The sequence below is a fragment of the Natrialba sp. INN-245 genome, from assembly GCF_009807105.1.
Lineage (GTDB): Archaea > Halobacteriota > Halobacteria > Halobacteriales > Natrialbaceae > Natrarchaeobius > Natrarchaeobius swarupiae.
The window spans coordinates 166,460-223,081 of the sequence record NZ_WUBV01000017.1; the positions used below are offsets into that span (position 1 = coordinate 166,460).

54 protein-coding genes (1 of these 54 running past the window's edge) are annotated in these 56,622 nt (G+C 65.0%); 28 read left to right on the forward strand and 26 right to left on the reverse strand.

The window, feature by feature from the left end; all coding sequences use genetic code 11:
- A protein-coding gene (locus GRS80_RS05645) for a DEAD/DEAH box helicase (protein WP_160046709.1) crosses the window boundary here: on the reverse strand, positions 1-2,091 show its 5' portion. Its footprint begins 741 nt before the window's first position; 2,091 of the gene's 2,832 nt are visible here — the first part of the coding sequence; its start codon is at positions 2,089-2,091; its stop codon lies off the left edge, out of view.
- Between the two features lie 194 nt (positions 2,092-2,285).
- Positions 2,286-2,807, reverse strand: a complete 522-nt coding sequence (locus tag GRS80_RS05650) for a hypothetical protein (RefSeq protein WP_160046710.1) — start codon at positions 2,805-2,807, stop codon at positions 2,286-2,288.
- A 335-nt stretch (positions 2,808-3,142) separates the two neighbouring features.
- Between GRS80_RS05650 and GRS80_RS05655 the strand changes: the two genes are divergently transcribed.
- The 4 genes from GRS80_RS05655 to GRS80_RS05665 all read left to right on the forward strand — a co-directional run bounded on the left by GRS80_RS05655 (position 3,143) and on the right by GRS80_RS05665 (position 5,010).
- A complete protein-coding gene (locus GRS80_RS05655) occupies positions 3,143-4,123 on the forward strand; it encodes a PGF-CTERM sorting domain-containing protein (protein ID WP_160046711.1) in 981 nt (326 codons plus the stop codon).
- Between the two features lie 54 nt (positions 4,124-4,177).
- Positions 4,178-4,399, forward strand: coding sequence for a hypothetical protein (locus tag GRS80_RS05660; protein WP_160046712.1), 222 nt, complete (start codon positions 4,178-4,180; stop codon positions 4,397-4,399).
- 123 nt (positions 4,400-4,522) lie between these two features.
- Positions 4,523-4,687: a DUF2252 domain-containing protein gene (locus GRS80_RS20625; protein WP_235019653.1), complete on the forward strand. Its 165-nt coding sequence runs from the start codon at positions 4,523-4,525 to the stop codon at positions 4,685-4,687.
- Between the two features lie 62 nt (positions 4,688-4,749).
- The gene (locus GRS80_RS05665) at positions 4,750-5,010 is read left to right on the forward strand and encodes a hypothetical protein (RefSeq protein WP_160046713.1); all 261 of its coding nucleotides are present in this window, start codon (positions 4,750-4,752) and stop codon (positions 5,008-5,010) included.
- Between the two features lie 210 nt (positions 5,011-5,220).
- Here the strand turns inward: GRS80_RS05665 and GRS80_RS05670 are convergent, their stop codons facing one another.
- Positions 5,221-6,453, reverse strand: coding sequence for an iron-containing alcohol dehydrogenase family protein (locus tag GRS80_RS05670; RefSeq protein ID WP_160046714.1), 1,233 nt, complete (start codon positions 6,451-6,453; stop codon positions 5,221-5,223).
- A gap of 130 nt (positions 6,454-6,583) precedes the next feature.
- Between GRS80_RS05670 and GRS80_RS05675 the strand changes: the two genes are divergently transcribed.
- Complete coding sequence (locus GRS80_RS05675) at positions 6,584-7,516, forward strand: hypothetical protein (protein ID WP_160046715.1); 933 nt, start codon at positions 6,584-6,586, stop codon at positions 7,514-7,516.
- A 192-nt stretch (positions 7,517-7,708) separates the two neighbouring features.
- On the opposite strand, the gene GRS80_RS05680 is transcribed toward GRS80_RS05675, so the two are convergent.
- Both GRS80_RS05680 and GRS80_RS05685 read right to left on the reverse strand, forming a co-directional pair.
- Positions 7,709-8,506, reverse strand: a complete 798-nt coding sequence (locus GRS80_RS05680) for an endonuclease V (RefSeq protein ID WP_160046716.1) — start codon at positions 8,504-8,506, stop codon at positions 7,709-7,711.
- A 79-nt stretch (positions 8,507-8,585) separates the two neighbouring features.
- Positions 8,586-9,512 carry a rhomboid family intramembrane serine protease gene (locus GRS80_RS05685; protein ID WP_160046717.1) on the reverse strand — a complete coding sequence of 309 codons (927 nt, stop codon included), beginning with the start codon at positions 9,510-9,512 and terminating at the stop codon, positions 8,586-8,588.
- A 349-nt stretch (positions 9,513-9,861) separates the two neighbouring features.
- Between GRS80_RS05685 and GRS80_RS05690 the strand changes: the two genes are divergently transcribed.
- From GRS80_RS05690 to GRS80_RS05730, 9 genes are read left to right on the forward strand one after another with little or no spacing between them, the layout of a single operon-like run.
- Positions 9,862-10,899: a monovalent cation/H+ antiporter subunit E gene (locus tag GRS80_RS05690; protein ID WP_343161464.1), complete on the forward strand. Its 1,038-nt coding sequence runs from the start codon at positions 9,862-9,864 to the stop codon at positions 10,897-10,899.
- Positions 10,896-11,177 (forward strand): cation:proton antiporter, encoded by a 282-nt coding sequence (locus GRS80_RS05695; RefSeq protein WP_149079962.1) that lies wholly within the window; start codon positions 10,896-10,898, stop codon positions 11,175-11,177. The genes GRS80_RS05690 and GRS80_RS05695 overlap by 4 nt, the downstream gene beginning before the upstream one ends.
- Before the next feature lie 14 nt (positions 11,178-11,191).
- Positions 11,192-11,623: a monovalent cation/H(+) antiporter subunit G gene (gene mnhG, locus GRS80_RS05700; RefSeq protein WP_160046987.1), complete on the forward strand. Its 432-nt coding sequence runs from the start codon at positions 11,192-11,194 to the stop codon at positions 11,621-11,623.
- The gene (locus tag GRS80_RS05705; RefSeq protein ID WP_343161465.1) at positions 11,620-12,168 is read left to right on the forward strand and encodes a DUF4040 domain-containing protein; all 549 of its coding nucleotides are present in this window, start codon (positions 11,620-11,622) and stop codon (positions 12,166-12,168) included. Before mnhG ends, GRS80_RS05705 begins: the two co-directional genes overlap by 4 nt.
- Positions 12,168-12,662 carry an MnhB domain-containing protein gene (locus GRS80_RS05710; protein ID WP_160046718.1) on the forward strand — a complete coding sequence of 165 codons (495 nt, stop codon included), beginning with the start codon at positions 12,168-12,170 and terminating at the stop codon, positions 12,660-12,662. The genes GRS80_RS05705 and GRS80_RS05710 overlap by 1 nt, the downstream gene beginning before the upstream one ends.
- The gene (locus GRS80_RS05715; RefSeq protein WP_160046719.1) at positions 12,655-13,026 is read left to right on the forward strand and encodes a cation:proton antiporter subunit C; all 372 of its coding nucleotides are present in this window, start codon (positions 12,655-12,657) and stop codon (positions 13,024-13,026) included. The genes GRS80_RS05710 and GRS80_RS05715 overlap by 8 nt, the downstream gene beginning before the upstream one ends.
- A complete protein-coding gene (locus GRS80_RS05720; protein WP_160046720.1) occupies positions 13,019-14,617 on the forward strand; it encodes a proton-conducting transporter membrane subunit in 1,599 nt (532 codons plus the stop codon). Before GRS80_RS05715 ends, GRS80_RS05720 begins: the two co-directional genes overlap by 8 nt.
- The gene (locus GRS80_RS05725; RefSeq protein WP_160046721.1) at positions 14,617-16,680 is read left to right on the forward strand and encodes a proton-conducting transporter membrane subunit; all 2,064 of its coding nucleotides are present in this window, start codon (positions 14,617-14,619) and stop codon (positions 16,678-16,680) included. Before GRS80_RS05720 ends, GRS80_RS05725 begins: the two co-directional genes overlap by 1 nt.
- Positions 16,677-18,509: a Na(+)/H(+) antiporter subunit D gene (locus GRS80_RS05730; protein ID WP_160046722.1), complete on the forward strand. Its 1,833-nt coding sequence runs from the start codon at positions 16,677-16,679 to the stop codon at positions 18,507-18,509. Before GRS80_RS05725 ends, GRS80_RS05730 begins: the two co-directional genes overlap by 4 nt.
- A 93-nt stretch (positions 18,510-18,602) precedes the next feature.
- On the opposite strand, the gene GRS80_RS05735 is transcribed toward GRS80_RS05730, so the two are convergent.
- The 3 genes from GRS80_RS05735 to GRS80_RS05745 form a co-directional block, all read right to left on the reverse strand.
- Complete coding sequence (locus tag GRS80_RS05735) at positions 18,603-19,766, reverse strand: recombinase XerD (protein ID WP_343161466.1); 1,164 nt, start codon at positions 19,764-19,766, stop codon at positions 18,603-18,605.
- A 183-nt stretch (positions 19,767-19,949) separates the two neighbouring features.
- Positions 19,950-21,563, reverse strand: coding sequence for an alkaline phosphatase family protein (locus tag GRS80_RS05740; RefSeq protein WP_160046723.1), 1,614 nt, complete (start codon positions 21,561-21,563; stop codon positions 19,950-19,952).
- Positions 21,564-21,881: 318 nt separating this feature from the next.
- Complete coding sequence (locus tag GRS80_RS05745; protein ID WP_160046724.1) at positions 21,882-22,892, reverse strand: GNAT family N-acetyltransferase; 1,011 nt, start codon at positions 22,890-22,892, stop codon at positions 21,882-21,884.
- Positions 22,893-23,265: 373 nt separating this feature from the next.
- Between GRS80_RS05745 and GRS80_RS05750 the strand changes: the two genes are divergently transcribed.
- Both GRS80_RS05750 and GRS80_RS05755 read left to right on the forward strand, forming a co-directional pair.
- A complete protein-coding gene (locus tag GRS80_RS05750) occupies positions 23,266-24,294 on the forward strand; it encodes a DUF1616 domain-containing protein (protein ID WP_160046725.1) in 1,029 nt (342 codons plus the stop codon).
- A 384-nt stretch (positions 24,295-24,678) separates the two neighbouring features.
- A complete protein-coding gene (locus GRS80_RS05755; protein ID WP_160046726.1) occupies positions 24,679-26,493 on the forward strand; it encodes an MFS transporter in 1,815 nt (604 codons plus the stop codon).
- Positions 26,494-26,571: 78 nt separating this feature from the next.
- On the opposite strand, the gene GRS80_RS05760 is transcribed toward GRS80_RS05755, so the two are convergent.
- Complete coding sequence (locus tag GRS80_RS05760) at positions 26,572-27,726, reverse strand: glycosyl hydrolase (protein WP_160046727.1); 1,155 nt, start codon at positions 27,724-27,726, stop codon at positions 26,572-26,574.
- Between the two features lie 394 nt (positions 27,727-28,120).
- On the opposite strand from GRS80_RS05760, the gene GRS80_RS05765 reads away from it, so the two are divergent.
- Positions 28,121-30,337, forward strand: coding sequence for a right-handed parallel beta-helix repeat-containing protein (locus tag GRS80_RS05765; RefSeq protein WP_160046728.1), 2,217 nt, complete (start codon positions 28,121-28,123; stop codon positions 30,335-30,337).
- Between the two features lie 166 nt (positions 30,338-30,503).
- Here the strand turns inward: GRS80_RS05765 and GRS80_RS05770 are convergent, their stop codons facing one another.
- The 13 genes from GRS80_RS05770 to GRS80_RS05830 all read right to left on the reverse strand — a co-directional run bounded on the left by GRS80_RS05770 (position 30,504) and on the right by GRS80_RS05830 (position 44,430).
- Positions 30,504-31,613, reverse strand: a complete 1,110-nt coding sequence (locus GRS80_RS05770; protein WP_160046729.1) for a glycosyltransferase family 4 protein — start codon at positions 31,611-31,613, stop codon at positions 30,504-30,506.
- Between the two features lie 184 nt (positions 31,614-31,797).
- Positions 31,798-32,760: an NAD-dependent epimerase/dehydratase family protein gene (locus GRS80_RS05775; RefSeq protein WP_160046730.1), complete on the reverse strand. Its 963-nt coding sequence runs from the start codon at positions 32,758-32,760 to the stop codon at positions 31,798-31,800.
- On the reverse strand, positions 32,757-33,725 hold the full coding sequence (locus GRS80_RS05780) for a sugar phosphate nucleotidyltransferase (RefSeq protein WP_149079947.1): 969 nt from the start codon (positions 33,723-33,725) through the stop codon (positions 32,757-32,759). The genes GRS80_RS05775 and GRS80_RS05780 overlap by 4 nt, the downstream gene beginning before the upstream one ends.
- 147 nt (positions 33,726-33,872) lie before the next feature.
- Positions 33,873-35,393, reverse strand: coding sequence for a flippase (locus tag GRS80_RS05785; RefSeq protein WP_160046731.1), 1,521 nt, complete (start codon positions 35,391-35,393; stop codon positions 33,873-33,875).
- A complete protein-coding gene (locus GRS80_RS05790; RefSeq protein ID WP_160046732.1) occupies positions 35,393-37,078 on the reverse strand; it encodes an alkaline phosphatase family protein in 1,686 nt (561 codons plus the stop codon). The genes GRS80_RS05785 and GRS80_RS05790 overlap by 1 nt, the downstream gene beginning before the upstream one ends.
- A gap of 137 nt (positions 37,079-37,215) precedes the next feature.
- Positions 37,216-38,148, reverse strand: coding sequence for a hypothetical protein (locus tag GRS80_RS05795; RefSeq protein ID WP_160046733.1), 933 nt, complete (start codon positions 38,146-38,148; stop codon positions 37,216-37,218).
- A 126-nt stretch (positions 38,149-38,274) separates the two neighbouring features.
- Positions 38,275-39,648: a sulfatase gene (locus tag GRS80_RS05800; RefSeq protein ID WP_160046734.1), complete on the reverse strand. Its 1,374-nt coding sequence runs from the start codon at positions 39,646-39,648 to the stop codon at positions 38,275-38,277.
- Between the two features lie 88 nt (positions 39,649-39,736).
- Positions 39,737-41,497: a histidine kinase N-terminal 7TM domain-containing protein gene (locus GRS80_RS05805; protein ID WP_160046735.1), complete on the reverse strand. Its 1,761-nt coding sequence runs from the start codon at positions 41,495-41,497 to the stop codon at positions 39,737-39,739.
- Between the two features lie 267 nt (positions 41,498-41,764).
- Positions 41,765-42,613 (reverse strand): 3-keto-5-aminohexanoate cleavage protein, encoded by an 849-nt coding sequence (locus GRS80_RS05810; protein ID WP_343161467.1) that lies wholly within the window; start codon positions 42,611-42,613, stop codon positions 41,765-41,767.
- Positions 42,610-42,840 (reverse strand): hypothetical protein, encoded by a 231-nt coding sequence (locus GRS80_RS05815; RefSeq protein ID WP_160046736.1) that lies wholly within the window; start codon positions 42,838-42,840, stop codon positions 42,610-42,612. Before GRS80_RS05815 ends, GRS80_RS05810 begins: the two co-directional genes overlap by 4 nt.
- A gap of 61 nt (positions 42,841-42,901) precedes the next feature.
- A complete protein-coding gene (locus tag GRS80_RS05820) occupies positions 42,902-43,822 on the reverse strand; it encodes a mechanosensitive ion channel family protein (protein ID WP_160046737.1) in 921 nt (306 codons plus the stop codon).
- A complete protein-coding gene (locus tag GRS80_RS05825; RefSeq protein WP_160046738.1) occupies positions 43,819-44,067 on the reverse strand; it encodes a YhbY family RNA-binding protein in 249 nt (82 codons plus the stop codon). The genes GRS80_RS05820 and GRS80_RS05825 overlap by 4 nt, the downstream gene beginning before the upstream one ends.
- A gap of 84 nt (positions 44,068-44,151) precedes the next feature.
- Complete coding sequence (locus GRS80_RS05830; RefSeq protein ID WP_160046739.1) at positions 44,152-44,430, reverse strand: ribonuclease P protein component 4; 279 nt, start codon at positions 44,428-44,430, stop codon at positions 44,152-44,154.
- Between the two features lie 243 nt (positions 44,431-44,673).
- Here GRS80_RS05830 and GRS80_RS05835 point away from each other — a divergent pair, with 243 nt between their 5' ends.
- Positions 44,674-46,458 carry an ABC transporter substrate-binding protein gene (locus GRS80_RS05835; protein WP_160046740.1) on the forward strand — a complete coding sequence of 595 codons (1,785 nt, stop codon included), beginning with the start codon at positions 44,674-44,676 and terminating at the stop codon, positions 46,456-46,458.
- Positions 46,458-47,366: a phosphatase PAP2 family protein gene (locus tag GRS80_RS05840; RefSeq protein ID WP_160046741.1), complete on the forward strand. Its 909-nt coding sequence runs from the start codon at positions 46,458-46,460 to the stop codon at positions 47,364-47,366. Before GRS80_RS05835 ends, GRS80_RS05840 begins: the two co-directional genes overlap by 1 nt.
- A 97-nt stretch (positions 47,367-47,463) precedes the next feature.
- Here the strand turns inward: GRS80_RS05840 and GRS80_RS05845 are convergent, their stop codons facing one another.
- The gene (locus GRS80_RS05845) at positions 47,464-47,934 is read right to left on the reverse strand and encodes an MGMT family protein (RefSeq protein WP_160046742.1); all 471 of its coding nucleotides are present in this window, start codon (positions 47,932-47,934) and stop codon (positions 47,464-47,466) included.
- 92 nt (positions 47,935-48,026) lie between these two features.
- Between GRS80_RS05845 and trpC the strand changes: the two genes are divergently transcribed.
- From trpC to GRS80_RS05870, 5 genes are all read left to right on the forward strand, one after another.
- Positions 48,027-48,833: an indole-3-glycerol phosphate synthase gene (trpC, locus tag GRS80_RS05850; protein WP_160046743.1), complete on the forward strand. Its 807-nt coding sequence runs from the start codon at positions 48,027-48,029 to the stop codon at positions 48,831-48,833.
- Positions 48,830-50,176: a tryptophan synthase subunit beta gene (gene trpB, locus GRS80_RS05855; protein WP_160046744.1), complete on the forward strand. Its 1,347-nt coding sequence runs from the start codon at positions 48,830-48,832 to the stop codon at positions 50,174-50,176. Before trpC ends, trpB begins: the two co-directional genes overlap by 4 nt.
- Positions 50,173-51,093, forward strand: a complete 921-nt coding sequence (gene trpA / locus GRS80_RS05860; protein ID WP_160046745.1) for a tryptophan synthase subunit alpha — start codon at positions 50,173-50,175, stop codon at positions 51,091-51,093. The genes trpB and trpA overlap by 4 nt, the downstream gene beginning before the upstream one ends.
- A gap of 24 nt (positions 51,094-51,117) precedes the next feature.
- On the forward strand, positions 51,118-51,915 hold the full coding sequence (locus tag GRS80_RS05865; protein WP_160046746.1) for a 2-amino-3,7-dideoxy-D-threo-hept-6-ulosonate synthase: 798 nt from the start codon (positions 51,118-51,120) through the stop codon (positions 51,913-51,915).
- 326 nt (positions 51,916-52,241) lie between these two features.
- Positions 52,242-52,592: a hypothetical protein gene (locus tag GRS80_RS05870; RefSeq protein ID WP_160046747.1), complete on the forward strand. Its 351-nt coding sequence runs from the start codon at positions 52,242-52,244 to the stop codon at positions 52,590-52,592.
- A gap of 29 nt (positions 52,593-52,621) precedes the next feature.
- Here the strand turns inward: GRS80_RS05870 and GRS80_RS05875 are convergent, their stop codons facing one another.
- Genes GRS80_RS05875 through GRS80_RS05885 form a run of 3 tightly spaced genes read right to left on the reverse strand, consistent with a single transcriptional unit; the run spans position 52,622 to position 54,473 of the window.
- The gene (locus tag GRS80_RS05875; RefSeq protein ID WP_160046748.1) at positions 52,622-53,254 is read right to left on the reverse strand and encodes a PH domain-containing protein; all 633 of its coding nucleotides are present in this window, start codon (positions 53,252-53,254) and stop codon (positions 52,622-52,624) included.
- Positions 53,251-54,012 carry a PH domain-containing protein gene (locus GRS80_RS05880; protein WP_160046749.1) on the reverse strand — a complete coding sequence of 254 codons (762 nt, stop codon included), beginning with the start codon at positions 54,010-54,012 and terminating at the stop codon, positions 53,251-53,253. Before GRS80_RS05880 ends, GRS80_RS05875 begins: the two co-directional genes overlap by 4 nt.
- Positions 54,009-54,473 (reverse strand): MaoC family dehydratase, encoded by a 465-nt coding sequence (locus GRS80_RS05885; protein WP_160046750.1) that lies wholly within the window; start codon positions 54,471-54,473, stop codon positions 54,009-54,011. The genes GRS80_RS05880 and GRS80_RS05885 overlap by 4 nt, the downstream gene beginning before the upstream one ends.
- Positions 54,474-54,655: 182 nt before the next feature.
- On the opposite strand from GRS80_RS05885, the gene GRS80_RS05890 reads away from it, so the two are divergent.
- The 4 genes from GRS80_RS05890 to GRS80_RS05905 all read left to right on the forward strand — a co-directional run bounded on the left by GRS80_RS05890 (position 54,656) and on the right by GRS80_RS05905 (position 56,549).
- Complete coding sequence (locus GRS80_RS05890; RefSeq protein WP_149079924.1) at positions 54,656-54,838, forward strand: hypothetical protein; 183 nt, start codon at positions 54,656-54,658, stop codon at positions 54,836-54,838.
- A gap of 141 nt (positions 54,839-54,979) precedes the next feature.
- The gene (locus GRS80_RS05895; protein ID WP_124197675.1) at positions 54,980-55,204 is read left to right on the forward strand and encodes a hypothetical protein; all 225 of its coding nucleotides are present in this window, start codon (positions 54,980-54,982) and stop codon (positions 55,202-55,204) included.
- A gap of 65 nt (positions 55,205-55,269) precedes the next feature.
- Entirely contained in the window at positions 55,270-55,716 is a 447-nt protein-coding gene (locus tag GRS80_RS05900; RefSeq protein ID WP_149079923.1) for an SRPBCC family protein, read from the forward strand.
- A complete protein-coding gene (locus GRS80_RS05905; protein ID WP_160046751.1) occupies positions 55,713-56,549 on the forward strand; it encodes a carbon-nitrogen family hydrolase in 837 nt (278 codons plus the stop codon). The genes GRS80_RS05900 and GRS80_RS05905 overlap by 4 nt, the downstream gene beginning before the upstream one ends.
- Positions 56,550-56,622: the final 73 nt, after the last annotated feature.

Here is a 56,622-nt window from a genome sequence, read left to right on the forward strand (position 1 = left end):
GACGATCGCCTCGACGTGATCCGGGTCCGTCTCGGTTAGGACTTCGAGGACGTCGCTGGTGGCGATCGAACTCGGCACCTCGAGTTCGATTCGGTAGGGGTCCGTCTCGAGACCGACCGACGAACCGGCGCGCTGACCCAGCAGCGACGAGAGGATCCGACCAATCGTCTCGTTGGCCATGTGGCCAAAGCAGGCGTTGAGAACGACGGTTCGGCCCCGGCGCTCGAGAACGAGCCGGTCGGCCGTCGGCATCGGCGCGTCGGCGTCGACCTGGCGCTCGAGTTGGCCACAGGCCTCGGTGAGCGTGTACTCGTCGCCCGGGTAGCGCCCCGCGAGTTCCCGGCCGACCGCTGTCGCGTCCGCGCCCGCCTCGAGCTGGGGGGCCGCGACGCCGCGGATCTCGCCGACCTCGCCGGCGACGGCGGCCGGAACCGGGATCTCCTGGCCGACCCACGACGGGACCTCGCCGGCAGGGTCCTCGATCGGGCTGACCTTGACTCTGGCCTCGTCGTCGTCGATCTCGGCGATCCGCCACATCTCCCCGCGCTGGACGAACACCTCGCCGGGTCGGGCGAAGTTGACGACGAACCGCTCGTCGAGCGTCCCGATCTGGGTACTCGAGGCGATGTCGTGGACCTCGTAGGTCTCCTCGTCGGGGATCATCGAGAGGTTCGCGTAGACGTACTGCCACGTGCTGCCGCTGGTCTCGATTCGGTTCTCGCCCTCGTCGAACCAGACGATCCGATTGCGGTGGAGTTCGGAGACGACGTCGCGAAAGCGGTCCTCCGAGAGATCTCGAAACGGGTATGCGCGGCGGAGCGTCTCGTAGACCTCGCTTGCATGTCTCGAGCCGCGACTCTGGACGATGCCCGGAATCTGGTTCGCGACGACGTCGAGGCTCCCCTCGTGAATCGCCGCCTGTTCGACCTCTCCCGCACGGGCGCGTCTCGCGATGGCGAGCGCTTCGAACGTGTCGTCGGGACGGGTCGTGACGATGGTCCCGCTCGAGACTTCGTCGCGTCGATGACCGGCACGGCCGATCCGCTGGAGTAGTCGGGTAACCTGTCGCGGGCTCTTGTACTGGATTACGTGATCGACCCGGCCGACGTCGATGCCCAGTTCCATCGATGACGTACAGAGCAACCCGTCCAGGTCGCCGGCCTTGAACCGGTCTTCGACGTCGATCCGGGCCTCCTTCGAGAGCGAGCCGTGGTGAACGCCGATCGGCAACGCGAGTTCCGTAAAGCGGGAGCCGAGCGCCTCGGCAGTCTGGCGGGTGTTGACGAATATCAGTGTCGATTCGTGTTCGTCGACGAGGTCGCGGATCAGTCGGACGTGACTCGCGGTGTCCGGTTCGGTCATCAGCCGCCCCGCGAGTTGCTCGTCTTCCTCGGTGATCTCCGGTTGGCGGACGGCAACGTCGACGTTGCTCCCGACGTCGATCTCCCGTATCTGGCAGGGTCGGCCGCCCGTGAGGAAGTTCCCGACTTCCGCCGGGTCGCCGACGGTCGCCGAGAGTCCGATCCGCTGGATCTCCCCCGCCAGATTTCGGAGTCGCTCTACGCCGACCGCGAGCTGGGCGCCGCGTTTCGACGCCGCGAGTTCGTGGACCTCGTCGATCACGACGTGGGAGACATCCCGAAGTCCTTCCCGCAGCCGCTCGCCAGTCAGCATCGCCTGCAGCGTCTCTGGCGTCGTGATCAGGACGTCCGGCGGATCTTCGGCCTGCTTCCCTCGCTCGTATTGGGTCGTATCGCCGTGGCGAACCGCGACCTCGAGCTCTAGGTACTCACCCCACCACTCGAGGCGCTCGAGCATGTCGCGGTTGAGCGCCCGAAGCGGGGTGACGTAGAGCGCGCCGAACCCCTCGGGCGGTCCCTCGCCGTCGACGAGGTGGTCGAAGACGGGGAGCATGGCCGTCTCGGTCTTGCCACTCCCGGTGGGCGCGATCACGAGCGTGTTCTGGCCGGCCGACAGCGGTGGAATCGCCAGTCGCTGGGGCGGCGTCGGCGTCGAGAATCCGCGCTCGGAGAGCGCATCACGAACCGTCGGTCCGAGGTGCGTAAAGGCGGCTACGTCCCCGTCGCTCATTCGAGACACGGTAGGGGAGACGGCCGGTTAAGGGCCACGTTATTCGTCGATCCCGGCCCGTCGTCGCGCTATAGTAGCCACTGAAAGTCATTGCACACCCGCTCTCGATAATCTACCCGGAGACCGCCCAATCGGGTCGGTCTCCGGGTGATGGCTGCGAGCGATGTGTAAATCGTTTCAGTTGTTACTATAGCTCACTCCTCCTCTTCGGTTTCGTCGTCCGATCCCTCCCCGTCGATCACGTCGGCCACGTCGTCGTCGATTGCCATCTCACCGGGTTCGGCTCGTTCCTCGCGCGCTCGCTCCTCGATCTCTTCGGGCGACCGTTGCTCGTCCGTCACGTCCACGTTCGTCTCCGCGTCGTCGATGACGTCGGCGGCGGATGTCTCGTCAGCGGAGAGCTCGTCGGCGTCCTCGTCCGACGCGTCGGGTTCGTCCGACTCTCCAATGGGAATCTGCTGGAACTCACCCGGAACCGCGTTCGACGTTCGATCGCGAACCGCCTCGAGCGACGGTGCCAGGTCGCGTGCGTTCTCCACGGAGGTGTCGTCGGCCCGGTCGAGATATCGGACGACGAGGTATCCGACGGCGACGAGACCGACCGCGAGTGCGACCAGTCGTCGCAGGGACGTGTCTCGAGACCCCGGTTCGGTCGTCTCGCCCTGTCGTTCGTCGTCGGTTGGCGGCCCCGCTCCAGCGGTGAATCGAGAGCGCATCGAGCGTCGTACAGCCTCGAGTCGGAAGTCGGTTCGGGGTGATCCCGCAGGCGGTTCGTCCCGCGGTCGGCAAAACCGGTCGAAGGCCCTCCGTACCTGCGACTAGGCGGAGCATATTTAGAACCACGGACTCGGAACTTCAGCTGAATGATTGGTCTTCATCCACGACAATCACGGCCCTCGAACGATGGTGACGACGGACCCAGGCGGCCGATCGATACGGTCGAGCGTCGGCGGACCGCCGACCCGCGAGCACCAGACAATGAACCGAAAGCACACGCCGCCGAACCGAGACCACGAGGCCGATCCAGCACGCGGCCGCTCGTGAGGTGACCATGCGCGAGAGTCGAGACACGAGATTGGTCGTTTCGATCGGTGCGGTCGTACTCGGGGTGCTCGTCGCGAGCAGCGCCGTTGCCGGTGTCGCCGCTTCGCCAGGAACGCCCGCCCCGGTCGCCCAGTCGACGAACGATACTCCCGTTTCCGAGCAGGGGCACGAGGAGCCGGTGCCCGAACCCGGCGATCCGTACTTCGAAGCGGCCGCTGAAGACGGTAGCTGGATCAGCTACACCAATCCCCGCGACGAGTATCGGGTGCCGTATCTCGGAGACGGCTCCGGAAAACTCTGCGTCACGCTCCTCAACGAAGCCGGCGAACCCGTCGTCGGCGAGTCGGTCCCGGACGTGACGGCGACGATCGACACCGGCGAGGAACTCGAGTGGCACAGCCACGCTGACCCGTTCGTCGTGGAGTACCCGCTGACGGAGAACTACGACCGGCCGCTCGATGCCGACCAGTTCGGCACCGACCCCGACCTGCCACAGGGCGATGGCTACCTCGACTCGCACTGTTTCGAGTGGCACGGCCTGCCGGAGGACGAGACGGTCGAGTACGGCGAGATCGAACTCGAGGGCGAGGACGCCGATCGAATCGAGGTCGTCGGCTACGTCCAGCAGGCCCACGATTCCTGGGAGACGGACGTCGATCCGCTGACGGCAGCACAACCGTACGAGGAGGCTGGCGGCTGGACATACCACCCCGACGGCTCACACGGGCAGGCAGTCGTCGTGTTACAACTCGACGGCCAGGATCTCGAGTCGCCCGCGGACGACGGCGGCGAGCACGGCGACGATGCGGACGATACGATAACCGACGTCGACGACCGCGACTCGGTCGACTCGGACGACCGGACGAGCGAGGGAGATGACACCGAAGCGGACGACTCCGGTGACGGAAGCGACAGAACGCCCGGATTCGGCGTCCTCGTCGCACTCCTCGTGCTGACGGTCGCCGCCGTCGCGAGCCGGCGGTGGTGATCTCGAGCGAATCACGTACGCTTTTACTGATCGGACCCCGAGCATTCGAGGACGATGACTTCCGACGCCGAGAGCGGAAACCCACGCGTTCCGATCGTCTGTCCCGAATGTGAGACCACCTCGCGCGTCCCGCTGACAGATCTCGCCGACGCGATCGAACGGCACAACGACCAGCTCCACGACGGCGAGGGGGTCGCCGAAGTCGACCCGGACGTCGCAGACCACATCGCCGACCTGATCGCGACGGAGCTCGGATTGCTCGAGGACGGCGCGTAATCTGTCGCCTTCGTCCGTTCTACTCGCATTTCGTCTCCGGCCGCGTGACTCGAGGAGCCACCGCGATCTCACGCCGAGATAGCCGGCGGTCGATTTATCGACGACGACGCGTTCCCCTCACGTATGGCTCGCTCGAGTCACACCTGTGTCTGTGGCGCCGTGTTGCAGTTCAAACAGGATCTCCGAAAGGAGCCGGGAACGACCGCTCCGACGTGGAAGTGCAATGACTGTGGCACTCCGGTTCCCGGAACAGTCGCCGAGAAAATCAGCCATCAAAACCCCTCGTGACCGGAGCCGGTGGCCGGACCGAAGCACACATTCGTCTCCGAAGCGAACGAGAAATCAGGCACATGTCCGAGGACACCGACGACTGGATGGCACCACCGGACGAGTACATCCTCGAGGAGATGCAGTCCGACGACGTCTTCTCGCCAACGCACATCGAGGAGGCCGACATCTGTCGCGGTCCCGATGCAGCCTACCGATGTCGCGAACTCGCGAAACGCGGACTGCTCCGAAAACACGCCCCGGGCCTGTACGACATCACCGACCTCGGCGAGCGCGTTCTCGAGGGGTCGGTCGATCCGGACGAACTCGAAGTCGAAGACTGATACGGGCAGCTATGCGTCTGTCCCGATCGATCGCAGAGTGATCGGCGATCGACCGGTACTCATACGGTTTACTGTACGTCAGTACCGCCGCTCCCGGAGAACGGGTCCCGGGCGCGGCGGTACGCAGGGACAGCAATCCGTATCAATCATTGCAGACCGGACGAACGGTCGTTCCGGGAAGCGAACCCACCGTCGAGTCGCCTCGCTCCGTTACCAGGCGTCCTCGAGAACGCCCACGATCTCCTCCTGCGAGGGGTCGAGCCCCGGCGGCGCGTTGGCCATGAACGAATCGTCGAGAATGTTCTCGGCGACGGCAGGGAACTCGTCGGGGCTGGGGCCGTCGACATCGCGGAGTCGGTCGGGGAGCGACAGCGCGTCGCGAACGTCCTCAACAGTCTCGACGATCGCGTCGTCCGGATCGGCCGCGTCACCGACGCCGAGGGCGTCCGCCAGGACGGTCGGCCGAACGTCTGCGCCCTCCGCCCCGAGGAGGTACTCGAGAACGTGGGGAACGACGACGGCGTGGGCGGCCCCCTGCTGAACGTCGTACGTCCGCGTCAGACCGTGGCCGAACGCGTGGACGATCGAGAGCGTCGTCTCGCCGGGTCTCGAGATGCCGTACTGGACGAGGACGGTCCCTTCGACGATCGTCTCGAACGTCGACGAATCGCGCTCGCCCTCGCCGAACGCGCGGAGGCCGTCGACCAGCGAGCGCAATCCACGAGATGCGGTCGCGTCGGTCACGGGCGTGGCGTTGCTCGCGTACAACGTCTCGAGACCCTTGTCGAAGCCGTTCATCGCCGAGCCCGCGAGGATCGGTTCGGGCGTCGTCGCGACGAGTTCCGGATCGTAGACGGCCGCGACGGGCATCAGTGCCGGGCCGGAGATGCCGCCGCTGACCTCCTCGTCGACGAGGCCGGAGTCGGGCGCGGCCGTCACGCCAGCGACCTGTGAGAGGTCTGCACCCGCAAGCGTCGTCGGGACGGCCACGATCGGGAGCAGTCCCTCGTCGGGAACCGGAATCGTCCCCGTCTCGGCGAACGCCCCGGCTACCGCCTCCCGCGGCCGATCGAGCGCCGCGAGCGTGCTCACCACCTTCGCGACGTCGAGGCTACTTCCCCCGCCGAGGCTCACGAGGACGTCGACGTCCGCTCGCTCGGCTCGCTCGAGGCCGTCGACCGCCGTCTCGAGGCGCTTTTCGGGGGTCGTCTCGTCGAAGACGCCAGCCAGCCGATCGCCGAGCCCGCTCCTGACGGGATCGATGACGTCCGGCGTGGTACCGACCGTCGAGCCACAGACGACCAGCGCGCGCTCGAGACCCTGGCGCTCGAGTTCGTCCTCGAGGTCGTCGACGCAGCCGGAGCCGAACCTGATCGTCGCGGGATCGTACTCGAACCGAAATACCGGGTCGCGCCCTCGATCGTCCGTCCGCGTTGCAGTCATAGGCGTGCCTACGAGTTGAGCGGTGTTAAAAGCGCGAACGCCGGCGAGATGCGCGACGTCGGATGTCGAAGACCACTATCCTCGGGTCACTACCGTAATTCATTTGACCGACAGGTCTGACAAACGAACGATGCCCTCCAGACAACTGTCTTCCAGACGGGCGTTTCTCGCCTCGAGTGCGATCGGCCTCGGTGCCGTCCTCGCAGGGTGTGTCGAACCCGGCGGTGCGTTACGGATGACTGCCGTCGAGACGGACGAACAGATCGCCACCGAAGCGACCCGCGCGGTCGATTCGAGCCGTGAACCGGAGACGGCCTCGCTGCTCGAGGAGGCACGCGATCGGGGCGAGGCGGACGTGGAAGGGGAACGCGTCCCTTTCCGACCGGATCGGCCAGTCAAGTTCGACGGAGTCGTCTACGAGGTGTCCTGGGAGGTCGTCGGCGAGCGAACGGAGGCGGGGTACGTCGTCACCGCGACGATCGGAACCGACGACGTCGGCGAGCCCGAAATCGCGTTCGAGGAGTTGCCACCGATCGACCGATCCGCCCTGGAGAGCTTACCGGAACGCATCGACCACTTCGAGGGAGGCGACGATCGCGCGTTCGGTATGGACGTCGAGTACTACCACGACGAGGAGGAACTCGAAGAGTCGGCGCTCGTCCCGGAACCGGAGTACGAGGTGATCGACGTCGACGGCGAACCGGTCGGTATCCGGACCCGCGAGGACGAGCGGATACTCTCGACATATCGGTACGACCTCGAAGAGATCGCGACGGCGACGGCCTACGGTGCCGAGTTGCGCGAGCGATCGGTCGTGCTCGATTCGCTCACCGGTGACGAGCGGGAATTCGTCGAGGAAGCCGTCGAGGACGGTCTTGCGGTCGTCGGTCGGGACGACGAGGCGTTCATCGGCGTCGGCGAGCGACTGCTCGAGACGGAGCCGATCTACGAGGACGAGTCCACCGGCGAGTGGCTCGTCGAGTACGAGGGCACACTGTACTGGACGGAACTCGACGCGCTTCGAACGCAGGAACTCGTCGATCGACTCGGCGACGAGGAGTGACCCGGGGCGTGGCCGTTCGCATCCATGTGTGGATGACCACGGCTCGAGGCGAGATACGACCGTGTGCGCTCTCTGACGTGAAAACGGAACCGGCGAGCCGACGGCGAACGTGACTCCCGGCCTTCGACGGGATACCAGCGGTGGCCACCACCGACTCGAGGTCGGCCGATAATCGGGGTGTGGTCGTCGATCTCACGTCCGTCTACGTTCGCGTTTGGCCTCGTCAGCGTAGGCGTCCGCCAGCCGAATCGGCTCCGGGAGTTTGTACGACGTCGCGAGGTCGAAAGCGACGTCCGCGGCCGTCTCGGCGCTCACCCGGTGGCCGGGGCTGACGTACAGCGGGTTGATCGACCGATTCGGCGAGTCGTACTGTCTCGTCTGGACCGCGTAGCCGAGCACCGTCCCCTCCAGAGCGTCGACTCGCCCGTTCGCTTCGATGGGAACGCGTACGCCGGGCTGGCGATTCTCGAGGTCCTCGCGGGGCTTGCCACACAGCAAGCTCTTCGCAACGCCGACGCTCGGTGCGTCGAGGACGACGCCGACGTGGGTTGCGATCCCAGCCTGGCGAAAGTGGATACGCCCGCTCCCGTCGAACAGGTAGCAGTCGGGGTCGACGGAGAGCTCCTCGAGCGCTGCGAGGATCGGCCCACCTTCCCGGAACGCGAGCAGACCCGGCACGTAGGGGATCTCGAGTGGCGTCACGGCGTGGACGCGCTCGATCACCTCGCCGCCGCGCATGGCGACGACCGCGCTCAGGGCGCGTTCGGGCTCGGAATCGAGGAGAAACGACTGGTCGACGCCGGCGACGATCGGCGTCTCCGCACCCGCCGCGGCCGCCTCGAGCGGGCTCGAGAGAGCGTCCGACTCGAACTCGAGGGAGTCTTCGAATATCGCGGCGTCGGCGATCTCCCGCTGGAGCGATTCCATCTCTTCGCGGGAGAGGTCGGCCTGTGGGGCGAGATCAGGGCGTGGATCGTGAGACGTGGTCATGGGTTAGCGGTCGTAGGGAGGAGAGGAAAATCAGTGTCCGGGTTGATGGGTGGCCTCGAGTCCGGTCGTCGATTCCGACTTAGAACCGTCGGCGTCCACCGGGACCGCCAGGACCACCAGGGCCGCCGGGTCCACCGGGGCCGCCGCCGAGTTGAAACTGGTTCGGTGCGCGAACGTTCTGTGTTCGTTTGACGTACTCGCCGTAGCCGAGGCCAACGACGAGGCCGACGAGGTGAGCCATGTGCGCGACGTTGCCGCCGCCGCCCGTTCCGATGAAGATGACGCTGATGAGTGCCGTGCCAGCGGTCAACAGCCAGATCGGGACGGGGAGGATGAAGTAGAGGTAGACTTTGAGACTCGGATTCAACACCGTGATAACGCCCATAATCGCGAGTGCGGCACCGCTTGCACCGAGCACGCCGGCGATCCCACCCTGGAATCCAGTGATAGCAACCTGACTGAGACCGGCGAGCGCGCCGCTGACGACGAACAGGATCGCGAACTTCTTCGAACCGACGTAGCGCTCCACGAGCGGGCCGAAGAAGAATATCACGATGCTGTTGAAGACGATGTGCATCAGGCTGCCGTGGGCGAAGACGGAGGTGACCCAGGTCCAGACGAACTCCGGATTCTGTGGCGTCAACACGAACACCATCCGGTGGACGCCGAGTCCGAAGATCGCCCCAACCAACTGCTGGGCAACGAACGTGAGCCACATCAGTGCGAGGAACGTGTAGGTCATGTTCCCGCGGAAGTAACTCAACGGCCCGCCGGGTCCGGTGTCGATCGGGAGTTTGGCGCTGATCCCCGATCGGCCGGAGGATCCCCCGTTTTGCACGCTATCGTCGAATCCGCTATTGAAGACGCCGTTCGGATCGTTCCAGTCCTGGAGGCCGCTACAAGAGTGATTCTCCGGCAACCTGTGGTCGGCACAGTAGGTTCCACCGCAGTGCCGACAGTTGTAGGGCATGCTTTCGTCTTTCCCACACACGTCGCACTTGGCCATTGACCGGGGGTATGTGTGGCACGGCTAAGGGATTTGGGGTTCACTGCAGTTCCGCCCGTTCTGTGCCGCTCAGTCACACGATTCGACCGTGGCTCGTGGCCTCACATCGTGGTCCGCTCCCGATGTGTCGTGGACCGGTACTCCCGGTGGACGCCGTATCGACACCCTATTTCTTGACGTTCGTGGATGGAATTCCCGAGACGAGTGCAGGATGTGAAATGAGTGGCGTGAATACATCCGAAAGGTGAACGCTGTCGGATAACGAAACCGTTTTCCTACGGCTACCGCTTGAGTCGACTAACAATCAGAGCCATGAGTAATCGACGACGACCACCCGGAGGGGTTTACCGTGGTGGATAACCGACTCCTCGTACCGCTGTCGGAGACACAGACCGTTCGACAGACGGTCGGCTACGCCGTCCAGTCCGGACTCGAGGACGCAGACGAACTCGAGATCCACTTGGTCGTCGCGTTGCCCTACGACGCCGAGGTACCGGAAGGAGAACAACAGATCGCGGAAGCGAAACGTCTGCTCTCGAAGGCCGAACGCTGGGGCGCGGAAGACGCTGGAACCGCGAATATAACGTTCGAGACCGACGTCCTCGGTACCGACGAGTATCTCTTCGGTCCGCGGGACTACGCCGACGTCTTCGGGTCGTACGCCGACGAACACGACGTCGAACGGATCGTTCTCGATCCGGAGTACAAACCGGGCGTGACGTCGTCGATTCTCCAGCCACTCGAGCGCGAACTCGACGCTGTTGGTCTCCCCTACGACGAGGCACCGGTCGAACGTCCGGCCCGTCACGAGCGACTGGTTGGAACCGGGACCGAACGGTTCGATCGGCACTTCGCGCTGTTCTGGATCTCCTTTGGCTTCTATCTCGTATTGGGCGATCCGACCTACTGGTTCGATCTCGTCACCGGCGTCGCGGTGGCGGGGATCGTCTCGTTCTCGCTCGCGAACGTGACGTTTTCCTTTCCGCTCCACCGGGTCGAATCGCCGCTTCGGACGCTTCGATTCGCGATCTACGTCCCTTACCTCATCTGGGAGATCGTCAGGGCGAACATCGAAATCTCTTACGTCATCCTCCGGCCGTCGATGCCGATCGAACCGGTGGTGACCCGCGTCGACGCCCGCGTCAGAAGCGGGCTCCCGCTTCTCGCGCTCGCGAACAGTATCACGCTTACGCCGGGGACGCTCGTCGTCCGGGCGAACGATCAGCGACTGATCGTCCACACGCTGATCCCACCAGCCCGCGAGGACCTCTTCGACGGATCGCTCGAGCGCGCGGTCAGGTTCGTCTTCAACGGCCGCGCGGCGGCCAGAATTCCGACGCCGCGTGAACGCGGCGACGCGGAGATCGTCGGAGGTGACGAGCTGTGATACCGACGTCGATCGAGGAGATCTTCCTCCTGGCGGCGGCGCTGTTCGTCCTTTTAGCGATCATGATGTTCTACCGTGCGGTCGCCGGACCGACGACCCAGGACCGTCTGCTCGCGGTGAACGTCCTCGGGACGAACACGGTCGTCATCCTGGCGTTGCTCGCGGCGGGACTCGACGAGCCGTGGTTTCTCGACATCGCGTTGATCTACGCGTTGCTCAACTTCCTGATGGCCGTCGCCATCTCGAAGTTCACGGTCGAACGAGGTGGCGTGCTGTGATCGACGCGATTCCGATGGGTGAACAGCTTCGCTTCGCCGCGATCGTGATCCTCGTCGTCGCCGGACTGTTCTTTACGTTCGTCTCGGCGGTCGGCGTCCTCCGTCTGCCCGACATCTACGCGCGGGCACACACCGCATCCCAGGCGGACACGCTCGGCGCCGGACTCGCGCTCGCGGCCGTCGCGCTCGCGCTGGGCTGGCAACACGCGACGGTGTACACTGTCTTGCTGTTGTTCTTCGTGTTCATCACGAACCCGACCGCGGCCCACGCGATCGCTCGCTCCGCGGCCGAATCGGGAATCACACCCGTGACGAGCGAGCCGACTGCGACCGACGGCGGTGAGCGGGCCGACGACGGCCCAGCCGACTCGAGCGCCGACCAGGACGACTCGAGCCCGAACCCCGACGGAGAGGACGGATCGACGGGCGGAGGTGGGTCGGCGTGAGCGCCGTCGCCTACACGCTCGTCGTCTTCATCCTGCTTGCGGCAGTCGCGACCGCCCTGTTCCGAGACGTCCTCTCGGCGATCGTCGTTTTCGGCGCGTACAGCCTGGGGATGGCGATCCTCTATACGTACCTGCTCGCGCCGGACGTCGCGATGACCGAGGCGGCGATCGGCGCGGGCGTGACGACGATCCTGCTGCTGTTGACGATCGCGCGTACGACTCGCCCGTCGACCGACCGGCTCTTCGAGCGGGTTCACCTGCCCGCGGTCATCGTGGTCGGTGCGTTCGTCCTCGTGTTGTTCACCCTATTGCCCGACATGTACGCCGTCGGCGATCCCGACGCACCGATATGGGGCGGTGGGGTACTCGAGGAGACGCCGTCGGTCTACTACGTCCAGAACACGTTCGCCGACACGGGCGCACAGAACGCGGTGTCCGCGGTGCTTGCCTCCTACCGTGGCTTCGACACCTTCGGCGAGGCGGTCGTCGTCTTCGCTGCCGGTGTCGCCGTTCTCCTCGTGCTGAAACGGGAGGTGTTCACGTGATGTCCCGCAGTGATACCCACGGTGATACGTACACGGAGAGTCAGGTGATCATGACCTCTGTCAAGATCATCGCACCGTTTACGCTCACGTACGGAGCGTTCCTGAGCCTTCACGGCGCCGATACGCCCGGCGGGAGCTTCCAGGGGGGTGCGATCATCGGCGTCACCGTCCTCATGCTCGCGTTCGCGTTCGGCATCGAGCCGACCCGGCGGTGGCTCAAAAACTCGGTCGTCGTCGGCCTCGTCACCGGCGGCGTCACGATCTTCATCGCGACCGGTCTGGCGACGATCGCACTCGGGGGGAACTTCCTCGAGTACGATACGTTCGTCGAGACCTTCGGCATCGCCCACTACTGGGGGATGGAGGCGATCGAAGTCGGCGGCGTCGCGTTGATCGTCGCCGGCGTCGTCATCACCCTCTTTTTCGCGACGGCGGCGGGCTTTACGCCCACCCGTCGCGAGGAGGGACTCGAGGAGGTGAGCCGGGATGATTGAGATTCTCGCGAGTCGCTACGCCTACGCGTTGATGTTCGTCCTGCTCGGGATCGGCATGTACATGATGATCGCCAACGAGAACCTCGTGAAGAAGCTGATCGGCGTCAACCTGTTCCAGACGGCGATCTTTCTGTTCTTCGTCTCGGTGGCCTACGTCCAGGATGGGAAGGCTCCGATCGTGCCCGACGATCCGGCTCCCGGCGAGTTGGCGATGGCCAGTCCGCTTCCGCACGTGATCGTGCTGACCGCCATCGTCGTCGGCATCGCCCTGACGGCCGTCGGCCTCGCGCTCATCGTCCGCATCCACACTGAGTACGGGACGCTCCGCGAGGACACCCTCCGGGAGGTGCGTGCCGATGAGTAGCGTCGAACTGCTTCCGGCCTTGCTGGTCGCGATTCCGATCCTGTTCGCGGCCGTCCCGATCGTCCTCGGGCTGCGATACGACCGAACCGGCTGGTCGGTCGCTGCCGTGACGACGGTCGGGCTGGCCGCCGCGACGATCGCCCTCGCGAGCGCCGTCTACGCGGACGGCCAGGTCGTCCACGTGCTGGGCGGCTGGGGCGAACCGCAGGGGATCGGCATCGAACTCGTCGCCGACGAGTTCTCGACGCTGATCGCCGTACTCGTCACCGTCACCGCCGCGGCCGTCCTCGCGTACACCCGCATCGGCGGCCCGCGCGGGAACACGTTCTACGCAGGCTACCTCCTGCTCGTCGGCGGCCTGCTCGGGCTTTCGATGACCGGCGACGTCTTCAACATGTTCGTCTTCCTCGAGATCGTCGGGCTGGCGACGTACGCCATGATCTCGAGCGGCGACGGCCCCGAATCCGCCGTCGCGGCCCTGAAGTACCTCATTCTGGGAACCGTCGGCGCCTCGCTGTACCTGATCGGCGTCGGCTTCCTCTTTATGGCCACCGGCGCGTTGAACATGCAGGTCCTCGGCGAGGCGATTCCGCAGGTCGCCGAGGCCGGCGAGAGCGATCTGACCCTGCTTCATGCGGCGTTTGCGTTCATCTTCGTCGGTTTCGCGCTCAAGGTCGCCCAGTGGCCGCTTCACACCTGGCAGCCCGACGCCTACCAGCACGCCCCGGACGGCGTGACGCCGGTGATCGCGGCGCTCGTCTCGACGGTCTCTGCGTACGCGCTCGGACGAGTGATGTTCACCGTCTTCGGCGTCGACTTCCTCGTCGCCACGCCGTATCTCACCGAAATCGTCGTCGCGGTCGGCTCGATTAGCGTCCTCGCAGGGAGTACGCTCGCGGTGATCCAGGCCGACGTCAAACGCATGTTCGCGTACTCGTCGGTCTCGCAGTTCGGGCTCGTCGTCGCCGCCTACGGGCTCGTCACCGAGACGGCGTTGCTCGGCGCGATCGTCCACCTGATCGGTCACGGGTTGATGAAAGCCGGCCTCTTCGTCGCCGCGGGCGTGATCGCGCTCGGCTACGGCGCACGAACCGTCGACGAGTACGCCGGCCTCGCGGATCGACGACCCGTCCCCGCCGCCGCGACGGCCGTCCTTCTGATCGCGCTGATCGGCATCCCGCCGTCGGTCGGCTTCATCGGCAAGTGGTACATCGCCGTCGGCTCCGTTCAAGCGGAGATGTGGCCCGTCGCCGCCGTCGTCTTCCTGAGCACTATGCTCACACTCGCCTACGCCGCACGGCTGCTCGAGAAGATGTACTTCACGCCGGCGTCGGCCCTCGAGTCGCCCCACGGACCAGGTGCGGTCGCGACCGACGGCGGTGAGCGAACCGAAGGTTCGCGATCCTCGTCGGAACCCCGATCCGACGGTGGAATACTCGTCGGCTCGAGTCGCCGCGGGTCGCCCGACGCGGTCTCGTTCGGTATGCTCGCGTTGCTCGTGAGTACGGCAGTGCTCGCGGTCGTCCTCGGCTTCGCCGGTGGAACGTTCGCGGACCTGCTCGAGCCGTTCGTCACGGAGGTGTTTAACTGATGGCTGAAGAATCAATCCTGCCGCTGGCCGCGGTTCTCGTCTCGGCTCTCGCGGTGTTCCTGATCGTCGCGTCGTATCGGTACCCGAACGTCCGCGAGGGGTGGTCGGTCCTCGCGGCGCTCGTGAAGTTCGGCATCGTCGTCAGCATGTTGCCCGGCGTGATGGACGGTACCGTCTACGAGTGGAGTCTCGCCGACTCCCTCGGGGTGGAGTTCCTCGCCGGCATCGACTTCGTACTGCGTGCCGACCCGCTCGGGATGCTCTTTGCCCTGCTCGCGAGTTTCCTCTGGATCTTCACCTCGTTTTACGCCGCGGGCTACATGCGCGGGCTGGACGAACACGCCCAGACTCGATTCTTCGCGTCGTTCGCCGCCAGCCTCTCGACGGCACTCGGCATCGCCTTCGCCGGTAACCTGGTGACGATCTTCCTCTTCTACGAGTTGCTGTCGCTGGTCACCTACCCGCTGGTCGCCCACAACGAGGACGACGAGGCCCGCATCGCCGGCCGGAAGTACCTCGCCTACACCTTCTTCGGCGGCGGTGTCTTCTTGCTCGCCGGGACCGTCCTGACCTACTGGCTCACCACTAGTGCCGATCCCGCCGGTGAGGGTACCCTGGCGTTCGAGACCGGCGGTATCGAACTGCTCGCGGACGCCGCGGCGGCCGAACCCGTCTTCGCACAGGCCGCCTTCTTCCTCCTGATCGCCGGCTTCGGCGTCAAGGCCGCCGTAATGCCGCTTCACTCCTGGCTCGCCGACGCGATGGTCGCGCCGACGCCCGTCTCCGGGCTCCTTCACGCCGTGGCCGTCGTCAAATCCGGCGCGTTCGGGGTGGCTCGAGTCATCTTAGACGTCTTCGGGCCGGGGTTGATCCACGACCTCCCGCTGTCGGTTCCCGGCGTGGGGGAGGTCGGGCTGAACGTCCCCGTAGCCATCCTCGCCGCCTTTACGCTGACGGCGGCGAGTATCATCGCACTCCGGAAAGACCACCTCAAACGGCGACTCGCGTTCTCGACGACCGCACAGCTCTCTTATATCGTGCTGGGGCTGTCGATGCTCCATCCCTTCGCCATCCTCGGGGCCTTGTTCCACATCCCCGCCCACGCGTTCGGGAAGCTCACGCTGTTCTTCTGTGCGGGCGCGGTCCACGTCGAGACCCACACCGACTACGTCAGCGAGATGGCCGGCATCGGCAAGCGGATGCCGCTGACGATGTCCGCGTTCGCAATCGGCGCGGCCGGGATGGCCGGCATGCCGCTGGTCGCCGGCTTCGTCAGCAAGTTCTACATGCTGATCGGTTCCGGCACCGTCGGCGGCGGCTACTGGATCTTCTCGACCGCGCTGATCGTCTCCGGTGTCTTGAACATCGCCTACCTCTGGCCGGTCGTCTACACGGCCTTTTTCGAGAGCGAGGACCGCCACGACGCCAAGCCGCTGCTCGAGTTCCCGCCGGGCGGCAAGCGCGAGTCGTACGTCGCGGACGACGCGGTCGCAACGGACGGCGGGGTGCCTACCGACGATGACGACGACGATGATGCCAGTAACGACGAGAGTGCAAGCGACGGTGACGATGACGACGTACACGCACCCAGCGGCCAGCCCCGGCCTGTCGACGACGCCGAGGGCGATACCGAGGCGAAGGGTGCGGGGACGCCCCTCGAGTCGGACGAAGATGACTCCGATACTCACGACGAGCCAGAAGACGACGATGGCGACTACGAACACGCCGTCGACCGGTATCCGAGCGATGCCGACGTCCCCGGCGGTCACGGAACGGAAGCGAGCCACACCGCCGCTCGCGAGGACCACGCCGACGACCACCACCACGGCGGGCCGCCGGCCGGTGGCTGGAAACGACACTCGCCGTTTACCGAGAGCACCTGGCTCATGATCGTACCGATCAGCGTCATCGCGGCCGGCGCGATTACGCTCGGGATCGTGCCCGACTACGCCGTCTTCCTCGAACTAGCGACGTACATCGTCGAGGGCGTCTTCGGCGTCGAGAGCGTCGACGAACTCGGCGGTCTTTCGCTGGCTGAGGCGATGGAGGTGAGCCGCGAATGATCGAATCCGACCTGCTGACGATGGCGTACCCGCCGCTTCTGGTCTTTGCGGCGGCGTTGCTCGTCCTCGTCCTCCCGCGAGCACTGGGCTTCGCCGTCGCCGCGCTCACCCTCGCGACCACCGTCGCGGTCGCCTTCTTCGCGCCGGAGGGCGCACACCTGACGACGACGTTCCTCGGCTTTGCGGACATCCAGCCGTTCTACATCGACGAGTTTACCCGAATGGTCGGCGGCGGCCTCGGCTTCCTCGGCGCGTTCGCCGTGATCTACGCCTACTCGAGCGACGCACCACGGGTGATGGCCGCGTTCGCGCTGGCGTACGTCGCGTCGGCGCTCGGCGCGGCGTTCGCCGGCGACTGGCTCGTCCTCGTGTTCATGTGGGAGATCATGGCCATCACGAGCACGCTGCTCGTCTGGCACCACGGCGGCGACGCGGTTCGTGCGGGCTACCGCTACGCGATCGCTCACGGGATCGGGGGAAGCCTGGTGCTGTTCGCGGTGATCGCCCAGTACGCCATCACGGGCTCGTTCGCGATGGTCGACGCCGCCGGCGAGACGGTCGGGATGGCCGACGGTCTCCCGCTGTTGCTCGCCGTGCTCGGCATCGGCGTCAACGTGGCGTTCGTCGGCTTCCACACCTGGCTTCCGGACACCTACCCGCGCCCGCACTTCGCGGCGTCGGTGTTCCTCGCCGCGTTCACGACGAAGACGAGCGCGTACGTGCTCTACCGCGCGATCCCGGAGGGGAGTCTCCTGCTCGCGTACATGGGCGGCGCGATGGCCGTCTACGGCGTCGTCTTCGCGTTGCTCCAACACGACATGCGCGCGTTGCTGTCCTATCACATTCAGGCCCAGCTCGGGTACATGGTCGCAGGCATCGGCATCGGCACCGCGATCGGTGTCGCCGGCGCGATGGGCCACCTGTTCAACAACATCCTGTACAAGAGCCTGCTGTTCATGGCCGTTGGGGTCGTCATCTATCGCACCGGCGAGAACGACCTCTACAAACTCGGCGGGCTCTGGCGCGAGATGCCGATCACCGCGATTGCGTTCCTGATCGGCGCGCTCTCGATCACCGCCGTCCCTGGCTTCAGCGGCTTCATCAGCAAGGGAATGGTGCTCGACGCGGCCGATCCGGGCTACTACGGCGCACCGGAGTATCAGGCGCTGTACTGGCTGTTGTTCATCGGCGCAATCGGCACGTTCCTCTCGTTCATCAAACTCGGCTACTACGTGTTCTTACACGGACCCGCCGAGCGGACGGTAAAGGATGCGAAAACCGGCCAGACGGTCGCGATGTTCTCCGTCGGCGGCGCCTGTGTGATTCTCGGCCTTCCGTTCATCGGCTGGCCGGTGTTCACCGATCTGTTGCCGCTAGTGGACGGAGTTACGGTGACGCAACTGGATACCGCACTCAACCCCTACAGCGCGGGTCACCTCACCGATGCGGCGATCCTGATCGCCGTCTCCGCCGTCGGCTTCAAACTCATCCGCAAACCGCTCTCGAAGCTCGATTACTCCGATCCCGCACTGATCGTCAACCCGGCGACCTACTACGCCGGGCGCTACACGATGCTCGGTGTCACCGACCTCTACGCCGCTGTCGACGCTGCCGTCGTCGGATTCGTCAAACGCTGCTACTGGATCGGAAACAACCCGGCGCTTGCGGTCGACGAAACCGCTCGGCGCGTGCCGGGACTCGAGGTCGAGAAGCGCCAACCAGCAGACGGCGGGAAACCGTCGACGATCCACCTGCGCACGAGCATCGGAACCACCGTCTTGCTGTTGACGATCGTTCTGACGGCAGTCCTCTGGTTGCTCGTCACCTGACCGCTCAATCGTTTTCACAGCCGAGCGGATCCCGGTGTGCGGGTTGAGCCGAAACGAACTATCGTACTGACAAACTGAAGAACTAACGAACTGTTACTCGCTGGCTTCGTCCTCGAGAACGGATTCGACGTCGACAACTGGCCGCCAGTCGGCCGGAACGGCGATCGTCCGGTCCGCGGTGGGAGTACGTAACGCGGGCTTCGACCCGGTCGCCTCCCTGCGAGAGCGATCGTCATCGATGTCGCTTCGAACGCGCCGCGGCGTGAGGGGGACGCCGTCGGCGTCGACCCCTGCGTCAGCACAGAGACGCTTCAGCACCGACCGGGCCCCCTCGGTCGTGATCGCTGGCGGCGCAATCGCTCGTTCGCGGGCGAGTTCGATCGCCGTGCGGTCGGCAAACAGCGCGTCGATCTCCTCGGTGTCGTGCCCGCGTTCGTCGAGTTGCTCGCGAACGTGGCGGGCGATCGACGGCGCGTGGCGAGTCGGAAACAGCGGCCAGTCGTTCGTCGGCGGATCGAGAACGACCCGGTAGCGTCGAAGTGGCGTCCGGGCCTGTGCGAGCATCGTCACCTCCTCTGCCCGCTGGGTTCGCCCGAGCACCCGGATCGTGCCGGTGTAGAAGTCGACGTCCTCCCAGGTCGCACCGGACCGCCGGTCGTCCTCGGGGACGCGAAACAGCTCCGCCCCGCGGGCACCCGAGTGAGCGAGTACGGCGACGAGCGCGTACTCGCGCAGTCGCGTCAGCCGCTCCTCGGAATCGAACGCGTCCGCCGTCGCCTCGAGCGCCCGAGCGCGAACGAACCGCTCGAGACGGCGACGGTGATCGACTGCCTGGCCGTCGTCGCCTCGGCCGTCGGCGACGTCCGAGTCGTCGGAGGGTAACACCGACGCGGCCGCACCCGTCGTCGCCGGGTTCCGAGGGATAATGCCGCCACCGACACACCACGAGAGAAACGCCCGGACGACGGCGAAGTAGGTTCGTGCACTCGAGGCCGTGAAATCGCCGCGGTCCGTGCGTTCGTCGAGCGATCGAGCGTACGACCGCAGGTGAGCGGCCTCGAGTGCGACGACCGAGTCGACGTCGTGGTCGCGTGCGAGCCAGTCGGCGAACCGTCGCAGGATCGACTCGGCGTTGACCGCGTACGCGCCGGCTCCAGGGCCGTCGGGGTCGGCGACGGCCTTCCGCTGGAGGTAGGCGTCGACCGCGTTGTCGACGGTGACGTCGGTCACCCGACCGTCACCCCGTCGGACGACCACCGATCGCTCGACGATGCCATTGGTCGTCCGGTACTGACGGGCGGATCTAAATTTGTGTTTCGGTCTCACACCCCGGGTGTGCAACGGTCGGACAGTCACCAGTCCGTGACGGGCGGATGGACGGTTACTGGTCCGTGACGATCGGACGGTCACCGGTCCGTGACTGTCGTCCGATTGTCGCGGTCACTCGAGGTAGCCGAGATCTGCGAGTCGGCGCTCGACGCCTTCGTCCGCCGTTTCGACCGAGGTGTCGCGCTCGAATCGTGGATAGGAGTCGACGCCGGGGGAGTCGACACACGGGAGCGCCGATCCGTCCATTCGTTCGTCGGCCGGGACATCGAACGTCGCGAGGACGGTCGGTGCGACGTCGAAGATGTGGGCGTCGCCGAGGCCGCCCGCGTGATCGATATCAGCGCCACGGGCGGCGAACGTCCCCTGAAGCTTGTGGTTCCAGGGCTCCGACGGTGGACCGAACTGCTCGCCGTGAAGCGTCGCCGACAGGAAGTGATCGAAGTCGGCAGGGACCGTCACGACGTCGACGGCGCGTTCGCTCTCCGGGCCGTGAAAGTACTCCTCTCGCGGGCGAACCTCTTCGAATATCGCCTCGCCGTCGGCCGTCGTGACCGACCTGAGCGCGTCGATGAGTTGCATTCGGACGGCTTCGTACTCCTCGGGCGGAACGACACCCTCCGGATCCCGACCCTCGAGGTTGATCCGGACGCCGAGTTCGATCCGGGATCGGACGTACGCCGACGACGCCGGGAAGTCGACCTGATCCGCCCCGGCGTTGACGAGACTCGTCGGCGCGCGGGCCGCGACCGCGTCGGCGAGTCCCACCCATCCGAGGACGGTCCCGATCCGCTGGCTCGTGAGACCGAGCCCGGCGGCGGACGCCATCGCGCGTTCCGCGAGCCCCGGTTCGTACTCATCGGCGTCCGCACCGCGTTTGAGGCTGTCGTCCCGGACCGTCGCCCACGTCGGCATCCCCTCGCCGCCGCGTCTGGTCTCGACGTGGCCCTCCTCGCGGAGGAACTCGTTGACGCGAAACTCCACGCCGTCGTACGGACCCATCCCGTGGTCGCTGACGACGACGACGTTCGCAGGATCGGTCGCCTCGAGGGTCGCGCCGAGCTGTCTGTCGAGTTCGCGGTAGATAGCCCGGATCGCCGCCTCGTCGTCCGGCGCTTCGTGGAAGATCGAGTCGGTCGCCTGGAACTCGAGGAAGCCGAAATCCGGATCGAACCGGTCGGCGAGGTACCGAAAGGCCTCCCCGCGCATGCGTACGCAATCGCTGTAAGCGTCGCCGAGGTCCTCGGCGTTCTCGTCGGGATAGACGCGGTACTCGCCGACCGCGTCCCGGACGTCCGCGAGCAGGCCCTCGGGGTGACAGTCCGGATTCTCCGGAGCGGTGTAGCCGGGGATCACCGCCCCGTCGAACGCCCGTGGCGGGTGAGTGACCGGAACGTTGACGACGACACTCGAGAAGTCGTGCCGGTCGAGGTGTTCCCAGACTGTCCGCTCGCGGACGTCGGTCGCGTTGACGACGTCCCACTCGTAGCCGTCGAACTCGAGAAAGCCGAAGACGCCGTGTTTTCCGGGGTTCATTCCCGTGTACAGCGAGGGCCACGCCGAGGCCGTCCACGGCGGTATCTGGGACTCGAGCGAGCCACTCGTCCCGTCGCGGTAGATCGATTCGAGCGTCGGTACCTCGTCGTCCTCGAACAGCGGGGCGAGCACCCGGTCGCAGGCCGCGTCGATCCCGACGAGCAGCGTTCGGAGGGAAGATCCGTCGTCCATCGTCGACGACTCCGTGGCCTCGTCCCTTGGTTATGGTCGCGGTTATCGCCGACTGGCCCGGTTAGTTACGCTCGACTCCGCCAGCGTCACGACTAGCCGCTATCTATTCGGATTCGATGGCTGTCATGCTCGAGACACCGTCACGAACGTCGAAACGCCGATAAATCCGTCCATACCGCCGTATCGGCCACGGTTTTCGGGACGGATTCACTCAGCCAGCGGGCGACGAGGAACGGAATCTGATCGAACCGACGGACAGACTCGAGGAGGTGACGCCGTACCTCGACGCGGTTGCGGCCCACGAGCGCTGACTCGTCCTCACTTGACGCTGTCGTAGACCGACGCCGCCGTCCGCATTCCCCAGGAGCCGTACTCGAGGCTGTAGTACGTCTCGAGGCCGGGATTGAACTTGGCTTTGTACCGGTTGATCCGGCGGGTGTCTGCGCCGACGAGGTCGTATCGCTCGAGTCCGGAGTCGATCCCGTCTTCCATGATCGCCCAGTCGAGCAGGTCGTTCGTCGGGACGTCGACGTCGGCGTCGGTTCTGACGCCGCCCATCCACCGCCCCGTCCGCGGGCCGTACTCGAGTGCCAGAATGCCGCCGACGAACTCGCCGTCGACCCGCAGCGTGTACGGGCGTACGTGGCCGTTCTCTGTGCGCTCGGCGAGGTCCGTGACGAACTCGAGCGGAACGCCGAAACTGATACCCTGTGACTCGTACCGGCGTCTGACCTGATCGTAGATGAGCCGGATCTCCTCGGTGTCGCCGACCTCGACCGTGTAGGCGTCGTCGTCGGTGTTTCGAACGTTGCTCCGAGCGTCGCTACTGAACGTCATCAGGAGATCGTCTTTCGAACGCGTGAGGTCGACGGCGTACGTGTATTCGGGGTTCGCGTCGTACCCCCGCCACGTGAACGGACGCACGTCGTCGAATCCCGTCGTCGTCCTGACGTGGCCGTAGCTCGGGTTCACGTGTTCGTCGATCCACTCGAAACAGCCGTCCATGAAGCGCTGTCGCCGCCGTTCGCGTTTTCGACGTTTCGGCGACGCACACTCGAGTAACGCCGGCCCGAGATACGGCACGCGGAGGTGTGGCGGCGGCGAAAACACCGTCGTCACGAACCGCTTTCTGATCTCGAAGACCGGAAAGACGCCGACCGGTTCCTGGCCTTTGAACCCGATCAGCGGGTGCAACGTCGCGTCGGCGTGGTCGGCTTGCACACGGAGCGCCTCGAGTTCGTGACACATCGTCCCCTGTGGCGACCGTCGGACGTACTCGTTCCACTCCTCTACGTCGTCGTCGGTCGCACGTCGAACGTCGACGCTCATGGTCCCCTCGCGGCGGTGTTCCAGCTTCGGTCGTCCCGGCGGTCGAAGATATCGGTCGCTCGACGTCTCATACCCGGTTGATCGCTCCACGACCACTTTGTAAGCATCCAGTTTCTACCGGCTCGACCGACGGATCGCGGGCCCGTCCGTCGCGAGTTCGAGCGGTCCTCGACGTCACACACCCAGGGTCATCACGGGCGTCCCAAACCGAGTTCTAATTCGTCCGAATCGACGTCTCGTCGAACCGACAGCCGGAGTTGATCGGACGTACGGCCGATGGTGGGCTCATTGTCTCGAGTTCGAACCGGTCAGCTGGGTTATGCGACGAGTAACTATGCCCGGATCGCTCGAGCAACCGATACTGACCGGATAGATGAAAGACCGCTCGACACAACAGTACCAGTCGTCCACCGCCGTCAGACAGGGTAGTAAACAGCTCGCCGCGCGTCTCCCGATGGACCTGATCGGCGTCGCCGGATTCGTCGTCGTCGCGGCTCTCCTCCTCGCGATCGTCGACACCGGCTCCGCGGTTCTGCGGCTCGTGGTCGGATTCCCGCTTTTGCTTTTCGTGCCGGGGTACGCGACTGTCGCCGCGCTGTTCCCGCGTACGGCGGGCGACGGCAGACGCGAGACGAACTCGCGCCCGTTGATCGATCGACGGAGCGTAACCGACGGAGAACGCGTCGCACTCGCGTTCGGGCTGAGCCTCGCGATACTCCCGTTGCTCGGACTGGTGATCGCAGCGGCCTCCTGGGAGTACTCGACATCCGTCGCCGTGGGCGTGGTCTGCGTGTACGCGTTTTCTGTGGCCTGTATCGCCGCGATCAGGCGTCTGCGTGTTCCGACCGAGCAGCGGTATCGACTGGATCTGATGCAGCGGGCGAGCGCACTCCACGCGGCCGTTTTCGAGACGAATTCACCGGTTCACACCGCCGTCAACGTCGCACTCGTCGTCGCCGTGCTGGTCGCCCTGACGACGGTCGGCTACGCGCTCGTCGCTCCCCAGGACGGTGAGCGGTACACGAGCCTCGAGATACTCACAGAGGGCGACGACGGCGAACTCGTCGCCGATCCACCCTCAGAAATAGATTCCGGCGAGGAACTCTCGTTCGTGGTCGGCATCGAAAACCGAGAGGGTGAGGAGATGGAGTACACGGTGGTGGTGCAAGAACAGTGGGTGTCAGACGACGGGGTCATCGACCGCCACGAACACGATCGGATCGAAGCCCAGGTAAGCGACGGCGAAACTGCCTACGGCGACCGTGAGATCACGACCGAGGCAACTGGCGGCGACGTCAGAATCGCCGTGTTGCTGTACGAAGACGACGTCCCGGCGAACCCGACTACCGACAACGCCTACCGATACGGCTACTTCTGGACGGAGATCGTCGACGACGCCTGATCGGCCTTCGGTTCGGTCACAACTCGATCCACGTCAGTTGGATAGTAACAACTGAACCGATCCACACCGATACTACAACTGATAGGGATTATCGTAGGAGTTCATCGGTTCCCAGTGAAGAACCGAGAGACAGTACCGAAAGAGAGGATTCGAAACCGGTGGTTGGCTACGATAATCCCTATGAACCGACCCACACACCCATCGTCGATCCGTCTGGCGATCGGGTGTACAGTGACGGTCAGTGGCTACTATCGCCCATCAGGTGGGAAAAACACCCGACTCGAGTTCTCTCGGACTAACTCAGTCGATTGGTATTAGGATGCTTCCCGTCGGCAACTGGTGTATAACAAGGGCGGGGATCGGACAAGGGACGGATAGCCTCGAATGTCCTCACACGCTGCGGGTTCCGACGAACCGATTCGAAAACTGATACTCACTGGTGGCTTCCTGGCCGTTACGGTCGGCGCGTTCGTCGCGCACACGTCGCCGGCGGCCGGATACGAACTGTCGATCTACGCGAGTACACCCACCGCGGTCTGGTTCGGGCTGGCGGCGGCGATGCTCGTCTCGCTCGCCGTCGCGTTCGCCCCCGCGACCGACGGCTCGAGAACGCGTTCGATCGCGCTCGTCCTCGGCGGGCTGGTGATGGCCGTCTTCGCGGGGTTGCCGATCGTCCGGGGGTATCACTTCTACGGACACCACGACGCGTTGACGCACCTCGGCTGGGCGCGAGGAATCGCCGAGGGATCGATCTCGCCGTTCGACCTCCTCTATCCCGGCATTCACACCGTCTCGGTGTTCGTCAACGCGGTCGTCGGTATCCCGATCACCAGGGCGCTGTTGCTGGTCGGAGTGTTCTCGACGATCGCGTTCGCCGTCTTCGTCCCGTTGAGCGTCGGAACGATCGTTCCCGACTCGCTGGCGGTGTCGATCGCCACGTTCGGTGCGTTCTTGCTCTTGCCGGTGACGACGATCTCGACGTTCATGCACCCACACGCGATGACACAGACGATCCTGCTGTTCGCCCTGTTCGTCTTCGTTCTCCTGAAGTACGTGACCGCGGACGAGCGTCGGTCGGCGGGACTCCCGATGCTCGTTGCAGTCGTCGCGATCGCCGCGGTCGTCTACCACCCACAGTACGTCGCACACATGCTCGTCGTCATGGTCGGAATCTGTGTAATTCAGCTTTTCTTTCCGCGGCTCCCGCTTGTTTCGCGGACGAAAATCGCCCGGCAGGTCGCCGGACATCAGCGTCTCTACGGGCTGACACTGTTCGTGCTCGGTGCCTTCCTCCTCTGGTCGGCGAACCACGGCTTCTTCTCCGGTTTCGCCGGTCGAGCGATCACGTCCGCACTCGAGTACATCCTCACGGGCTCCGGTCAGGCGGGTGCGTCGATCGTCGCACAGGGTGGCTCAGTTCTCTCGATCGGCGGCAGTCTGACGGAGGTCTTTCTCAAACTCTTCTTCGCCCACCTGGTCGTGACGGTACTGGCGACGGCGCTAATCGCGACCGTCTTCCTCGTCGGCCGACCGGCCCGGTTTCCGGACGTCCCGGCGACGACCGTCTATCTGGCGACCGGGCTGGCGGGGCTCTCCGCCCTGTTCGTCGTCTACTTCGCGAGCGTTACGAGCGAGATGTACTTCCGGGTGTTCGGGTTGATGATGGTGTTCGCCGTGATCCTCGCGTCGATCGCGTTCCACACGACGGTTCGTTCGCTCTCCGCTCGGATCTCGCCGCCCACGATTCGGACGGTCGCCGTCGGAATCTTCGCGATCCTGTTGATCACCTCGCTGGCTGCCGTCTACGCGTCTCCGTACACGTACGGCCAGACCCACCACGTCTCCCAGGCGCAGATGCACGGCTACGAGACGTCGTTCGCGAACGCGGGTGAGGAGGTCGAACTAGCCGGGTTCAGGGGGTCGCCGAACCGCTTCGCTGACGCCATCTTCGCCGCCGAGACGCGGACGAACGAACACGCGAGCGTCTCGCCGGAAACGTTCGAACAGGGACCAGGCGAGTACTACGGTATCGAACAGTATCTGGTCGTCTCACAGGTCGATCAGGAACGCGAGTTGATATCGTATCAGGGACTGCTCTACTCCGAATACGACTTCGACTCACTGGACGACCGTCGCGACCTCGACCGCGTCCACGCCAACGGCGAGGTCACCACCTACCGCGTGAATCCGGGCGCCTAACGCAGTCGCGTCGGTCCAGATCTCGAGAGCAACGGTCGGTCCGAGAATCGTTCAGTGACGTCCGCTCGAGTGGTTCCCTCACGCCGGTTTCTGGCCGTCTTTTCGCTCAAGGGGTCCCTCGCGTTCCGCGGACAACCCGGTGAGCATCCGGTTCGAGATCACGCGTACTCGTCCGTCGTCTCGATCGGTGTTGTAGGGGTTTACGAACACGCCTCGAGCCGGATCGCGCGAGAGGAAGACGTATGCGTTGGCAATCGGAACGACGTGGCCCGGATTCACGTGGTCGGCCGGCGTCGTTCGTTTTCGGTAGGCGACGAGTTCGTGCCAGTCGGTGAACTCGGACGCCGAGGAGGCGGCGACCACGGCGGCGCGGTCCGAGTGGACTGACTGGGACTTCGGCCCCGTACTGTCCGTTCCCGCCTCCATCGACGTCGAGAACAGGGCCCACAGCTCGTCGCCGACACGGAGCGTCTCCGCGTAGTAGACCGAACTCGAGAGCTCGTGGACCGTCTCCGGCCGTGGATCGTCGGCGTCGAAACGATCACGCGATAGTTTCCTGATCGGCTTTCGTTGGCTGTAGACGCTGTCGACGCCCCAGAGGACGGCCGACGGCGTAAACGCGAGTTCGACCGCTCGCCAGGTTTGATCACCGCTGCCAACGGGCTCGAGGCGGCCGTCGCGAAGGCGGCCGATTCGACACTCCGGGTCCGCGTCACCGGTCGTGACCCACACCTCGCCTGTGTAGGGATCTTCCTGTACCGCGTGGACGTGGCGGACGTCCGCGAGCGCCGCGGCCGTCGACCACGTTCGACCGTCCTGGGAGGACAGAATCCTGGGCGTCGTCTCGCCGTCGAGCGGGTACTCGCCGAGGTAGATCGTTCCGTCGCTCACACAGACAGCGCTCGGCAAGATTCCCATCGGCGCCGACGACGCCGGCAACGTTCGGACGACCTCCCAGGTTCGTCCGTCGTCGGTCGAGCGATACAGCCACCGATCGGCGCTCGCGAGCAGGAGGTCGTCGTCGATCGACCAGACGTTGACAGCCGGGAACCGACCGGTAACAGTCGTGACGAGCGATCGAAACGGCCTCGTCGTCTTCAGTGTGAATCCCACACCCCCTCCCGGCGGGGCCGGGAGACGGCCGATCGTCGCCGACCCGTCTCCGCCCTCGAGGTAGATCGTGCGTCCGACCGTCGCGAGGATCCGTCCGTTGTGGATCGTCTGGAGTTTCATGAGAGCAGTCGAACCGGTTCGTTCGGTTCGTCTCCTCGAGACGGTCGACGTGGGTTTTGTAATCCGTCCACTGAATCTCTACCGGGGCAGAGAGTCAGTTCTACCTGACGTCTAGACCGATCATTGTAATCTATCTCCTGAATACGATTTTCCGATAGATAACATAAACAGACGTACAGGAGTTCGATATCAACGAAACAGACGATCGCTTCGACGGCCGAAAACCCGCAGACTGCGACGCCGTATTCGACATTAACTTTTTCGTGAAGTTATAATTTACCTTCCAATAAGGCAAAATAGCTGAAGTAAAATGGCATGGAAACATTACATTCTGGAATGGTTAAACGAGTTTTAACAGAAAGTTTATACCGGTATGCTTGAATTACTCGAAAGCATGGCACGCGATCCATCGGTACTGGATGACGATAATCCAGCCGCTACAGACCCCGAGAAGACAGAACGAGACGATAGTCCGACCATACTGCGCAGACGGTCCTATCTGAAGTGGGCCGGGACGGCCGCCGGCGCGGCACTCGCGACGAGTGCACCGGCTGCCGCCTCGAGCGGCGCGGACGTCGCAGCGGCCGCCGAGGTTGCGAACCTGAATCGGATGTCCGAACGCGAGCTCTCGATCGCCGAGGGCGAGGACCTCTCGAGGTACGTGGCGAACGCGAGCAACGGTGAACTGTTGATCGTTCCCGAGGGAACGTACGAGTGGAACCGGACGCTGTCGTTCTCACGGCGGAACTGGGGAATCGTCGGAGACGGCGACGTTACGATCATGGTCCCCGGAAACCGGGGCCACGGAACGAAAAACGACTACGTCCTGAACACCTCCGGGGACAACGTCTTCGTCGCGAATCTGACGTTCGACTCGGACGGACGGCCGGCAACCGGATTTCGGTGTATCGTCGATCAGTACGCGGAGTTTCGGGACATCACGGTCGCGAGCGACGGCCCGCGCACGTGGGACCAGTCTCAGACGAACATGTTCAACGTCGGCGCCGAGTCCTCGAGCGGCGAGGTGCTGTTCGACGGGTTGGTCGCGTACAACAACGGAAACATCTCGCAGTACAACGGCGGCCAGTCTCGGATCGGGATCTGGTGTTCGCGTTCGGGCAAGCTGACCGTCCGAAACTCCGTGATCTCCGGCTTTCCCAACAACGGTATCTACACGCGGATGCCCGGCGAAATGGAGATCGACAACTGCGTGTTCGCGAACAACAACGTCGGGAGCATCCGCCTCGGCGGGAGCAACGAGGTCGTCAAAAACAGTACGTTCTACCTCGATCTCTCGCGCGACGACACGGTATCCACGAGCCGCGGAAATGCCAACGCGGGCGCGATCACCGCAGACAATCGCGGCCGCGCTTCGAACGGCGGCTACGTCCGCAACTGCTCGTTTATCGTCCGGGACATCCGAAACTCGACCGGTGCGATCCGGTTCCTCGACAACAACTGGATCGACGTCGAGGACTGTCAGTTCCTGCTGGACCAGGGGAACGTCCCGGGCGTCGGCTGGAACAACAGCGGCTCCGTCAGGCTCCGGAACCTGACGTTCGATACCGAGAACGGATCGGGAGCGACCGTCGCGTCTTCCGGCGGATCGTACTCGACCGTCGAGAACGTCTGCGTCAGTTCCGACCTCGTCACGGGACAGATCAACGCGAGTTCCCGAAACTGCAGCTTCGACTGGGAGAAAGCCCACGACTACCCGAACCCCGAGTTCGAGGACCGCGAGGAGGACGATTCGGGAAACGGGAGTGAGGAGCCCGAACTCGGAAACACGCTCGTGATCGACGGCGAAGGGAGTTCCGAACGCTCCGACTACCAGTTCGAAGTCGACGGTGAGGTCGACCACAGCGAGTACCACTCCGAGTACGGCACCGGCGGCGAGATTGACGGCGGCTCCGTCGCCGGTTTCGTCCGCGGCGGCGTCGACGGCTTCCGCTTCGAGGGTGAACTCGTCGACCTCGAGGTCGAAGACGGTCCGACCGTCCGCGTCAACGGCATCGAGGTCGATCCGGCAGAGTACGGCGACGAAGACGACGAAGACGACCAGGAGTTATCTAACACGCTCGTGATCGACGGCGAAGGGAGTTCCGAACGCTCCGACTACCAGTTCGAAGTCGACGGTGAGGTCGACCACAGCGAGTACCACTCCGAGTACGGCACCGGCGGCGAGATTGACGGCGGCTCCGTCGCCGGCTTCGTCCGCGGCGGTGCCGACGGCTTCCGCTTCGAGGGCGAACTCGTCGACCTCGAGGTCGAAGACGGCCCGACCGTCCGCGTCAACGGTATCGAGGTCGATCCGGCGGACTACGGCGACGAAGACGACCAGGAGTTATCTAACACCCTTGTCATCGACGGCGAGGGGAGTTCCGAACGCTCCGACTACCAGTTCGAAGTCGATGGCGAGGTCGATCACAGCGAGTACCACTCCGAGTACGGCACCGGCGGTGAGATCGACGGCGGCACCGTCGCCGGCTTCGTCCGCGGCGGCGTCGACGGCTTCCGCTTCGAGGGCGAACTCGTCGACCTCGAGGTCGAAGACGGCCCGACCGTCCGCGTCAACGGCATCGAAGTCGACCCTGACCGGTTACTCGGCTAAGACCGACTCGATCGACTGATTCGGGCGGGGCGTCGAGCCTCCCTTGAGTCGACGGTACCCGGGGAGTCGGACGACAGCCCGAGGACCAGACGACGGCAACGTCCGAAGAGTCAGACGACGACCGCTTCCGAAGATTCAACCGACAGCGCGGACGGTGTTCGAGGCGTCAGACGACGGCATCCGGGGAACTGCTGGCCCCACGGCCCTCGAGCGCCGGCACCTCTCGGCCGTAGATCTCGAGGAGTTCGTCGGTGATCTCCTCCCAGGAGTACCGCTGCTCGGTTTGCCGTCTGTTCTGGCGTCCCATCCCTTCGACCCGTTCCGGGGAGGTGACCAACGTCTCGAGGGCGTCGTGAAGTTCGTCGGCGTCACCCGGCTCGATCAGGATTCCGTTCTCGTCGCCGATAACCTCCGGAATGCTCCCGACGGACGTCGAGACGACGGCGTTCCCGCCGGCCATCCCCTCGAGCATCGCGATCGGAAGCCCCTCCGCGTACGTCGGGAGGACGTAGATCGAGCCCTCGCTCAACAGCTCGCGCTTTCGCTGCTCGGAGACGTAGCCGTGGTAGGTGACGTTCTCGTGTTTCGCGGCGAGTTCCTCGACCGACGACGAGAGCGGCCCCTTGCCGGCGAACTCCGCCTCGAATGGGCGGTCGGTACTCGTGGCGAGGCGGTCGACCGCCTCGACGAGTTCCGCGACGCCCTTCCGGTCGATCATGTTCGAGACGAACACCAGCCGCGGCGGATCGGCGCCGAACTCCGGATCGTACGACGACGGTTCGACGGCGTTCGGGAGGACGTGAATCGACTCCTCGTCCGTGCGGGTGGCGACGACGTCTCGCCAGTACGGCGAGAGGACGACCACCCGATCGCTCGCGTCGAAGACGACCGACTGGTACCACGCGAGGGCTCTCGATTCGGTCGCGACGAACTCGTCGAACGACGAGCCGTGGACGTGGACCACGACGGGCCGGTTCCAGACGTACGCGGCGAACAGCACGTACAACGACGACCGGTAGAACGAGAAGCGGTGGGAGGTGTGCACGTGGACGATATCCGGCCGTCGCCTGAACGGAAACAGGATCGCCGCCCACAGACCGAGTAACACCGAGTAGACGAACCAGGTCGCACCGCTTCCCGCCGGCGGCATCCGCATGTCGTAACTCGAGACCGACAGCCGATCGCTCAGCCGCCGGTGTTGTTCCTCGACGTACTGGTGAACGCCCCCGCCGCCGTAGGTTCCCACGATGAGAACTCGTGGAGACTCTGCTGTCATAGCCGACTCGACGCGGTTCGGCGTGTTTGTTATGCCACGACTGTCCCGCGCTCACGTCGTGGTTGACTGGTCGTCACGGCGCGGTCGTACACCTCTCACCGCCGCCGTAGCGCAGTCACCGGTCCGAGCGGACGACAGGCGGTCGTTACCGGCGCTCGAGGTGGCAGTCGCCCGTCCCGTCCGACTAGTGGGATGGTTTCGTCCGTACCGGCATCTCCGCAAGCAACTGTTCGGTCGCCGCCTCGACCGCGGCCTCGCTCGAGCGTTCGGGCTCCCAGCCGAGCGCCGCGAGTTTCTCGATCGAGAGGCGCATCTTCGGGACGTCACCCGTCCAGCCGCGGTCGCCGCCGGTGTACTCGTACTCCGGCTCGAGACCCATCGTCTCGCTGACGACGTCGGCGATCCGCGTGACGGAGGTCGTCGTCCGCGTGCCGAGGTTGAACGTCGCCACCGGGCCGTCGGCCGCTGCGAGGACGTGAATCATGGCGTCGACGCAGTCGTCGACGTGGAGGTAGGACTTCTCCTGGCGGCCGTCGCCGAGGATGCGAAGCGAGTCGGGATCCGCCTGCAGCTTCTCGATGAAATCGGGGATCACGGCCCCCCGAAGCCGTGGGCCCACCACGTTCGCGAACCGGACGATGCGTGCGGTCAGATCGTGGGAGTTCGCGTACACCGAGAGCAGGGCCTCGTCGGCGAGTTTGCTCGCGCCGTAGGCGCTGATCGGCTCGAGCGGCGCGTAATCTTCCGGCGTCGGCCGAGGAGCCTCGCCGTAGACGGTCGACGACGACGTAAAGAGGATCTCGGCGACGTCGACCGCGCGCATTCGCTCGAGGACGTTGTGTGTCATCGCGGCGTTCGATTCGAACTGCTCGCGTGGCCGGTCGGTGTCGACTGACTTGCTCGCCGCGAGGTGGCAGACGACGTCGGTGTCGGCCGTAATCACGTCCGCGGCGTCCTCTGGGTCGGTGAGGTCCGTGTGGACGAACGTTGCCCCGTCAGGAACCCACTCCCGGCGGCCGTTCGAGAGGTCGTCTGCGACAACCACCTCGGTGCGTTCGACCAGCCGCTCTGTGAGGTGCGAGCCGACGAATCCGGCGCCACCGGTCACCACGATCCGCTTCCCGGAGAGGTGCGCTAACCCGTTCATTCTCCGTTGACGATCCGCGTGTGAGCGCCGACGAGGGCACCGTTGAACTCGAGTCCGTCGAGGGCGGTCTTCCGGTCGATGATCGACGAACGCACCTCACAATCCTGGATCGTGGCGTCCGGGAAGATGACCGATCTCGAGAGGTGCGAATCCGTCACCTCCGCGCCGGCCATCACGTGGACGTTCTCTCCGAGCGTCGTCCGCTCGACGGTCGCACTCTCGGCGACCCGGGTCTCCCCCTGTAGGTGCCAGGCGACCGCGTCGAGGTAACACTCCGGCGTACCGATGTCGAACCAGGCCTCCTCGAACGGAAACGCCCGGATCGACTCGCGCTCTAAGAGCCACTGGACGAACCAGCCCGGCTCGTCGGGGTTGTTCCCCTCCTCGAGGTACGTCGAGAGCGACGGAAGCGTCTCGGCGGGAAAGCCGTAGCAGGCGATCGAGACGAGCGAACTCGTCGGATTCGTGGGCTTCTCTGCGAAGTCGACCACCTCGCCGTCGGCCACGTCGACGACGCCGTAGGAACTCGCACGATCGACGGAGCCGACGTCGTAGGTCGCGATCATCGGACTCGCTGCGCTCCGGAAGGCGTCGACGAACTCCGAGACGTCGAAGCTCAGCAGGTTGTCGCCGGCGATCACGACGGTATCCTCGTCGATTCCCTCCCGCTCGACGAGCTGGGCCAGCGCGCCGACGACGCCGAGTTTCTCCGTCTCCGCGGTCGTCTCCTCGACAGTGAGCGTCGGCTTCTCGTATCGACTCCCGGAGAGGTGTTCGCGGAAGTGATCGGCGAAGCGTCGATTCGTGCTCACGAACACCTCGGAGATCCGGTCGTCTGCCTCGAGTTCGGTGAAGATTCGATCGATGACCGTCGCATCGCCGATCGGAAGGAACATCTTCGGCCGATGTCTCGTGATCGGCCACAGCCGCGTCGCGTAGCCGCCAGCGAGGACGATTGCTTTCATATCCCTGCTCGAATCGCCCCCACGTTCAGCCATTGTTATGAGTCTGGTAACGAATTCTATCCGTCGGCTGTCGCCGAGAGCAGGTCGTTCGCCACGAGAACGGACCGCCGAACGGATCGGTAGCTCGTTCGTTGGGCCGGTGAACCGTCAGCTCACGTCGGGTAGGTAACGCCGAACGAACGGAATCGTGACGTCGAGTCGCTGCTCGAGCAGCGAGATGGGAATGCGATCCTCGGGCTGGAGACAGCCGGTGACGGAGACGACCGCGACCGAACAGAGGCCGACGATGACGAGGAAGACTGGGAAGGTAAATACGGTCAATGAGATCACGCCGCGCAGGGCGAACGCGATCGGGAACATCACGGCAGGAAGGACGAGGAACGTCCGCCTGGACCACCGGGAGAATGGAGTGACGCCGTATTTCAGCTTCAACACTGCGTAGACGGTCAGGTTGAGCGCCACGAACGAGAGCATGGACGTTACGGCGGCCCCCATGAAGCCGTAGCGCGGAATGAGGAGCAGGTTCAACGCGATGTTGATGCCGAACGCCACTCCGTTCGCGGCCATGATCGCGGTTGTAAAGCCAAGCGCCGAGAGCGTCTCGCGGTTGCGCCCGAACGTCGCGCTCGTGAAGAAGCCGATCGCGAGGATCGAAAGCGCCAGTCCTGCCTCGCGGTAATCCGCTCCGAAGACGATGGTGAGGACGTCACCGGGGAAGACGACGAACGTGAGAAACAGCGGGAACGTGATGATGAAGATCCACTTCGTCGTCAGCTCGTAGATCGATTCGACCTCGGCGCGCTCGTCGTCGGCGTCGAGCCGAGACGCAAGCGGCAGATACAGAAAGCCGAACGAGGAGAGGACGAGCAACATGCCGCTGGCGAGCGGGTACGCCGAGCTGTAGAGGCCAACCTCGTGTGAGGAGCGAAAGTAGCCGAGCATCAGCGTGTCGGTTCGGGTGAGCATGTTCGAGAGCACCGTCGCGAACACGAGCGGCGCGGAGAAGACGAGCAGCTCGCGGACGTGAAGACGGTACGTGCCGACCAATGGCAGGAGTCGGTTCAGGAGGAGACAGGCGAGGAGACAGGAGAGGACCGCACCGACGAGGTACGCCATCGCCGCAGCGTGGATGCCAAAGCCCGCGAGGAGAAAGCCGACGAGAAAGAGCAATCTGGCGGTCGGGTAGAGCAGGTCCCGCGTGTAGGTTCGATACAGCGTGTTCTCGCGCCCCCGAATGCCCGCGACGGCGAGTTCGAGTCCGACGGTAAAGGGGATACAGAGCACGAACAGGGCAACCAGCAGCTCCGAGTCAGCGCGATCGAACAGAAGGTTCGAAACTAGGCCGGAGGCGAACAGCAGGACGATCGTGAGGGCAATCGTCACGACGCTCGCGATAACGAGTCCCGCGACCAGAGCGCCGCGTTCGTTCGCGTCGTCGTCGTATCGGGACATGAAGCGCGGAACGCCGTCTCTCAACCCGACCAGTCCGATCGTCGTCACGAACGTCAGTATCGCCAGCCCGATGCTCACCTCCCCGTAGGCGTCGGTCGTCAGCAATCTGGCGACGACGACGCGCTCGATCAGCTGTGACGCCGAGTAAAACACCTGTCCGGCGCCGATGAGCACCGCACTCGAGAGGAGCTTCGAGACGTCGCCTTCGTCCACCATCAGAGGTAGCCGAGGTTCTCGAGTCGGTCGACCACGTCCCCGTCCTCGGCCGGCTCGTCTCCCGCACCGCGACCGCCGTCACGTTCTCCGCCGTACGTGCCGTCGTCCTCGAGGGGGCCGTACTCCTCGAAAACTGACTCGTCCACGAGGAGGCCGGAGGGAACGCGGCCGCCCATCCGTTTCGGAACGGGCTGATCGAGCAACGTCATCGCGATCGGTGCGACGTCCGGAAGCGAGAGCGAGCCGAGTTCGGCGGCGTCGACGTCGGCGAAGCCCGGGCCAGCACCGAGGAAGACGCCCGTCCGCTTGTGGTTGTGTTTGTCGATCGGAACGAACGCGGATCCGAGGAGGCTCGTCGCCACGAGGCTGTTCATCGCCGTCGGCATGAACAACACGTCACAGGCTTCCTCGGCGTAGGGCCCGTCGTAGACCGCCTCCCGCGGCTCGACCCACTCGAACGCCGGCTCGCCGTCGGGTGTCCGGAGCCCCTCGAGAACCCGGACGATCTCGTTGCGAACCTGCTCGTACTCCTCGGGGGGGACGACGCCCTCCTCGTCGCGTCCCTCGAGGTTGATCCTGACGCCGAGTTCCGGGCCGCTCCGACAGTAGGCCATCGACCGCCGCCAGTCGACGTTCTCGCCGAGTGCGGCCTGGGTTCCTTTCGGCAGGAGTCGTTCGACGACGGCATCGGCCCCGACGCGCTGGACCAGCCGGTAGGCGTCGCCTGCCGACATCCCGACGGCCCGGAGGGCGGACTCGGCCGTCGAGACCATCCGCACCGGAACGCTCTCTCCATCTTCGTCGCTTCCGGCGTCTCCGCCGCCCGTCTCGTCGCCGCCGAGTTCGCCCTTGCTCTCGCCGAGCGTCGGCGTTCGTCCGTCCGAACAGGTTTCGACGAACCCCTCGCGGCGGAGCACCTCGTTGACGTAGATGTTGTAGCCGTCGGTCCGGCCGATGCCGTGATCCGAACAGACGATCACGTTCGTGTCGTCGGGAACCGTCTCGAGAACCGTTCCGACGAACTCGTCGGCCGCCTCGTAGGCGCGACGAAACGCATCCTCGTCGTCGAAGGTGTGGAAGACGGTGTCGGTCTTCTGGACCTGGAGGAACGCGAACTCCCAGTCGGTGAGTTCGAGGAGCGCTCGAGCGGCGCGGCGACGGTGGTCGATCAGCGAAACCAGGTCGTCGACCGACGGATCGCCGTCGGCCTCGTTCTCGCCGTAGATCCGGTAGGGTTCGCCGAGTTCGTCCGCGAGGTCGTCTCTGATCCCGGCAGGCGACCCCTCGACGGATTCCGGGGCGAGGTAGCCGGGGATGAGCGATCCGCGGATCGAGTCGGCGGGGTGTGTAACCGGCACGTTGAGGACGGCCGCGGGGACGTCTCTGGCGGTGAGGTAGTTCCAGATCGCCGGTGTGCGAACGTTCTCTCGTGAGATCACCGTCGCGTCGTCCGGATACGTCTCATGGAAGTCGAAAAAGGAGTAGACGCCGTGGTGTGCCGGATCGACGCCGGTGTAGATCGAGGGCCACGCGCTTCCCGTCCAGGGCGGAAACGTCGACTCGAGTTCGGTCTCGACGCCCTCCTTACGGATCGACTGCATGTTGGGGGTGTCGAACCGGTCGAGATAGTCGAACGACAGTGCGTCGAGTCCGATAATAACGGTGTGGGAGGTATCCGTATCCATTGAACAGTCACCTGAAACCGACAGTCCTAGCGATTCCTCCCCGATGACGGCCATTGTTATCCCCCGCTTACCCGTTTCGCCGAGCGCGAACGCGGACGAACGGAGAAACGACCGCCCGGAAGTCCCGAGGGACCCTTTCAGTCGGCGTACCCCAGCTGGCGAAGCCGATCCTCGACGACCTCGTCGGCGATCCGGTCGTCGGCCGACTCGATCGTCCCACTGACGACGTCTCGTCGCGGCCCGTTCTCGGAGACGAGCCAGGGAACCTCGATCAGTTCGTCGGTGTAGATCCCGGGTGGATGTCCCCACTCTCGCGTCGGGAACGGAAAGCCACGCTCGCCGATCATGTTTCCGTGATCCGAGGTGACGACGGTTCGACCCTCGATCTCCTCGAGCAGCGACCGAACGACGGGCAGAACGAGCTCGAGATTCTCTCGGTAGGCTGCCCACACCTCCTCGGGCGACGCGTCGAGATCACCGGTTCGGAGCGCGTTCCAGACGTCCGGGGCGTTCTCGCCGTTTCCGAACGCCGTCGTGTTCAGGTCGTCCGCCCCGACGAAGGGGTAGTGAGGCTGGAGGAAGTGACCGACGATCCGCTTTTTGGGGTACCGTTCGACCGCCTCGCGAACGTACTCGGCCATCGTTTTCGGCATCACCGTGCCGTGGGTCTCGTCCCACCCTGCCTCGAACCAGACGTTGATCACATCGTGAAACTCGACGTCAATCTCGTCGCTCCACCGATACAACTGGGGACTCGCGGTGACGTAGACCGTGTCCGTCGCCGTCCGGCCGTCGAAGTTCGCCCGGAGGAACTCGGTCGTATGAGAGGACCGCGACCGCCGGCGCTCGAGGCGCCCCGGAAGGTCGTGCTGTTGCTCGAACATGTCGAACCGACAGGCGTCGAGCACGAGCACGGTGTCCCAGTCTTCCGCGAGGAGATCGATCCCATCCGTGTTGTACTCCCGACGGTACAGCCGTCGGTGGTAGAGCCGATTGAGTTCTCGAGCAAAAACCGATGGATCGGAGAGCCCACGTCGGAGACCGCGTTCGAGTTGTGCGGGCGAGTACATCGATCGATGATCGCGTCGCTCGGTCCATTGTTAATACCTGTGTAGGTGAGATAACAGTCACCTGATCGAGACAGTCAACGGCGGCTATCAGTCGATCGACGGGCCTACCGTTCGATCGCGACGCCGTCACATGTAGCCGAGATCCTTGAGCTGCGCTTCGACGTCCGCGTCGATCTCGCGGTCGGTCGCCGACCCGTCGTCGGTCGCGTCGGACCGCTCGGATCCGAACCGTCGGACCCGTTCGGAGAGTGACTCCCCATACGACTCGAGTCGACCGGGATCGGGTCTGGACTGCCTGGCGTCGGCCGACCGATCGTAGAGGTGTTCCTCGCCAGAATCGCTTCGGACGTACTTGTACTCGCGGTCGGCGGCGACGCACCACCGGGTGATCTCGTCGGGCGTCGTTCGGCCGGCGTGTGGGACGAAGTCCTCGGCGATCGCCGTCTCGCGGGTGTAGGTCCCCGCCGGCGGACCGCCGTCGCGAACGACGTCGAACAGCGAGACGAGTTCGAACGGCTCCCCGATCCGCTCACCCTCGCGCTGTCTGGGCCGTTTGATCCACAGCGGCACGTTGAGGTTGATATCCCGGAGGTAGTGGGGCGGGTGTTCGTCCCGCGGGTAGTCCCCGAGGGTCTTGCCGTGGTCGGCACAGACGATCACGAGCGTCTCGTCGAACAGCCCCTCCGTCTGGAGCAATCCAAACAGCTCCTCGACCTTCGAGTCCTGGTAGCGCGCGCTCGCGTCGTAGTACTCCATCACTCGCTCTCGAGTATCCGGATCGAGATCCGTCCTCCCCATCACGTACGCGAGCAGTTTCGTATTGAGAACGCGCGGTTCGATCGGGTTCGGCACCTCGAGTCCGAGATCCGCAAACGCCTGCTTCGGCGGGAAGTAGGGGCTGTGGGCCTCCATCAGGTTGAGAAACGTAAACGTCGGTTCGTCGTCGTCGGCACGGCGGGCGAGCCAGCGTTTCGTCCGATCGACCAGGCTGTCCGTGAAGAAGCGTCGTTTCAACAGGAACGCCGGCTGTCGAGCCGCCTTCCCGAGCGCCGAGTGAAACCGCGAGTGACGTCGGTCGCGTCGGGTGTGGATGCCGTCGTCGGTCGACGAAGAGATCTCGAGGTCCCACTCGACGAACTCCTCGAAGCCGCGGTCGAGTCCCGACAGTTGGCCGACCCACGGGTTGTTCGAGAAGCCGGCGGTTCGATACCCGGCCGCTGCGAGTTCCTCGGCGAGCGTCGACCGCGAGGGATCGAGCCGGCTCATCCTATCGGAGAAGCCGTTAGTTACCCCGTGTTCGGAGGGAAACGACCCCGTGAACATCGAGGCGTGGGAGGGAAGCGTCCACGGCGCTGGCGTGAACGCGTTCTCGTAGGTCGTCGCGTACGTCGCCAGCGTCGAGAGGGTGGGCGTCGTCTCCCTGTCGTGGTCGTACGTCGAGACGCGATCTTTGCGGAGCGAATCCAGTACCAGAAACAGAACGTCCGGACTGTTCGACATACCTGTACCTTCGAGAATACTGACTTTGTTACCGCCCGGCTAACCCCTCCATCCTCGAGTGGATCGGTACAGCGGGTGAGTGTCGGTCTCACTCCTCGAACTCCTCGAGAACGGTGACGCCCGTGAACGCGAACCGAGCGCCGCCCTCCGGGGACTCCTCGACGTGGGCCGACCAGCCGTGGGCAGTCGCGATCTGGTCGACGATCGCGAGGCCGAGACCGGTTCCGTTTTCCGCGGACGTGTATCCCCGATCGAACACCCGGTCCCGTCGGTCGGGCGGAACGCCCGGCCCGTCGTCGTCGACGGCGAACCCGCCCGGAATCGTCCGGATCGTCACCGACGTCGGTTCGTCGGGTCGACCGACGAGCACCTCTCCGCTCGAGATGGACGTGGCCGCTCGATCGGTTGCCAGTTCCGGCCCCCGGTTCGTCCGGCCGTCGTCCGCTCGCCCGTGTTCGGCCGCGTTTCGGATGCAGTTCTCGAGCAGTTGCTGGAGGCGGTCGGGATCGGCTTCAACCGTCGACGCTCCCTCAAGGCGGAGGTCGACGTCGGGTGCCCAGACGCTCCGCCAGGCGCGCTCGGCGACCGCCTCGAGCGAAACCGCCGACGGATCGTCGATTCGCCGCCCCGTTCGAGCGAGATCGAGAAGCCCCTCGACGAGGTTGTCCATTCTATCGGCCGCATCGAGAACGTCCTCGGCGTAAGTGGTCTCGCCCGTTCGGACGGCCCTGCCCGCGGAGCCGCGGATCTCCATGAGCGGTCCCTGGATATCGTGGGAGACGACGTCGGCGAACTCCGACAGCGTCTCGTTTTGCTCGAGCAGCTGTCGTTCGCGTCGGATCCGCTCGGTGACGTCCCGGAGGACGATCACTCGGCCGGTGTGTTCGTCACGACGATCGACGCTCGATGAGGTACACTCGAAGTGACGCTCACCGTCGCCGGTCTGCAGGGCGAACTGAACGTGGCCAGCCGTGCCGGTCTCGAGGGCCGCCACCGCCTCCTCTGGGACGTTCGCGAAGAACGCTCGAGCGGTCTCGCCGGCACCGTCTCCGGCGTCGAAGTACCGGCTGGCGATCCCGTTGTAGTCGGCGACGCGCCCCTCTCCGTCGAGGATGACGACCGCGTGGGGTAACTCCTCGAGGGCGGTCTGTCGGGCGATGGGGACGACGTCGAGAAACTCCGCCCGGTAGAGCGCGATGGACATGATCGCCGCGCTCCCGACGAGGCCGAACGGGGTCAGGTCGTGACCGATCGTGACGACGTCGCCGATCGTAGCCACGTTCGCGATTGCGGCGGGAACGACGGCACTGGCCAGGAGCGCGCTCTGTCGGCGGCGAAGGCCGACGGATCGAATCGCTTCGACGGCGAGAAGCGACGTCGCGGTCGTCATGAGTGTGTAGTTCGCGGCCGCCTGGATCCAGAACCAGCCGTTTCGATCCGACCCCATCCCCTCGCTCGCGGTGACCGCCGCCGGATCGAATGCGAGCGAGTGAACGGGGTTCGTCGCGAGCAAGAGCAGTTCGACGGCGACGTATCCCGCGAGCGCGCCGATCAACCACCGGGGCGGCGTCCGACCGTTGCCGATTCGCAACGCGAGGACGAACCAGCCGACCGAGAGCACGGTCGGCGCGACGAGCCGTCCGCTCCAGGCGAGTGCGGAAACCGTCTCGCCGCCGATCAGGATGCCAAAACCCAGGCTGATCGGCCACAGCGCACAGCCGAAAACGGTGACGGCGAACGCCTTGCTCCCGGGCGTATCCGGACGGACGAACGGTTTGTATGCGAACGCGAGAATTCCGAGCCCGGTGCCGAGATAGGCAAGTCCGACTCCGGAGACACCCAGGCTCATCGGTCGGATTGTCAGTGGTACTGGACAATAACTGTTCGTGAACCGCCCGGGGATCGAGTGGTTCGAGACACCTCCGTCGTCTCGTCATCTCGCGGAACTCCGTTTCGCGACGACGTACCGACGCAGCTTCGCCGCTCGCTCGCAAATGCGAGGCGTTTGCGTCGCATCGAAGGCCTCACCGCTTCGAGATCACGGACATCGAAGATTCTTGTCTGTCGATCGAGGCACGCGACGAGCAAGGAGTCGAACAGTGCAGTGTGGGTCGAGTCATTCTCGGAGTCCGAGGAGGTCTCGAGCCTGCGACGGCGACGCGACCTCCCGTCCGAGTTCGCGGGCGACCCGAACCACTCGCTCGACGAGCTGTGCGTTGCTCTCGGCGAGTTCCCCGCGGCGGTAGTAGACGTTGTCCTCGAGGCCGACGCGGACGTGCCCGCCGAAGAGGATCCCCATCGTCGCGAACGGAAGCTGGTGACGACCGAACCCGATCGTGTTGAACGCCGCATCGCCCGGCAACGAATCGATCGCGTTCAGGAGGTTTCGCGGTCTCGGTCTACTGAGCGTTCCGGGGCCGAAGATGAGCGTCGCGTAGACTGGGTCGGCCAGGTCACGACGCTCGCACAGCCCGTACAGTTCGTTCAGGTGGCCGTCGTTGAACACCTCGAGTTCGGGTTTGATCCCCCGGTCGACCATCTCCGCGTGGAGCGAGTCGATCAGCGCGCGGCTGTTCTCACTGGTCAAGTGATCGTAGCGGTTGAGCGGCCCCATGTCGAGCGAGGCCATCTCCGGCGGTGGATCCGTTCGTAACGGAAGGTGTCGGACGTCCGCCGGCGCTCCAGTCCCGCCCGTCGAGTGCTGGACGATCACGTCGTCGGCGTAACGTCCCACGGCGTCGTCTATCTCCTGAAATCGGTCGGTTTCGAACGACCGCTCGCCGTTCGGTCGCCGAGCGTGAAGGTGGACGACCGACGCGCCGGCGTCCTCGACCGCGGCCGCCGCCTGGCCGATCTCTTCGGGCGTCTCGGGCAGGTTCGGGTTCGCCTCCTTGCCGTGGACGCCGCCGGTCAACGCCGCAGTGACGATCACCGGCTCGTCCGCGAGGAACGCCTCGTAGCTCACGGGTTCCCTCCAGACCGATCACGTCGTTCGTCGGCTCCGCCACCGCCCTTGTCCGCGCAGCCGAGGTATATCTCGCAGTGCTCGTCGTGTGCGAGTCCGTACCGATCGTTACAGATGTCGGCGCGCATCGCCTGGACGAACCGATCGGCCGCCGTACAGTACGCCCGAGCCTCGTCGAACTGTGCGTCGCCAGCCTGCGTTCGATACGCGAGATACGGACAGGCCATACCTCGCGTACGTCGGGTGGTGTGTTAACGGTTCGCTAGAGAAGACGGTCGGATCGGGTAGCTACTCCGATATCGACGGCGGGGCGACCCGGTCCTCGAGTGCGGCTCCGCCCTCGAGCGTGCGGACCGGATAGGGAATGTCGATGCCTTCCTCGTCGAAGCGCTCTTTCACTGCGGTGACGTACTCGCCTTTGATTCGGACGAACTCCCCACGCGAGGGGTTTCCGATCCAGAACCGAGACTGGAGTCCGACGTCGGAGTCGCCGAGTTCGGTCAGTCGCACGGACGGCTCCGGATCCTCGAGGATCTCCGGGTGGGCGTTGGCTTCTTCGACGATGATGTCGGTTGCCTGATCGATGTCGTCGTCGTAGCCGATCCCGAAGACAAACTTGAGGCGGAGTTTCTCGGCGTCGACCGGGTTCTTCAGGACGGTTTCGGTGAGCGCCGAGTTGGGGACTGTCAGTAGTTCGTTGTCGAACGTTCGAACCCGTGTTACGCGGAGGCTGATATCTTCGACGACGCCCTCGTGATCCTCCCACTCTATCCAGTCACCGAGCTGGAACGGCCGATCCGTGTAGATGAACACGCCCGCGACGAAGTTCCTGATGACGTTTTGCATCGCCAAGCCGACCGCGAGCGCACCCGCAGCGGCGATACCGGCGAGCGAGACGAGGAAGTTCCCGAAATCCGCTGCACCGAACGCCGCGGCGAGCGCCACGAAGACGATTCCGAACTTCGCGATCTTTATCAGCGGCCTGCGTGCGTGGCGATCGAGGTCGCGCCTGTCGAACGCTCTCCCGAGCACCGGAAGCACGACGAGACGACCGAGAAGGTAGACGACGAGAAACGCCAGGACGAACAGGAGAACCCGCTCGAGCGCCGCTGCGACGGTCGCGTCACCGAGTACGCGCTCAAGGAGTTCGCCCACGACCCCGATGTCCGACGGTGGATCGGCCTGTCCCGGGAACACGCCGCCGGTCATCGGTAGAACACTGCCGTATGTCCTCTCGTTTCGACCAGTTCCGCGTCGACCCGGTCGGCCAGATCGGTCGCTTTCTCCTCCGTAGAGTCGCCGGCTCTGGCCGCGCGAAGGAGTTTTACCTTCACGAGATCGCGATCCGAAAGCTGATCGTCGAGTTCGTCGACGACCGATTCGATCCCGCTTTTCCCCACCCAGACCGTTACGTCGAGGTCGTGTGCGCGTCGCTTGCGTTCTTCTCGGTCCATACCACCGGTTGAGGGTACCGAATGATTTGAATCTTCTCGAATCGGTATCTCGCGGGCTGTCGTCCACCGTCGCGACGATTCTCCTCAACCATCGTACGGATACCGTGCGTGGGCACCACAGTCGCAGGTGACGACGACGTGTCCGTCCTGAAGCCTGATGCGGGCGTTCGTTCCCGGTCGCAGGTAGGCATCACACGAGTCACAGGTGAACCGTCGAAACGTCCGTGGGAGTTCAAGCCGATTTCGCTCGGCGACGCGGCGTGCGAGCCGAACGTAGTACCGAGCCCGGTCGTCCTCCCCGTCCGCAGCGGCCGCTCGAGCGAGGTCGTGGAGCCGGTCGATCCGTTCGGCCGCGACGTCCATGCGGTCCCTTTCGTCGGTCGACGTATTGGTGTTACGCTCGCGTAGTCGACTCCGGTCGAATTGCAGCGAGGGTCAGCCCACACCGTGCCAGGAATCACGAGACCTCGGACGTGCGTGGTACGGAAATACTGTTATAGACGGGTCAGTTGTATACGACCGTGACTCGTCATCCTCCAGTGGACGACGGTAGCCCGTCGGCGAAATACTGTAATACGACCACTCGCGACCGTTCACCGACACCGGATGACCGGAACGCCTCGACATAGCGGTTCGGATACAGCCCCCAGCGGATCGGATAGCGCCCTCAGCCGCCGCGCGATGCTCGCGGGGACAGCTGGCGCGACCGTCGCAGTCAGCGGTTGCATTCGCCAGTTTCGCAGCACCGTCAACCGCGACGGCGTCGGCCAGCTCTCGGTCTCGATCGCGACCGTCCCGGCCGACAGCGACAGAGAGAGTATCCAGCTTACACGCGCCATCCGCGAATCGCTCGAGGCCGCCGGGATGGACGTCTCGATCGAGATAAAAGCCCAAGAGGAGTTCCTGCGGACGGTCCTGGTCAACCACGATTTCGACGTCTACGTCGCCAACCACCCTGGCGGCGATCCGGACTACCTCTACGAGAGTCTCCACTCCCAGTACGTCGACGAAGCCGGGTGGCAGAATCCGTTCGGATTCGCGAACCTCGCGTTCGACGACCTCCTCGAGGCCCAACGGTCCGCCGACGGCGAGGACCGCGAAGCGGCCGTGGTGACGACGCTCGAGGCGTTTGCCGCCGAACAGCCGTTCGTTCCGATCTGTGTGCCCCAGGAGTATCGGCTCGCGCGGACGGACCGGTTCGACGGCTGGGACGCCGACCTCGCGCCGACGGCGCTTGCCTACCTCGGACTCGAGCCGACAGAGGAGGGGATCGAGAGCCTTCGACTCGTCCACACCGACGCCCGACTCTCGGAGAATCTCAACCCGCTGTCGGTGGAGTACCGGGACGCTGGGACGATTACCGAACTGGTCTACGACTCTCTCGCCGTTGCGGTGCCAAGCGAGGGCAGAATCACGGGCTGGCTGGCCGACGACTGGACGTGGACCGACGGAACGATGTCCGTCGAGCTCCGCGAGGACGTGGCGTTTCACGACGGTGAACGGCTCACCGCCGAGGACGTCGCGTTCACCTATCAGTTCCTCGCGGATACGACCCTCGGCGAGACTGACGTTCCGGCTCCCGCTCCCCTGTTTCGCGGTCGCGTCGCGGCGGTCGACGAGATCGACGTGGTCGACGACGGTCGTCTCGAGTTCTCGTTCGGGGTTGGCGAACCCGCGGCCGAACGCGCACTGACCGTCCCGATCCTCCCGGAACACGTCTGGCGGCCCCGGTCGGAACCGGCGACTGCCAGCGGGGTTCGTGTCGCGGCCGGAACGACGGAGGCGCTCGTGACGGGCAACGTCCCACCGATCGGCAGCGGTCCGTACGCGTTCGTCGACGTTGAGGAACGCGATCACGTCTCGTTCGAGCGCTTCGACGAGCACTTCACGCGTCGGGCGAGCGTCTCGCTGCCCGAACCGACCGTCGAACGTCTCCGGATCGCGATCGATCCGCGCAGCGCGTCAGCGATCGAAGTAATCAACGGAAACGACGCGGACGTCACGAACCGCCCACTCGAGAGCTACGTCGTCGACGACGTACTCGAGACGACTCCCGAAGACGTCGGCGTGCTCGAGTCCCCGTCGCGGCGGTTCTACCACCTCGGGTTCAACGCACGCAAAGCGCCGTTCAGTAATCCGCGGTTTCGACGAGTCGTTGCGGGGCTGATCGACAAGGCGTGGCTGGTCGAGGACGTCTTCGACGGCTACGCGCGACCGACCGCGGTGCCGGTCACGGCAGAGTGGACTCCCGAATCGCTCGCGTGGGACGGCGCGGACCCCGAAACGCCGTTTTTGGGAACCGACGGCGAGGTGGGTGTCTCGGCTGCTGCGGCGGCGTTCGAGGAGGCCGGCTTCCAACACGACGGCGACCACCTCCGGGTGAGACGCTGATGTTGATGCGCGTGCTCACGCAGCTGGTCGCGGTCGTCGCCCTGTTGACGCTCGTCTCGCTCGCGGTCTTCGTTGGCCGATATCGCCTTCGCGATACACGCACGGAGTGGCGAAGCCGCGTTCGAGCGGCCGCCCCGATCGCCGTCGTTCTCGCGGTCGTCTTGCTCGGAAACAGCGTCGCGAGACACCTCGTCCCGGAGCTGTCGTGGATGATCGGCTGGAACCTGACGTGGCCGATCTACGACCTCGAGGGACAGTTCATCATCTGGCTCCAGTCCCAGGCGACGCCGACGCTGACGGCGTACTTCTCGTTCGTCTACATCTACGGCTACGTCTTCTTGCTCGTCTTTCCGGTACTGGCGTACTTCGCACTCTCGAATACGCGGCCGCTGCGCGAGCTCCTGACGGCGTACACGTTGAACTACACGCTCGGACTGGTGCTTTACGTCTTCGTGATCGCGTACGGACCGCGAAACCTGATGCCCGAACTCGTCGACGCACTGTTGTACGATACGTATCCACAGTATCAACACCTGACTCGACAGGTCAACCGGAACACGAACGTCTTCCCCTCGTTGCACACCTCGCTCGCGGCGACGGTTGCGTTTCTCGCCTACCGGACGCGGACGGTGTATCCGAAGTGGTTCGTCGTCGCGACCGTCCTCGCCGTCTCCGTCGCCGTCTCGACGATGTATCTGGGCATCCACTGGTTGATCGACGTTCTCGCTGGAATCGCACTCGCCCACGCAAGCGTCGCGCTCGCCGGTCAGTTCGTCGGACGGTGGTCGCTCTCGGAGCGCCTGAACGGGCGTGTTCCGGCCGTCTCCGACACGGGAGACGACAACGCCCCGCAGGAGGCTCACTCGAGTGATCGCTCCGGGAGCCACAGCGCACACAATAGAGAGTAGCTCCGGGTCACCCACGGCCGCCGTAAACGGCGGCGATTCCGTCTCTGCAAACGGTGGCGGACACCTCGAGCCGCGTCTCGACGCTCCCGAGCGTCGACTACAGTTCCTCGAGCGACCGGAACTTCTGCTCGACCTGGGGCGGTGCGGCACTCGGCCCGTCGCGGATGCGGTGGTCCGGGATCAACAGCGGCGTCGGATTCTCGGCCAGTGCCGTTCTGACGAGAATGACGTCGTCCTCGTCGTCGGGATCGAGGCCCGGCGTCATGCGGACGAGGCTCTCGACGGTGACCTGGTCGCCGTACGGGATTCCCTGTACCTGTTCCAGAACCGCACGCTGGTCGGTCGGAACCGTGAGTCCGACCTGTACGTCCTCGAACGTGACGGGCTCGAGCCCGTCGAGATACTCGAAGATGCACTCGAGAACCGGGTGATCGTCGTCTACGGCCTCCTCGTCCGGGGTCTCGGGGAACGAGACGCTGATGACTCGCCCACTCGCCGCACCGACCTGTACGTACCGGTCTAAGTACGACGATTCTCGCGCGTAGATTCCGGCGTCGGCGTCGTCCATAGATAGTACCTAGCCGGATGGGACTTGAATATTCGCCGGTCCGGATCGATGGCGCAAGTTTTTTGTACATATTAGTACGTCAATGTACAATAATGAACTCCGAAACGGCACTCGCCCCCGCGGTGGAGTCGATTCTCGAGGCCTCACGGGAGCGGGCCGAGGATACCCGTGACTGCGACAACGTCTCCGTCGACGCACGCTCGTTCCCGGACGCAATCGCACAGGCAGAAGCCGAGGGTCGGGTTCCGGTGATCGCGGAGGTGAAACCGACGAGCCCGACCGCTGACGGGACGCGGACCGACGATCCGGTCGAACTGGCCGAAGCGATGGTCGACGGCGGGGCGGCGGCGATCTCGGTCCTCACCGAACCGACGCAGTTCGGCGGTTCACCCGAGGCGCTGACCCGGATCCGCGACGCCGTCGACGTCCCCGTCCTCCGGAAGGATTTCGTCCTCGCGGAGTCGGGGATGGACGTCGTCGCGGCCGACCTCTTCCTGTTGATCGCGCGGTTCGTCGACGATCTCGAGGGGCTCGTCACGGCCGCACGCGATCGCGGGTTCCAGCCGCTCGTCGAAGTTCACGACGGCGACGAACTCGAGGCGGCACTCGCGGCGGGTGCGGAGATCGTCGGCATAAATAACCGCGACCTGGCGCGTCTCGACGTCGACCTCGAGACGTTCGAGACGGTCGCACCGCAGGCACCCGAGGACGTCACGCTGATCGCCGAGAGCGGGGTGTCGACGCCGGCGGACGTCCACCGGATGCGCGCGGCCGGCGCGGACGCCCTGCTCGTCGGGAGCGCGATCATGGACCACGGCGCGGGCGAAACGGACGTCCGCGCGAACACGCGGCGGCTGACTCGAGCCGAGGACGCGACCGATTCAGAACACCAGACATGAGCACGAGCGATCGAGACCACGACGGCGAGGACAGACGCGATAGCACGGCCACGTTCGGCGAGTACGGCGGACGATACGTCCCCGAGGCGTTGATGCCAGCGATCCTCGAACTCGAGGACGCCTACGAACGGTACGTCCTCGCAAACGAGGACGGCTTTATGGACGAGTTCCGCGAGCGAATGCGGGAGTTCGGCGGCCGGCCGACGCCGCTCCAGCGCGCGGATCGGCTGAGCGAGCGCTACGACCGAGAGATCTACCTCAAACGCGAGGACCTCGTCCACGGCGGCGCACACAAACTGAACAACGCGCTCGGCCAGGTACTGCTCGCGAAGTACATGGGCAAAGAGCGGATCGTCGCCGAGACCGGTGCCGGCCAGCACGGGACGGCGACGGCGATGGCGGCGGCTCACCTGGATATGCCCTGTGAGATCTACATGGGGCGGACCGACGTCAACCGCCAGCGGCCGAACGTCTACCGGATGCGGATGAACGGCGCGGAGGTCAACCCCGTCACGGCCGGCAGCGGAACCCTGAAGGAGGCGATCAACGAGACGATGCGCGACTGGGCAACCACCGTCGAGACGACTCATTACGTCATCGGGAGCGTCGTCGGCCCCCACCCGTTCCCGAAGATGGTCCGGGACTTCCAGGCCGTTATCGGACAGGAGGCCCGCGAGCAGATCCGCGAGCAGGCTGGGCGACTCCCCGACAGCGTCGTCGCCTGTGCCGGCGGCGGGTCGAACACGATGGGCGCGTTCCACGCCTTCGTGCCGGACAGCGCGGACTCACGGTCCACGGGTGACTCGAGCGGGGAGCAACGCGACCCGCGAGAGCACGTCGACCTCGTCGCCGTCGAGGCCGGCGGCTCGAGCCTCGAGATCGACGAGGAGAGGGGGCTCGCGCCCAACTCCGCGACGCTCTCGACCGGAACCGACGGCGTGCTTCACGGCGCGATGACCAAACTCCTCCAGCGCGGGGACGGCCAGATCGTCGAATCACACAGCGTCAGCGCGGGACTGGACTACGCCGGCGTCGGCCCCGAACTCTCCCACCTCGTCGAGATCGGCCGCGTGACGCCGGAAAGCGTCGGCGACGAGGCGGCACTCGAGGCGTTCCACCGACTCTCTAGGCTCGAGGGGATCATCCCCGCACTCGAGTCGAGTCACGCGCTCGGCTATCTCGAACAGGTGGCGGGCCCCGACGCCGACGGATCGGCGACTCTGGGCGATGTGGTCGTCGTCAACCTCTCCGGGCGCGGCGACAAGGACCTCGAAACGGTGCTCGAGGAGACCGAAAAACGCGATCTCGCGGCCGCGCCGGACGTGGAGGTGTTCGATCGATGAGCGACGACGCCGCAGTCGAAAGCGAGATCGAGACGGCCATCCGCGACAACCATCCCGCGCTCATCACCTACGTCTGTGCGGGCGATCCCTCCCTCGAGGCGACGGCGGCGTACGTCGAGGCACTCGACCGCGGCGGCGCGGATCTGATCGAACTCGGCCTCCCGTTCTCGGAGCCGATCGCGGAGGGGCCGACGATTCAGGCCTCGATCGACCGCGCGCTCGAGGCTGGCACCACCACCCAGGGCTTTTTCGAACTCGTCGACGAACTCGAGACTGACGCGCCCCTCCTGGTGATGACCTACTACAACATGATCCTCCAGTACGGGACGAACGAGACGCCACACGCGTCGGAAACAGATACCGCTTTCTCGCGGACCACGCCGGGCGTCGAACCGTTCGTCGAACGCGCCGCGGACGCGGGACTGTCGGGGATCATCGTCCCCGACCTCCCGGCCGAGGAAGCCGATCCGCTTTGCGACGCCTGTGACCAGTACGGTCTCGATCTCGTCTTCATCGTCGCACCGACGACCGAAGGCGAGCGCCTCGAGCGGATCATGTCCCAGGTGTCGGGCTTCGCGTACGTCCAGGCCCGACTCGGAACCACGGGGGCTCGTGGGGACGTCTCGAACGCGACCCACGACAGCCTCGCGCGCCTCGCGGAGTACGACGGTGTTCCGAAAGCAGTCGGCTTCGGCGTCAGCGAGGGCGACCACGCCGCAGAGATCGTCGATGCGGGCGCCGACGGCGTCATCGTCGGCAGCGCACTCGTCGACATCGTCGCCGAACACGGCTCCGACGGCGACGCGCCGGCCGCAGACGCCCTGAAAGCGAAAGCCCGCGAACTCAAAGCGGGCGCGATCCGTGGTGCGGACGAAACCACCTCCCCGAAAGACACACCGGAACCAGAACAGCCATAACCGCAAGCTTGCTACACACCCGCAATGACCGCGACAGGTACTCAGGCACGACTCGAGCGAATCGGCACAGATGGATCGTACGTCATCGTCCCGATGGACCACGGTATCACGATGGGGGCCGTCCAGGGGCTGAAAGCGATCGAATCGACGATCGACGGCGTAACCAGCGGCGGCGCAGACGCCGTCCTCACCCAAAAGGGGATCGCTCCGCGCGTCCACGACAACAAAAACGGGAAAGGCTACATCGTCCACCTCAACGGTTCGACGACGATCGGCCCGGACGAAAACGACAAGCGGCTAACTGGCACCGTCGAGGAAGCGATCCGCGCCGGCGCGGACGCCGTCTCCTTTCACATCAACGTCGGCTCGGATCACGAACCGGACCAGATCACCCAGCTCTCGGAGGTCACCGCGGACGCCGACCGATTCGGCATCCCCGTCCTCGCGATGGCCTACGCGCGCGGCCCCGGTGTCGACCCCGAGGATCCCGAGGCACTCGGTCACGCGGTCCGACTCGCCGAGGAACTCGGCGCGGACCTCGTCAAGACCGGCTACAGCGGCGACGCCGACAGCTTCCAGCACGTCGTCGAATCTACCCGACTCCCGGTCGTCATCGCTGGCGGCTCGAAAGGTACCGACCGAGAGACGATCGAGATGGTCCGCGGCGCGGTAGACGCCGGCGGCGCGGGCATCTCGATGGGACGGTCGATCTTCCAGCACGAGAACCCCGAAGCCATCGCGGCCGCCGTCTCAGGCGTCGTTCACGACGACCTCGCAGCGGAGGAGGCCCTCGAGAAGGCGGGACTGGCGCTCGAGGCCTGATCGGGACTGGTAGACCGATTGTACGCCGGCGGCGATGGGACGATCGGTGCGAGAAACCGACTCGACCGTGGTAACGACAGCCAACCGAACGGTGAACCACTACCTACCAGCGCTAGCGTCGTGATACTGCTGACATAACAATATCTCATTCGCTGGAACCGGCGCGTGCAGCGTCCGCACGCTCCCGGTGGCCCTACCGACTCGGCCCTCGTCGACACGATTCGCCGTTGGTGTGTCCGTGACCAGCGGAGCACCGGTTTCCGTGGCTCGCATCCAGCCGAGAACCGCCCACCGCACGCGCCCGGTTCGATTCCGGCGGGGAGCCTATGAGTTCCGACGGCGCGTACACGCGCCTTCGCGTTCCCGTCTCCGTAACGCCCGCCCGCCTCGAGCACCTCTGTTGGGCGCTCGTCGTCGTCTCCCTGGTCGGCGACGTCGTGACGACGTTCGTCGGTCTCCACCTCGGATTGGCCGAGTCGAACCCGATCGCACTCCGTGCGATCGAGGGGTACGGTCTCCTCGGCATGCTCGCGCTCAAAGGGTTCGCCGTCGGCGTTGGACTCCTCTGTCGCCCGCTGCTTCCCGAGGAGTACCGGCCGATTATCCCCGCTGGCCTCGCGATTCCGTGGCTGGGGGCCGTCTGCATCAACCTCTACATGATCTCGCTCGTGATCTGACGGCCGAAAACGAACTCCTCGAGTCGGGGCTACTCGAGGGACCCGTCCACGTCCGATCGGGAACCCTCGAGCGCCCGTCGCCACCCACGAACCTCGGCGAGGATCGCCTCCCACTCCTCGATCGAACCCGGCAGGTCCGCCGTCCGACCGCCGTGGCGCTGATCCTCAAGTCGGTCGTGAACGGTGTCGAACTCCTCGACGTTCCGGAACGCAAACGTCGCGCCACTTGCGGCCTCGATTGTGACGGTGCCGTAGCCGACGACGCGGGCGATCGCGTGCTGGCTCACGGCCGTGTTCTGGACGCGTTCGAGGCCGACGGTGTCGACGTCGACGCCGAGGACGCCGCGTCTGATCGCGATCCGCCGGTCCGTCACGACGTACTCGGTACGGGTGACGCTGGCGAGCGCCCAGAGCGCGACGAGTACGGGGAGGGGGACGCCCGCGAGTGCAACCACCGGCAGGAGTTCGAGGACCACCGCGGCGAGGGCCGCGAACACCCCTGCGGCCGCGAGGCCGACCCACGGATATGCCGCCTGAATCCTGGGCCCGCCACGCCACCGGATCGTCTCGCCGGTGTCCGTGCCGTCGCCTGCGAGCGAGAGCCACTCGAGCGTCTCGTCGTTGGCGTCTGTCGCCGACTCGAGTCGGTCGTCCGGGCTCATCGTGGCGAAGATTGGGGTTCGTCGCGGCCGGTCGAGTCGTCGCGACTCGTCGCCCCATCGCGACTGGTCGAATCGCCGTGGTTCGCCGAGTCGTCACCGCTGGCCGAGTCGTCGCCGTTCGACCACTCGAACGAATCTCGATCGACCGCTTTCGCGGACTCGACTCCCTCGACGCCGGCGTTCGATCCCGCCGCGTCGGATTCCTCGAGCGTCGTCCTGATCGCTCGAAGCTCGTCGCGGATCTCCATGAGGACGTCCGTTTTCGTCCGGTCGCCTGCCTCCTCTCGGTGTTCGCGTTCGATGAGTTCGCTGATCAACTGCTGGACGCTTCTCGGTTCGGGAACCGACTTGAACGACATCTCGACGCCGGATCCACCCGCCGTGCTCACCTCCACGGTCCCGTACCCGAACTGCGTTCCGAGTGCCGACTGGGAGTAGGAGATGTCCTGGACTTTCTCGTGTTCGATCCGCTTGACGTCCCGCGAGAGCACGCCGGTCTTCCGGTAGAGCGCACGGTTCGTCACGACGTAGGCGGTGTTCGTCACCCGGAGGTACTCGCTGACGATGATGAGGATCCCGACGAGTACGATCGCAAGCGGGATGCCGACGAGAAACGACGGGAGAAGCGTTCGTTTGTCGGGGCCATCCGTCCAGACGATCTCCTCGCCCGCCTCGAGTGAAAGCCACTCGAGGTCGTCGATCGACGCAGTGTTCGGCCCGTCGGCGTTGCCGGCCGGATTCGGACTCGAGTCGGTCATCGGCCCTCCTCCGCGTGCTCGCGTTTCAGCGAGAGGACGGTTCGGTCGAACGAACAGACGAGATCGTCGTCCTGATTGAACGCCTCGACGTGCATGGTGACGACGCCGCGTTCGCCGTCCGAGGTTTCGCGTTTTTCCGTGACGGTCGAACGGGCCCGGATCGTATCGTCGTGAAAGACCGGGTTCGGATGTTCGACGTCGTCGTACGAGAGGTTCGCGACGATCGTTCCGTCGGTCGTCTCCGGGATGGAGATGCCGACGGCGAGGGACATCGTGTACAACCCGTTGACCAGGCGTTGGCCGAATTCGGTGCCGGCGGCGAACTCCCGATCTACGTGCAACGGCTGTTGGTTCATCGTCAGATCGCAAAAGCGCTGGTTGTCGCTCTCGGTGACGGTCCGTCGACGGCGATGCTCGATCGTCTCGCCGATGTCGAACTCCTCGTAGTAGCGCCCGCTCATACGATTAAGGGTGGACGACCGGCGTCAAAAACGTATTGTATCGACTACACGAGGACGGTCGCCGAGGGTGGGTCGCCGAGGGCGCACACGGCCTGCGCTCGTCGCTCGCCTCGTTGGTCCTACCTCGCCGTCACCGTCCTGAATGAGTGCTATTAAGAGACCTCGCTGGCATACTCTCGCGTATGGCTACCCAGACGGAGTCGACGGACAAGGGCCTCGGAGTAGCGCTCGCACTCGGTGCGCTCGCAACGATCGGCGCACTCGTGATGCTCGTCAGTGCCCCGGAGATCGAAGCGGCGTGGGGATTCGGTGCTGCAATGGTCTTTAGCGCCCTCGCAGTCGTCGGCATTCACCTGTACTACTGATTCACCCCATTCTTATCCCAACGTTCGGGAATCCTCGCGCTTCAGCGCGGGGTGGATCTCAAGGGTGACCTGCCCGCCGACATCGGGGTGAAATCTGAAAAACAGTTAAGAGCGATTGTCCCCTACTATCCCCCACGGACGATGACCGACTACTCCGACGAAGAGCAGCGAATTCTCTCGTATCTCCGCGAGAACGCCGCCCGCGGTGAACGGTACTTTCGAGCGAAGAACATCGCACAGGCGATCGGACTCTCGTCGAAACAGGTAGGCGTACGACTCCCCCACCTCGCCGAAAAGTCCGACGAGGTCGACATCGAAAAGTGGGGCCGCGCCCGTTCGACGACCTGGAAAGTGACGATTAGCTAGCCACTACTCCGGAGCCCCCGCCTCAGTCCACGTTCTTTTTACTCTCCAGTCCCCCAGATAGAGCCATGACTGTACGGGTCGACCGGTCGTTCGAACTCTCGGCGTCACCCGAGCGCGTCTGGGAGTTTATCGCCGATCCGGAAAACCGCGCCCGGTCGATCAGCGTCGTCGACCGGTACACGACTACCGATGCCGACGGGCGGGAGGTCACCTGGCACGTCGAGTTACCGATCCCGCTCGTTCGCCGGACGATCGCCGTCGAGACCAGAGACGTCACGCGCAGACCGCCGGAGTACGTGAAATTCGTCGGCCGGTCGAAGGGGATGAACGTCACCGGCGAACACGAAATCGTCGAAACGGACACCGGAAGTCGCCTCGAGAATCGGTTCGTCGTCGACGGCAAACTACCCGGCGTCGAACGCTTTTTCAAGCGAAACCTCGACGGCGAACTCGAGAACCTGCGTCGCGAACTCGAGCGAGCGCTTCGGACGACGCGAGGTGACGAGCGTTGACCGACCGATCCGGTTCAGACGGGACGCTTTCGGTCGGGCTCGCCCAGATTCGAATCGACGCCGGAGAGGTCGACCGAAACGTCGATCGAGCCTGTCAGGTGATCGAGGATGCCGCCGATCGCGGGGTCGACCTGGTCGCCCTGCCCGAGGTATTCACCGTCGGCTACTTCGCGTTCGATCGCTACGAACGATGCGCCGAACCCCTCGACGGCGAGACCATGACTCGTCTCTCGGCAGCGGCAGCGGAACACGACGTCGCGGTCCTCGGAGGGAGCATCGTCGAGGACCTCGCCGCGACCGACGGCGTCGAGACGCCGGCCGACGAGGGACTCGCGAACACGGCTGTACTGTTCGACGCGGCCGGCGATCGGCAACTCGTCTACCGCAAACACCACCTGTTCGGCTACGAGTCCGCGGAGTCGGATCTGCTCGTCCCCGGCGAGCGCATCGAGACCGCGACGATCGAGGGCGTGACGGTCGGCGTCTCGACCTGCTACGATCTCCGGTTTCCGGCGCTCTACCGCCGGCTGGTCGACGACGGAGCCGAACTCGTCCTCGTCCCGAGCGCGTGGCCCTACCCGCGAATCGAACACTGGGAGACGCTCTCGAGAGCGCGTGCGATCGAAAACCAATGTTACGTCGCGACGATCAACGGCTCCGGAGCGTTCGACGACGCCACGCTACTGGGTCGATCGACGGTCTACGATCCGTGGGGAGTCGTCCGCGCCTCGAGCGGCGACGAACCGACCCTCGTCACCGCGGAGATCGATCTCGAGACGGTCGAGAGCGTTCGGTCGGAGTTCCCCGCGCTACGCGACCGGCGTCTGTCGTGACGGCTGCGACCGGCGGGAGATGGACGAGTTCGGACGGGATGGCGCCTCGATTACGTCCTGGTTCCCGTTCGTC

Bases quoted from the DNA above. Each gene is read 5' to 3' on its own strand.
- GRS80_RS05900 (WP_149079923.1), top strand. From the start codon at position 55,270: ATGACTGTACGGGTCGACCGGTCGTTCGAACTCTCGGCGTCACCCGAG.
- GRS80_RS05720 (WP_160046720.1), top strand. From the start codon at position 13,019: ATGAGTAGCGTCGAACTGCTTCCGGCCTTGCTGGTCGCGATTCCGATC.
- trpB (WP_160046744.1), top strand. From the start codon at position 48,830: ATGAGCACGAGCGATCGAGACCACGACGGCGAGGACAGACGCGATAGC.
- GRS80_RS05890 (WP_149079924.1), top strand. From the start codon at position 54,656: ATGGCTACCCAGACGGAGTCGACGGACAAGGGCCTCGGAGTAGCGCTC.
- GRS80_RS05750 (WP_160046725.1), top strand. From the start codon at position 23,266: ATGAAAGACCGCTCGACACAACAGTACCAGTCGTCCACCGCCGTCAGA.
- GRS80_RS05740 (WP_160046723.1), bottom strand. From the start codon at position 21,563: ATGGACGACGGATCTTCCCTCCGAACGCTGCTCGTCGGGATCGACGCG.
- GRS80_RS05685 (WP_160046717.1), bottom strand. From the start codon at position 9,512: ATGGCCAAGTGCGACGTGTGTGGGAAAGACGAAAGCATGCCCTACAAC.
- GRS80_RS05655 (WP_160046711.1), top strand. From the start codon at position 3,143: ATGCGCGAGAGTCGAGACACGAGATTGGTCGTTTCGATCGGTGCGGTC.
- GRS80_RS05780 (WP_149079947.1), bottom strand. From the start codon at position 33,725: ATGAAAGCAATCGTCCTCGCTGGCGGCTACGCGACGCGGCTGTGGCCG.
- GRS80_RS05875 (WP_160046748.1), bottom strand. From the start codon at position 53,254: ATGAGCCCGGACGACCGACTCGAGTCGGCGACAGACGCCAACGACGAG.
- GRS80_RS05760 (WP_160046727.1), bottom strand. From the start codon at position 27,726: ATGAAACTCCAGACGATCCACAACGGACGGATCCTCGCGACGGTCGGA.
- GRS80_RS05650 (WP_160046710.1), bottom strand. From the start codon at position 2,807: ATGCGCTCTCGATTCACCGCTGGAGCGGGGCCGCCAACCGACGACGAA.
- GRS80_RS05790 (WP_160046732.1), bottom strand. From the start codon at position 37,078: ATGGATACGGATACCTCCCACACCGTTATTATCGGACTCGACGCACTG.
- GRS80_RS05845 (WP_160046742.1), bottom strand. From the start codon at position 47,934: ATGGACGACGCCGACGCCGGAATCTACGCGCGAGAATCGTCGTACTTA.
- mnhG (WP_160046987.1), top strand. From the start codon at position 11,192: ATGGGTGAACAGCTTCGCTTCGCCGCGATCGTGATCCTCGTCGTCGCC.
- GRS80_RS05830 (WP_160046739.1), bottom strand. From the start codon at position 44,430: ATGGACGTCGCGGCCGAACGGATCGACCGGCTCCACGACCTCGCTCGA.
- GRS80_RS05680 (WP_160046716.1), bottom strand. From the start codon at position 8,506: ATGACCACGTCTCACGATCCACGCCCTGATCTCGCCCCACAGGCCGAC.
- GRS80_RS05795 (WP_160046733.1), bottom strand. From the start codon at position 38,148: ATGTACTCGCCCGCACAACTCGAACGCGGTCTCCGACGTGGGCTCTCC.
- GRS80_RS05765 (WP_160046728.1), top strand. From the start codon at position 28,121: ATGGCACGCGATCCATCGGTACTGGATGACGATAATCCAGCCGCTACA.
- GRS80_RS20625 (WP_235019653.1), top strand. From the start codon at position 4,523: ATGGCTCGCTCGAGTCACACCTGTGTCTGTGGCGCCGTGTTGCAGTTC.
- GRS80_RS05885 (WP_160046750.1), bottom strand. From the start codon at position 54,473: ATGAGCGGGCGCTACTACGAGGAGTTCGACATCGGCGAGACGATCGAG.
- GRS80_RS05805 (WP_160046735.1), bottom strand. From the start codon at position 41,497: ATGAGCCTGGGTGTCTCCGGAGTCGGACTTGCCTATCTCGGCACCGGG.
- GRS80_RS05835 (WP_160046740.1), top strand. From the start codon at position 44,674: ATGACCGGAACGCCTCGACATAGCGGTTCGGATACAGCCCCCAGCGGA.
- GRS80_RS05785 (WP_160046731.1), bottom strand. From the start codon at position 35,393: ATGGTGGACGAAGGCGACGTCTCGAAGCTCCTCTCGAGTGCGGTGCTC.
- GRS80_RS05670 (WP_160046714.1), bottom strand. From the start codon at position 6,453: ATGACTGCAACGCGGACGGACGATCGAGGGCGCGACCCGGTATTTCGG.
- GRS80_RS05815 (WP_160046736.1), bottom strand. From the start codon at position 42,840: ATGGCCTGTCCGTATCTCGCGTATCGAACGCAGGCTGGCGACGCACAG.
- GRS80_RS05865 (WP_160046746.1), top strand. From the start codon at position 51,118: ATGACCGCGACAGGTACTCAGGCACGACTCGAGCGAATCGGCACAGAT.
- GRS80_RS05725 (WP_160046721.1), top strand. From the start codon at position 14,617: ATGGCTGAAGAATCAATCCTGCCGCTGGCCGCGGTTCTCGTCTCGGCT.
- GRS80_RS05775 (WP_160046730.1), bottom strand. From the start codon at position 32,760: ATGAACGGGTTAGCGCACCTCTCCGGGAAGCGGATCGTGGTGACCGGT.
- GRS80_RS05880 (WP_160046749.1), bottom strand. From the start codon at position 54,012: ATGACCGACTCGAGTCCGAATCCGGCCGGCAACGCCGACGGGCCGAAC.
- trpC (WP_160046743.1), top strand. From the start codon at position 48,027: ATGAACTCCGAAACGGCACTCGCCCCCGCGGTGGAGTCGATTCTCGAG.
- GRS80_RS05870 (WP_160046747.1), top strand. From the start codon at position 52,242: ATGAGTTCCGACGGCGCGTACACGCGCCTTCGCGTTCCCGTCTCCGTA.
- trpA (WP_160046745.1), top strand. From the start codon at position 50,173: ATGAGCGACGACGCCGCAGTCGAAAGCGAGATCGAGACGGCCATCCGC.
- GRS80_RS05745 (WP_160046724.1), bottom strand. From the start codon at position 22,892: ATGAGCGTCGACGTTCGACGTGCGACCGACGACGACGTAGAGGAGTGG.
- GRS80_RS05840 (WP_160046741.1), top strand. From the start codon at position 46,458: ATGTTGATGCGCGTGCTCACGCAGCTGGTCGCGGTCGTCGCCCTGTTG.
- GRS80_RS05825 (WP_160046738.1), bottom strand. From the start codon at position 44,067: ATGGACCGAGAAGAACGCAAGCGACGCGCACACGACCTCGACGTAACG.
- GRS80_RS05770 (WP_160046729.1), bottom strand. From the start codon at position 31,613: ATGACAGCAGAGTCTCCACGAGTTCTCATCGTGGGAACCTACGGCGGC.
- GRS80_RS05820 (WP_160046737.1), bottom strand. From the start codon at position 43,822: ATGACCGGCGGCGTGTTCCCGGGACAGGCCGATCCACCGTCGGACATC.
- GRS80_RS05715 (WP_160046719.1), top strand. From the start codon at position 12,655: ATGATTGAGATTCTCGCGAGTCGCTACGCCTACGCGTTGATGTTCGTC.
- GRS80_RS05660 (WP_160046712.1), top strand. From the start codon at position 4,178: ATGACTTCCGACGCCGAGAGCGGAAACCCACGCGTTCCGATCGTCTGT.
- GRS80_RS05895 (WP_124197675.1), top strand. From the start codon at position 54,980: ATGACCGACTACTCCGACGAAGAGCAGCGAATTCTCTCGTATCTCCGC.
- GRS80_RS05665 (WP_160046713.1), top strand. From the start codon at position 4,750: ATGTCCGAGGACACCGACGACTGGATGGCACCACCGGACGAGTACATC.
- GRS80_RS05675 (WP_160046715.1), top strand. From the start codon at position 6,584: ATGCCCTCCAGACAACTGTCTTCCAGACGGGCGTTTCTCGCCTCGAGT.
- GRS80_RS05800 (WP_160046734.1), bottom strand. From the start codon at position 39,648: ATGTCGAACAGTCCGGACGTTCTGTTTCTGGTACTGGATTCGCTCCGC.
- GRS80_RS05755 (WP_160046726.1), top strand. From the start codon at position 24,679: ATGTCCTCACACGCTGCGGGTTCCGACGAACCGATTCGAAAACTGATA.
- GRS80_RS05730 (WP_160046722.1), top strand. From the start codon at position 16,677: ATGATCGAATCCGACCTGCTGACGATGGCGTACCCGCCGCTTCTGGTC.
- GRS80_RS05710 (WP_160046718.1), top strand. From the start codon at position 12,168: ATGTCCCGCAGTGATACCCACGGTGATACGTACACGGAGAGTCAGGTG.